The organism is Hasllibacter sp. MH4015 (assembly GCF_020177575.1).
Taxonomy (GTDB): domain Bacteria; phylum Pseudomonadota; class Alphaproteobacteria; order Rhodobacterales; family Rhodobacteraceae; genus Gymnodinialimonas.
The window spans coordinates 2,731,341-2,787,719 of the sequence record NZ_JAHTBK010000001.1; the positions used below are offsets into that span (position 1 = coordinate 2,731,341).

General features: G+C 65.3%; 50 protein-coding genes (2 of these 50 running past the window's edge). 24 read left to right on the forward strand and 26 right to left on the reverse strand.

What is annotated here, in order from left to right; genetic code table 11:
• The 4 genes in view from KUW62_RS13970 to KUW62_RS13985 are tightly spaced (at most 47 nt apart) and all read right to left on the reverse strand, a layout consistent with a single transcriptional unit that may run on beyond the window.
• A protein-coding gene (locus KUW62_RS13970) for a TRAP transporter large permease subunit (RefSeq protein WP_224816076.1) crosses the window boundary here: on the reverse strand, positions 1–183 show its start. It extends 1,134 nt beyond the left edge of the window; 183 of the gene's 1,317 nt are visible here — the first part of the coding sequence; it begins with the start codon at positions 181–183; the stop codon falls past the left edge of the window.
• Between the two features lie 3 nt (positions 184–186).
• Positions 187–678, reverse strand: a complete 492-nt coding sequence (locus KUW62_RS13975) for a TRAP transporter small permease subunit (protein WP_224816077.1) — start codon at positions 676–678, stop codon at positions 187–189.
• 47 nt (positions 679–725) lie between these two features.
• On the reverse strand, positions 726–1,730 hold the full coding sequence (dctP, locus tag KUW62_RS13980) for a TRAP transporter substrate-binding protein DctP (RefSeq protein ID WP_224816078.1): 1,005 nt from the start codon (positions 1,728–1,730) through the stop codon (positions 726–728).
• 40 nt (positions 1,731–1,770) lie between these two features.
• Positions 1,771–2,670 (reverse strand): 3-keto-5-aminohexanoate cleavage protein, encoded by a 900-nt coding sequence (locus tag KUW62_RS13985; protein ID WP_224816079.1) that lies wholly within the window; start codon positions 2,668–2,670, stop codon positions 1,771–1,773.
• Between the two features lie 207 nt (positions 2,671–2,877).
• Between KUW62_RS13985 and KUW62_RS13990 the strand changes: the two genes are divergently transcribed.
• Positions 2,878–3,654: a LuxR C-terminal-related transcriptional regulator gene (locus KUW62_RS13990; RefSeq protein ID WP_224816080.1), complete on the forward strand. Its 777-nt coding sequence runs from the start codon at positions 2,878–2,880 to the stop codon at positions 3,652–3,654.
• 74 nt (positions 3,655–3,728) lie between these two features.
• Here KUW62_RS13990 and KUW62_RS13995 read toward each other — a convergent pair whose 3' ends face one another.
• From KUW62_RS13995 to KUW62_RS14020, 6 genes are all read right to left on the reverse strand, one after another.
• The gene (locus tag KUW62_RS13995) at positions 3,729–5,609 is read right to left on the reverse strand and encodes a bifunctional sugar phosphate isomerase/epimerase/4-hydroxyphenylpyruvate dioxygenase family protein (RefSeq protein ID WP_224816081.1); all 1,881 of its coding nucleotides are present in this window, start codon (positions 5,607–5,609) and stop codon (positions 3,729–3,731) included.
• Between the two features lie 6 nt (positions 5,610–5,615).
• On the reverse strand, positions 5,616–6,377 hold the full coding sequence (locus KUW62_RS14000) for an HpcH/HpaI aldolase/citrate lyase family protein (RefSeq protein ID WP_224816082.1): 762 nt from the start codon (positions 6,375–6,377) through the stop codon (positions 5,616–5,618).
• A 22-nt stretch (positions 6,378–6,399) separates the two neighbouring features.
• Positions 6,400–7,695, reverse strand: a complete 1,296-nt coding sequence (locus KUW62_RS14005; RefSeq protein WP_224816083.1) for a TRAP transporter large permease — start codon at positions 7,693–7,695, stop codon at positions 6,400–6,402.
• Positions 7,692–8,303, reverse strand: a complete 612-nt coding sequence (locus tag KUW62_RS14010) for a TRAP transporter small permease (RefSeq protein ID WP_224816084.1) — start codon at positions 8,301–8,303, stop codon at positions 7,692–7,694. The genes KUW62_RS14005 and KUW62_RS14010 overlap by 4 nt, the downstream gene beginning before the upstream one ends.
• Before the next feature lie 20 nt (positions 8,304–8,323).
• A complete protein-coding gene (gene dctP, locus KUW62_RS14015; protein WP_224816085.1) occupies positions 8,324–9,334 on the reverse strand; it encodes a TRAP transporter substrate-binding protein DctP in 1,011 nt (336 codons plus the stop codon).
• A 96-nt stretch (positions 9,335–9,430) separates the two neighbouring features.
• Positions 9,431–10,504, reverse strand: coding sequence for a Gfo/Idh/MocA family protein (locus KUW62_RS14020; RefSeq protein ID WP_224816086.1), 1,074 nt, complete (start codon positions 10,502–10,504; stop codon positions 9,431–9,433).
• Positions 10,505–10,687: 183 nt separating this feature from the next.
• On the opposite strand from KUW62_RS14020, the gene KUW62_RS14025 reads away from it, so the two are divergent.
• Entirely contained in the window at positions 10,688–11,344 is a 657-nt protein-coding gene (locus KUW62_RS14025) for a GntR family transcriptional regulator (protein WP_224816087.1), read from the forward strand.
• A 62-nt stretch (positions 11,345–11,406) separates the two neighbouring features.
• Here the strand turns inward: KUW62_RS14025 and KUW62_RS14030 are convergent, their stop codons facing one another.
• Complete coding sequence (locus KUW62_RS14030) at positions 11,407–12,861, reverse strand: AMP-binding protein (protein WP_224816088.1); 1,455 nt, start codon at positions 12,859–12,861, stop codon at positions 11,407–11,409.
• Between the two features lie 237 nt (positions 12,862–13,098).
• Between KUW62_RS14030 and KUW62_RS14035 the strand changes: the two genes are divergently transcribed.
• Positions 13,099–13,542, forward strand: a complete 444-nt coding sequence (locus tag KUW62_RS14035) for a (2Fe-2S)-binding protein (RefSeq protein ID WP_224816089.1) — start codon at positions 13,099–13,101, stop codon at positions 13,540–13,542.
• Positions 13,535–15,505, forward strand: coding sequence for a molybdopterin cofactor-binding domain-containing protein (locus KUW62_RS14040; protein WP_224816090.1), 1,971 nt, complete (start codon positions 13,535–13,537; stop codon positions 15,503–15,505). Before KUW62_RS14035 ends, KUW62_RS14040 begins: the two co-directional genes overlap by 8 nt.
• Positions 15,506–15,555: 50 nt before the next feature.
• On the opposite strand, the gene KUW62_RS14045 is transcribed toward KUW62_RS14040, so the two are convergent.
• Positions 15,556–16,272, reverse strand: a complete 717-nt coding sequence (locus KUW62_RS14045) for a GntR family transcriptional regulator (protein WP_224816091.1) — start codon at positions 16,270–16,272, stop codon at positions 15,556–15,558.
• A 247-nt stretch (positions 16,273–16,519) separates the two neighbouring features.
• On the opposite strand from KUW62_RS14045, the gene KUW62_RS14050 reads away from it, so the two are divergent.
• From KUW62_RS14050 to KUW62_RS14065, 4 genes are read left to right on the forward strand one after another with little or no spacing between them, the layout of a single operon-like run.
• The gene (locus KUW62_RS14050; RefSeq protein WP_224816092.1) at positions 16,520–17,500 is read left to right on the forward strand and encodes a TRAP transporter substrate-binding protein; all 981 of its coding nucleotides are present in this window, start codon (positions 16,520–16,522) and stop codon (positions 17,498–17,500) included.
• Positions 17,497–18,039, forward strand: a complete 543-nt coding sequence (locus KUW62_RS14055) for a TRAP transporter small permease (RefSeq protein ID WP_224816093.1) — start codon at positions 17,497–17,499, stop codon at positions 18,037–18,039. The genes KUW62_RS14050 and KUW62_RS14055 overlap by 4 nt, the downstream gene beginning before the upstream one ends.
• Positions 18,039–19,343, forward strand: a complete 1,305-nt coding sequence (locus KUW62_RS14060) for a TRAP transporter large permease (protein WP_224816094.1) — start codon at positions 18,039–18,041, stop codon at positions 19,341–19,343. Before KUW62_RS14055 ends, KUW62_RS14060 begins: the two co-directional genes overlap by 1 nt.
• A 29-nt stretch (positions 19,344–19,372) precedes the next feature.
• A complete protein-coding gene (locus tag KUW62_RS14065; RefSeq protein ID WP_224816095.1) occupies positions 19,373–20,563 on the forward strand; it encodes an OsmC family protein in 1,191 nt (396 codons plus the stop codon).
• A gap of 113 nt (positions 20,564–20,676) precedes the next feature.
• Here the strand turns inward: KUW62_RS14065 and KUW62_RS14070 are convergent, their stop codons facing one another.
• The 3 genes from KUW62_RS14070 to KUW62_RS14080 form a co-directional block, all read right to left on the reverse strand.
• Positions 20,677–22,236, reverse strand: a complete 1,560-nt coding sequence (locus KUW62_RS14070; protein ID WP_224816096.1) for an FAD-dependent oxidoreductase — start codon at positions 22,234–22,236, stop codon at positions 20,677–20,679.
• A gap of 94 nt (positions 22,237–22,330) precedes the next feature.
• Positions 22,331–23,542, reverse strand: coding sequence for a hydantoinase/carbamoylase family amidase (locus tag KUW62_RS14075; protein WP_224816097.1), 1,212 nt, complete (start codon positions 23,540–23,542; stop codon positions 22,331–22,333).
• A gap of 81 nt (positions 23,543–23,623) precedes the next feature.
• Entirely contained in the window at positions 23,624–24,304 is a 681-nt protein-coding gene (locus KUW62_RS14080) for a DUF1045 domain-containing protein (protein ID WP_224816098.1), read from the reverse strand.
• Positions 24,305–24,589: 285 nt separating this feature from the next.
• Here KUW62_RS14080 and KUW62_RS14085 point away from each other — a divergent pair, with 285 nt between their 5' ends.
• Positions 24,590–25,879, forward strand: coding sequence for an MFS transporter (locus KUW62_RS14085; protein WP_224816099.1), 1,290 nt, complete (start codon positions 24,590–24,592; stop codon positions 25,877–25,879).
• 35 nt (positions 25,880–25,914) lie between these two features.
• Here the strand turns inward: KUW62_RS14085 and KUW62_RS14090 are convergent, their stop codons facing one another.
• Positions 25,915–26,313 carry a DUF2147 domain-containing protein gene (locus KUW62_RS14090; protein WP_224816100.1) on the reverse strand — a complete coding sequence of 133 codons (399 nt, stop codon included), beginning with the start codon at positions 26,311–26,313 and terminating at the stop codon, positions 25,915–25,917.
• Positions 26,310–27,842, reverse strand: a complete 1,533-nt coding sequence (locus tag KUW62_RS14095) for a HAMP domain-containing sensor histidine kinase (protein WP_224816101.1) — start codon at positions 27,840–27,842, stop codon at positions 26,310–26,312. Before KUW62_RS14095 ends, KUW62_RS14090 begins: the two co-directional genes overlap by 4 nt.
• A gap of 62 nt (positions 27,843–27,904) precedes the next feature.
• On the opposite strand from KUW62_RS14095, the gene KUW62_RS14100 reads away from it, so the two are divergent.
• Together KUW62_RS14100 and KUW62_RS14105 are read left to right on the forward strand one after the other, a co-directional pair.
• Complete coding sequence (locus KUW62_RS14100; protein ID WP_224816102.1) at positions 27,905–28,555, forward strand: response regulator transcription factor; 651 nt, start codon at positions 27,905–27,907, stop codon at positions 28,553–28,555.
• A 172-nt stretch (positions 28,556–28,727) separates the two neighbouring features.
• Positions 28,728–29,159: a hypothetical protein gene (locus KUW62_RS14105; protein WP_224816103.1), complete on the forward strand. Its 432-nt coding sequence runs from the start codon at positions 28,728–28,730 to the stop codon at positions 29,157–29,159.
• A 138-nt stretch (positions 29,160–29,297) separates the two neighbouring features.
• Here the strand turns inward: KUW62_RS14105 and KUW62_RS14110 are convergent, their stop codons facing one another.
• On the reverse strand, positions 29,298–32,510 hold the full coding sequence (locus tag KUW62_RS14110; protein WP_224816104.1) for a 2Fe-2S iron-sulfur cluster-binding protein: 3,213 nt from the start codon (positions 32,508–32,510) through the stop codon (positions 29,298–29,300).
• A 271-nt stretch (positions 32,511–32,781) separates the two neighbouring features.
• Here KUW62_RS14110 and KUW62_RS14115 point away from each other — a divergent pair, with 271 nt between their 5' ends.
• On the forward strand, positions 32,782–33,978 hold the full coding sequence (locus KUW62_RS14115; RefSeq protein ID WP_224816105.1) for an amino acid aminotransferase: 1,197 nt from the start codon (positions 32,782–32,784) through the stop codon (positions 33,976–33,978).
• Between the two features lie 36 nt (positions 33,979–34,014).
• Here the strand turns inward: KUW62_RS14115 and acdA are convergent, their stop codons facing one another.
• Positions 34,015–35,217, reverse strand: a complete 1,203-nt coding sequence (gene acdA, locus KUW62_RS14120; RefSeq protein WP_224816106.1) for a 3-sulfinopropanoyl-CoA desulfinase — start codon at positions 35,215–35,217, stop codon at positions 34,015–34,017.
• Positions 35,218–35,333: 116 nt separating this feature from the next.
• Here acdA and KUW62_RS14125 point away from each other — a divergent pair, with 116 nt between their 5' ends.
• The 4 genes from KUW62_RS14125 (at position 35,334) to cueR (ending at position 40,014) form a co-directional block, all read left to right on the forward strand.
• Complete coding sequence (locus KUW62_RS14125; RefSeq protein ID WP_224816107.1) at positions 35,334–36,194, forward strand: LysR family transcriptional regulator; 861 nt, start codon at positions 35,334–35,336, stop codon at positions 36,192–36,194.
• Between the two features lie 76 nt (positions 36,195–36,270).
• Entirely contained in the window at positions 36,271–37,080 is an 810-nt protein-coding gene (locus KUW62_RS14130) for a citryl-CoA lyase (protein WP_224816108.1), read from the forward strand.
• A gap of 64 nt (positions 37,081–37,144) precedes the next feature.
• On the forward strand, positions 37,145–39,616 hold the full coding sequence (locus KUW62_RS14135) for a heavy metal translocating P-type ATPase (RefSeq protein WP_224816109.1): 2,472 nt from the start codon (positions 37,145–37,147) through the stop codon (positions 39,614–39,616).
• The gene (gene cueR / locus KUW62_RS14140) at positions 39,613–40,014 is read left to right on the forward strand and encodes a Cu(I)-responsive transcriptional regulator (protein ID WP_224816110.1); all 402 of its coding nucleotides are present in this window, start codon (positions 39,613–39,615) and stop codon (positions 40,012–40,014) included. Before KUW62_RS14135 ends, cueR begins: the two co-directional genes overlap by 4 nt.
• On the opposite strand, the gene KUW62_RS14145 is transcribed toward cueR, so the two are convergent.
• Together KUW62_RS14145 and KUW62_RS14150 are read right to left on the reverse strand one after the other, a co-directional pair.
• Positions 40,001–41,587 carry a 5-guanidino-2-oxopentanoate decarboxylase gene (locus KUW62_RS14145; protein ID WP_224816111.1) on the reverse strand — a complete coding sequence of 529 codons (1,587 nt, stop codon included), beginning with the start codon at positions 41,585–41,587 and terminating at the stop codon, positions 40,001–40,003. The two genes, cueR and KUW62_RS14145, sit on opposite strands and share 14 nt — an antisense overlap.
• Before the next feature lie 5 nt (positions 41,588–41,592).
• Entirely contained in the window at positions 41,593–42,540 is a 948-nt protein-coding gene (locus tag KUW62_RS14150; protein WP_224816112.1) for a GlxA family transcriptional regulator, read from the reverse strand.
• A 74-nt stretch (positions 42,541–42,614) separates the two neighbouring features.
• On the opposite strand from KUW62_RS14150, the gene KUW62_RS14155 reads away from it, so the two are divergent.
• From KUW62_RS14155 to KUW62_RS14180, 6 genes are read left to right on the forward strand one after another with little or no spacing between them, the layout of a single operon-like run.
• Complete coding sequence (locus tag KUW62_RS14155; RefSeq protein ID WP_224816113.1) at positions 42,615–43,775, forward strand: acyl-CoA dehydrogenase family protein; 1,161 nt, start codon at positions 42,615–42,617, stop codon at positions 43,773–43,775.
• Between the two features lies 1 nt (position 43,776).
• Positions 43,777–45,813: an acetate--CoA ligase family protein gene (locus KUW62_RS14160; protein WP_224816114.1), complete on the forward strand. Its 2,037-nt coding sequence runs from the start codon at positions 43,777–43,779 to the stop codon at positions 45,811–45,813.
• On the forward strand, positions 45,806–46,591 hold the full coding sequence (locus KUW62_RS14165; protein WP_224816115.1) for a carnitinyl-CoA dehydratase: 786 nt from the start codon (positions 45,806–45,808) through the stop codon (positions 46,589–46,591). The genes KUW62_RS14160 and KUW62_RS14165 overlap by 8 nt, the downstream gene beginning before the upstream one ends.
• Positions 46,592–47,500, forward strand: a complete 909-nt coding sequence (locus tag KUW62_RS14170; protein ID WP_224816116.1) for a 3-keto-5-aminohexanoate cleavage protein — start codon at positions 46,592–46,594, stop codon at positions 47,498–47,500.
• Entirely contained in the window at positions 47,497–48,024 is a 528-nt protein-coding gene (locus tag KUW62_RS14175; protein ID WP_224816117.1) for a lipocalin family protein, read from the forward strand. The genes KUW62_RS14170 and KUW62_RS14175 overlap by 4 nt, the downstream gene beginning before the upstream one ends.
• A complete protein-coding gene (locus KUW62_RS14180; protein ID WP_224816118.1) occupies positions 48,021–49,421 on the forward strand; it encodes a carnitine 3-dehydrogenase in 1,401 nt (466 codons plus the stop codon). Before KUW62_RS14175 ends, KUW62_RS14180 begins: the two co-directional genes overlap by 4 nt.
• A 162-nt stretch (positions 49,422–49,583) precedes the next feature.
• Here the strand turns inward: KUW62_RS14180 and KUW62_RS14185 are convergent, their stop codons facing one another.
• Positions 49,584–50,081, reverse strand: a complete 498-nt coding sequence (locus KUW62_RS14185; RefSeq protein ID WP_370632896.1) for a VOC family protein — start codon at positions 50,079–50,081, stop codon at positions 49,584–49,586.
• A gap of 83 nt (positions 50,082–50,164) precedes the next feature.
• On the opposite strand from KUW62_RS14185, the gene KUW62_RS14190 reads away from it, so the two are divergent.
• Both KUW62_RS14190 and KUW62_RS14195 read left to right on the forward strand, forming a co-directional pair.
• The gene (locus KUW62_RS14190; protein WP_224816119.1) at positions 50,165–51,169 is read left to right on the forward strand and encodes a type I glyceraldehyde-3-phosphate dehydrogenase; all 1,005 of its coding nucleotides are present in this window, start codon (positions 50,165–50,167) and stop codon (positions 51,167–51,169) included.
• Positions 51,170–51,180: 11 nt separating this feature from the next.
• Positions 51,181–52,629 (forward strand): NAD-dependent succinate-semialdehyde dehydrogenase, encoded by a 1,449-nt coding sequence (locus KUW62_RS14195; RefSeq protein ID WP_224816120.1) that lies wholly within the window; start codon positions 51,181–51,183, stop codon positions 52,627–52,629.
• 139 nt (positions 52,630–52,768) lie between these two features.
• On the opposite strand, the gene KUW62_RS14200 is transcribed toward KUW62_RS14195, so the two are convergent.
• The 4 genes in view from KUW62_RS14200 to KUW62_RS14215 are tightly spaced (at most 1 nt apart) and all read right to left on the reverse strand, a layout consistent with a single transcriptional unit that may run on beyond the window.
• Positions 52,769–54,673 (reverse strand): beta-galactosidase, encoded by a 1,905-nt coding sequence (locus KUW62_RS14200; protein WP_224816121.1) that lies wholly within the window; start codon positions 54,671–54,673, stop codon positions 52,769–52,771.
• A complete protein-coding gene (locus KUW62_RS14205; RefSeq protein ID WP_224816122.1) occupies positions 54,670–55,524 on the reverse strand; it encodes an SMP-30/gluconolactonase/LRE family protein in 855 nt (284 codons plus the stop codon). Before KUW62_RS14205 ends, KUW62_RS14200 begins: the two co-directional genes overlap by 4 nt.
• The gene (locus tag KUW62_RS14210) at positions 55,521–56,138 is read right to left on the reverse strand and encodes a 2-dehydro-3-deoxy-6-phosphogalactonate aldolase (RefSeq protein ID WP_224816123.1); all 618 of its coding nucleotides are present in this window, start codon (positions 56,136–56,138) and stop codon (positions 55,521–55,523) included. Before KUW62_RS14210 ends, KUW62_RS14205 begins: the two co-directional genes overlap by 4 nt.
• A 1-nt stretch (position 56,139) precedes the next feature.
• Positions 56,140–56,379, reverse strand: the end of a protein-coding gene (locus tag KUW62_RS14215) for a 2-dehydro-3-deoxygalactonokinase (RefSeq protein WP_224816124.1). It continues 672 nt past the right edge of the window; 240 of the gene's 912 nt are visible here — the last part of the coding sequence; its start codon lies off the right edge, out of view; the stop codon is at positions 56,140–56,142.

The following is a 56,379-nucleotide window of genomic DNA, read 5'->3' on the forward strand; positions in this document are numbered from 1 at the left end:
CAGCGCGAAGCTGTCGATGAAATCGACCGTTCGGCTCGCCACGATGAACAGCGAATTCGGACCGAAGAACGTGACGGCCAGAATGACGGCGATGGACCCGGACACGAAGGCGAGTGGCACGCCCATCATCAACAGCGTCGCCATGGCTGCGATGATCAGAAGGGTGATCGTGCCGATATCCATCGCTCAACGCGCCTTTTGCGGCAGCGCGCGGCGCAGCAGGACCAGAAGGAACAGGACCGCGCCAAGAAACAGCATGACTTTGAGGTAGGAGGGAAGCGGAGAGTTGAAGGTCGATCCCGTACGCTCCGGCATCCACGAGCCGTCGAGCGCGAACCGCCAGATCGCGCGCTCGGCCATACGCCAGGAGGCATAGGCGAGGCCGGACAGGTAAATCGCGCCCGCCGCGATGCTCAACCAATGCGAAACGCGCTCCAGCCGCGGGTTCTTCTCCACCAGGAAATTGATCCGCATATGCGTGCCCTCGGCCATGCAGAAGGCACCCCCGAAAATGAACGCGAAACCCGCCAGCAGGACGGAGATTTCGTGGGCCCACGCCGTCGGCGCGCCAAAGCCGTAGCGGGCGACGACCTCGTAGACCATCACGAGGATGATGGCGCCGAAGCACCAGGCCGCCGTCCGCCCCAACCACAGGGCGAATGTGTCGAGAAATCGCATAGGCGTTGCCCTTTCGTCGGGGCCGCCCGAAGGCGACCCCGACACGCTCAGTTCAAGCCCAGTTCGGTCAGGAAGGCGCGGTGGCTGTCGACGATGGCCTGCGCATTCGGGCTGCGCCCGCCCCATTCCGTCCAGACCTCATCGGTCAGGGCGCGGAAGGTTGCGGCCTCCGCCTCGCCGAATTCGATGAAGGTCACGCCCAGTTCCGTCTGCGCCTGTTCGGCGGCGGCCGCATCGGCCTCGGGCAATTCCGTGGCAAGCCGTTCGGACATCGCGTTGCAGGCGTCTTCAAAGGCTTGCTGGTTCTCCGGCGACAGGGCGTTCCATGTGTCCATCGACACGCTCATTTCCGTGACGGCCATTGAGTGGCGGGCGAGGATCGAATAGTCGGCCTGATTGTGCATGCCGAGCGCCACGTTGAGGGCCACATTGGCAAGGTCGGTGGCGTCCAGCACACCGGTTTCCATCGCCGTCACGCTTTCGCCCACACCCATCGTCACAAGCGACGCACCCGCCCGGCTGAGCAGGTCGGAGGCGAGGCCGCCGGGCGCTCGCATGGACAGGCCTTCGAAATCGGCGACCGTGTTGATCGGCACGGTGGAGGGGATCTGCTCCGGCGGCCAATAGACGGGGCAGATGAACATCATGTCATATTGCGCATAAAGCGCGCGGGCGAGGTCGAGGCCGCCGCCTTCGGTGAACCAGCGATTGCGCGTCTCGCTGTCGGGATAGGCGGCAATCGTGTCGCCCAGAACGCCCATGGCGGGGTCGCTGCCCGCGAAGTACGTGGGCGCGGTGTACTGGCCTTCGAGGATGCCGTTCTGGATCGCCTCGATGGTTTCCGCGGCACCCACGACCGCGCCACCGGGCAGGACGGTAATCTGCACTTCGCCCCCCGTCGCCTCGGCCAGTTCGGCGGCCATATCCTCGAACGCGACGGTTGTTGCGGCGGTCGCGCCAAGGAAGGTCTGCATTCGGATCTCTTCGGCATAACCGGTGGTCGCGGCGACGGCGCCAATCGCGCCGCCAAGCAGCAAGGTCTTGATCTTCATCTCGTATTCCTCCCTGAGATGTCGGATGATGCTCGCGGTCTCAGGCCGCGATGCGGGGGGTCTTTATGTTGAGGATGCGGCGCGTCTCGGCGACCGTCGCGGGCTCGCGCCCAAGGCTGCGGGCCTGATCGGCGACCTTGGCGATGACCTCGGCGTTGGTCATGTGTCGCGCGCCATCCATGTAGGCATAATCACCGAGGCCGATGGAGATGTGTCCACCCTGCCGGATGATCTTTTCGGTCAGCTCGAACAGGTCGCCCTTGTAGTTCACGACCGTCCAGACGGTTTCAAATTCGGGCGGCAGGAAAGCCGTGTGTGCATCAAGCCCGGCTTCGGTGCCGGGATGACCGGCGAAGATGATTTCATCGGTCATGCAAAAGCAGACATAGGCCGGCGCGTCGAGCACACCCATTTTGAGGAATTGCTCGATCTGCCGCGTGAAGCTGACGTTCCAGCTGACCAGGTAGGGCGTCAGATTGTAGTGGCGGATGCGTTCGGCGAAATACATCAACGTGCCGGTGGAGTTCTTGTAGATCAATTCGGTGGTGTCGTATTTCCCCTCCGTGGGGTTCCACCAATCGACATTCACGCTGCCGGTGTCCATCGGTGCGAAATCGGGAGCGGTGTCGGCGGATTTCATCATCTCTTCGATGGCGGCAAAGCGGCCCTTTGCATCGGCGTCATTGGCCACGTAGCCAAGCGTCGGGTGGATCAGGATATCCGATTGCGCGCGGATGCCCGCGTTTGTCTCAAGATAGAAATTCGGATCGTGGGACGGCGTGCCATCGGCGTTGCGACCGTGGAAATGCACGATGGATGCGCCCGCGTCATAACACGCCTTGGCGTCGGCGATGATCTCCGCTGGCAGGAAGGGCACATGCGGGTTGCCCTGCCGTGTCGCAAGCTCATTCACCCGTGCCTCGATGATGATCTTCTCCATCCCCGCGCCCTCCCAAACGCAGCCCACCTTCGGGCGAGTCGGGTCGACGATGGGCGAACACGCGCACAAAATCCAGACTTAAGTTATATAACTGTTGCGAAACCCGGCATTCTGTATATCGTAAGTTATATGTCCGAACGATTATCTCAACGAAACACCGTCCACGACGTCGGCGACTTACTTGGAGGCGCCTTTGCCGGGCACACCATGCAGCGCCTCAGAACGCCGGAGGGGAAGTACCGATACAGCTATGTCAGTGCCGGGCTGAAGGCGTCCTTCGGGTTGGACCCGGCGGAGCTTATGGAACTGGACGAGGTGGATCACCGCTGGATTCATCCAGACGATCGGCAGGGTTTCATCGACGCGCTGGAACACTCCGCCGCGACCCTCACGCGCCTGGATGAGGAAGTCCGCGTCGCCAAGGCGGGTGGCGGCTATCGCTGGGTGCGATCGGTCGGCAATCCGCGCCGTCTTGATGACGGCACGATCATCTGGGACGGCGTCGCGCTGGATGTGACGGATCGGCACGAGGCGCACGAGGCGCTGGAGCGCTCGTTGCAACAGGCCCGCCAAAACGAGACGTCGGAGGGGCGGTTCTCCTATATCGCGGCGCAAGACGTGCTGGACGGCCTGTCGCGACTGCGCGCCGCGGTCGACACGCTCAACCCGCAACAGGCAGACGCGCGCCACGTAAAGGCCGTCTTCTCCGAATTCGAGCGCGCCATCCTCGCCGCAAGGGACCTCGTGGAACAGCCCGCCAACGACACGGGTCCGGCGCCGCAATCCTCCGCGTCCGTCCACGATGCGCTGACCGATCGGCAAAGAGAGATCCTGTCCGCCGTCGCGCGCGGCGCGACCAACAGGGACATCGCGCAGGAGATGCAGATATCGGAGGGCACCGTGAAATTGCACATCTCAGCGATCCTGAAACGGTTGGGTGTGCAGAACCGGACGGAGGCTGCGCTCGCCTGGCGGGTTGCGTGAATGGCCGGCAGGGCCTTGATCTTCGGTCCTCGCGACGCCTCAAGATACAGGCGTCAACCGCCGCATCGACAGACCTAGCCGCGCGGTATTCCCCTGCCCCGACCCAGGCGTTTCAACGCGGCGATGCGGAAGGGCGCGTTGGCCGCGCCGTAGCCTGTGTAGCCGTCCGACCGTTGCACGATTTCGAAGAAAAGACCGCTCAGGAACGGGCGCGAGTAGAGCTGGAAGAATTCCGCCCCCCCGTCGCGTTCATAGAGGATGTTGGCCCGCGCCATGGCCTCCAGCATCGCGGGCGCCAGATCGAAGCGGGAGGCGAGGTCGGCGTAATAATTCTCAGGCATCGGGAGGGCCCGGAAGCCCGTGCCGTCCAGCGCGCGTGCGGTCGCGAATATGTCATCGGTCGCAAATGCAACGTGCTGAACGGATGCGCCAAAGCTTTCGGCCAGGAACCCGCCCGCGAGGGTCCGGTGGGTGTCGGCCCCGTTCAGGGTGATCCGGACGCCGCCATTCGGTGAGGACAAGGCCTGGGACCGGACCAATCCGTCCGGATCGATCACGTCGATCATCGGCTCTTTGCCCAGTCCGAACAGCGTGGTGTAGAACAGCGACCACGACAGCATCTCTTCGTAGCCCATGGTCTGGGCCACGTGGTCCACGGCGATCAGCCCCGCATCCGGGCCGCTTGACGCGACCGGGTCGAATTCTACGTCCCAGACCTGCAACGTGCCGCCATCCACGAAATGCAGGACCGACCCGCCAAGCCCACGGATTGCGGGCAGGTCCATCTCTCCGGTTTGGCGGGGCTGTAGGAAGGGGCTGGCGCCAAGCGCCAAGGCACGGCCCATGGCATCCGTCGCCGACGGCACACGCAGGCCGAGATCACAGACATTCGTGCCGCGCGCGATATAGGACGTGTCGGCATGGCCGCGCGTCTCCGCGTTCAGGAGGATGCGGATGCTGCCCTGTTGCCAGAGTGCCAAATCCTTGGTCTTGTGCTGCGCCGTGTGCCGGAACCCCATCGTTTCAAGCAGGCGCGAAAGGGCCTCCGCCTCCGCGCCGCGCGTGGCGAACTCGACGAATTCCACAGCGGTCGGGGGTGTCGGCGCGGGCATCGGAGGCAGGGCGACCGTGATATTCGGCTCCGTCCTGCGAACGTCATCCATCAAGTTGAGGAGCGCGCGTTTGCCTGCCTGCGCGATCTGTTGGGCCGGTCCACCACGGAATTGGTCATTGAAGATTTCGAGGCTTGCGGGGCCCTCGTATCCGGTCGCCATGACCGCACGCATGAAGGCAGGCACGTCCAGGTCACCCTCACCGGGCATGTTGCGGAAGTGGCGGGACCAGTAGAGAAGGTCCATGTCGATTTTCGGGGCATCGGCCAGTTGCACGAAAAAGATGCGGTCGCCGGGGATGCGGCGGATCGTGTCGGGGTCAATGCCGCGCCCGAGGGTGTGAAAACTGTCGAGGATCAGGCCGACATTCGGGTGATCGGCGCGACGAACGATCTCCCACGCGTCGCGGTGATCGTCGACGTGACGGCCCCAGGCCAGGGCCTCAAAGCCGATGCGAAGGCCGCGCGGCCCGGCCCGCTCCCCCAATTCAGCGAAATCGTCGGCGGCCCGGTCGATGCCGCCGAGCGCGTCTGGATGGACGGAGGAACAGACGAGCACGAGCTCGCAGCCCAATTCTTGCATAAGATCGAACTTGCGTTCGGCCCGGTCGAACGCTTTGCGGCGCAAGTCGCCTGGCAGCCCCTCGAAATCACGGAAAGGCTGGAACAGCATTAGCTCCAGCCCCGCCTCGCGGATGCGCTGCCCCACCGCACGGGGTGGCCGCGTGTCTGCGATGAAATCCTGCTCGAAAATCTCGATCCCGTCGAAACCCGCGCCCGCGATGGCATCGATCTTCTCGTCCAGCGTGCCGGAGATGGAGACGGTGGCGATGCCGAGCTTCATGGCCGTTCAGAACGTCGCGCGCAGGGCGGCGATACTGTCGGCCAGAAGGACAAGGTCCACGCCCACCGCGGTCATCGTCGCGCCGAGCGCAATGTAGCGTTTCGCGTCCTCGGGGTTCAGGGCCATGATGCCGATGGGCACGTTCAGGCGCTTGAGCGTGTCGAAGGCCCCTTCGATGACGGACACCACGTCGGGATGATTGACCTGCCCGCGCAGTCCCATGGAAGCGCTGAGGTCGGCGGGGCCGATGAACACACCGTCCACGCCGTCGGTCGTGGCGATGGCCTCCAGATGTTCCAGCGCCGCGATCGTTTCGACCTGAACGATCAGGCACAGCTCCTCCTCCGCGCGATTGTAGTAGTCCCTGACCTGCCCGTACCGAGTGGCGCGCGTCATCCCCGCCATGCCGCGCATGCCTTGGGGACCGTAGCGCATGGCGCGAACGGCGGTTTCGGCCTCTGCCGCCGATTGCACATATGGCACCAGCAGGGTTTGCGCCCCCATGTCGAGCAGCCGCTTGAACAGCGTCGGATCGTTGGTCGCAGGCCGCACGATGGCCGAGGTCTCCGGCACCTGCCCGATGGCTTGCAGCGCCGTCAGAACCTCGATCGTCTCGATTGCGGAATGCTCGCAATCGACCAAAACCCAGTCGAACCCCGCCCCGCCCAGAAGCTCCGGCACCGTATTGCCGCCAATGGTGTTCCACAGGCCGATCTGGCTGCGCCCCTCTTTCAAGGCGGCTTTGAAGCGGTTCTTTGGCAGGTCCATGGGGAAGCCTCCGTTAAGATTGTCAGCCGCCGTAGCCGAAACGACCCGGCAGCCAGAGGACAAGGTCAGGCAGGAAGACGAGCAGCAAGAGCGCGCAGACCAGGACGGCGAGGAAGGCCCAGACCTCGGAAATGATCTCCCGCAGCGGGATGCCGGTGACAGCGTTGATGACGAAGAGCAGGATACCGTAGGGCGGGGTTATGAGGCCGATCATGGAATTGACCACGACCAGCACGCCGAAATGCACAAGGTCGATGCCCAATTCGCGGCACGCGGGGATGAACAGCGGCACGATGACGAGGATGATCGTGGTGGCATCCAGCACGCAGCCGAGCAACAGGACCAGCAGCATCACCAGTAGCAGGAACAGCGTGGGCGACATCTCGATGCCCACAAGCGCGTCGGCGACCATGCCGGGGATATTCTCGGACACGACGATGAAGTTCAGGATCAGCGCGCCGCCGATGACCACGCCCACGGCCGCCGAGGCGCGGGCGCTTTCGACGAAAATCTCGTAAAGGCCCCGCAGGCTGAGCGCGCGATAGAACAGGCCCGCGAGCAACAGCGCGTAAAGCGCGGCGATGGCCGCGGCCTCCGTCGGGGTCGTGACCCCGCCATAGATGCCGTAGAGCAGGATTACGGGCATCAGCAGCGCCGGGAAGGCGTTCGCGGTCTTCTTCGGCAAGTCGCGCAGCGGCACGGGTTCTTCCAAGGCGAAGCCACGTTTGTGGGCAATGTAGCTGTTCATCGCCATCAGGACCACGCCCATGATGAGACCCGGAATGATGCCCGCCAGAAACAGCGCCCCGATGGAGGATTGGGAGACGAGCGCGTAAAGCACCATCGGGATCGACGGCGGGATGATCGGGCCGATGGTGGCCGAGGCCGCGGTGATCGCAGCGGCATATCCGCGTCCGTAGCGGCCATCCTTGGTCATCATCTGGATGATGATCTTGCCGATGCCCGCCGCGTCCGCCACCGCGGAACCCGACATGCCGGAAAAGATCAGGGAGGCCACGACATTGACGTGCCCGAGGCCCCCACGGAACCGGCCCACGGCGGCCACGCAGAAGCCCAGTAATCGGTCCGATATCGTGCCTGCGTTCATGATGTTGGCGGCCACGATGAAAAGCGGCACGGCCAGCAAGACAAAGCTGCGGTAGAGGCCCTGGATGATCTTCTCCCCCGCCAGTGCGAGGTCCATCCCGCCAAGGCCCAGATAGACCAAAGCGGCAAGTATGATCGAATAGCCAATGGGCGTGCCGATGCCTGCCAAAAAAAACAAGGTGGCGATACAGGCCAGAACCTCGAAACTCATGTCGCATCCTCGCCATGGCGGATGGCCGGTGGCTCGGGCTCAAGGTCGATCAGGTGATGATCGTCGGGCGGTCCGTTGCGGAGCGTGTCGATGAACCGCCAGCCGTAGCGAAGGACCAGCGCGCCGAGGAACACCATGTAGATGATGAAGATCCATTTCAGGCGGATACGATCGCCGGTAAACGGGTTCTCGACCGTCGACGTCCGGCGCATGCGCATGAAATCGACGTAGTCCCAAGTGGGCAGGAACGACAGCGCCATGCCCACGACGATGGCCGCCGACGCGATCAGGGCCATGATGCGGCGCGGCCCGCGCGGTGCGGCGAGGTAGAAGATGTCGAAGGTCACGTGATCCTTCTCGCGCACGTTGAACGCGCAGCCGAAGAACACGATCCAGACCCACAGGATCAGGCAAAGCTCAAGCGTCCATCCCAAAGGCTCGATATTGTCGAGCCAGACGTAACGGCCACTCAGACCAAGATTGTCCACGATCTGCGGCGTGTAGCGAGAGCCGACCTGTAGCAGGAAGGTAAAGAACATCGCCGCGAGCATGGCCGCGGCGATGGAATTGGTAAGGGTATCGAGGCCCGCTTTCAGTCTTGTGAACATGGGCGAGCCCCTTCCCTGGCTCAGTTGCCGAGCGCGTTGATCTGCTCCAGCACGCCTTCGGGCCAGGTCTCCGCGAATTCGCTTTCGAGATAGGCGGCTTGAACGGCCTCGCGGAACGCCGCGAGGTCGGGCTCATAAAGCGTCAGACCATTCTCTTCCAGGAAGGACCCCAGCTCCGCCTCCAGCTCCAGCTGGCGGGTGCGGCCAAGCTCCGCCGCATCATCAGCAGCCTGCTGGACGATGGCCTGCTGCTCCTCGCTCATGCCTTGCCAGACCTCTTCCGAGATGGCGATGTAGTTGAGGTCCACAAGGTGCGAGGTCAGCGCGATCTGGCACGTCACTTCGTAGAAGCGGGCGTCCACGACGGTCGGCAGCGGGTTGTCCTGCCCGTCCACAGCCCCGGTCGAGAGGGCCGTGTAGACCTCCGAGAAGGCCATCGGGGTGGGTGAGGCACCAAGGGCCGATCCCAGGAATTGCCACGCATCAGTGCCGGGCATCCGCAGGTTCACGCCGTCCAGGTCGGCAGGCGTTTCCACTGTCAATTCATCGGGGCACTGGCGCAGGTTCACGTGCCGGCGGCCCAGATACATGACCGACAAAAGCCGCACGCCAAGCTCATCAATCGCCTGCTGCTTGAAGGGGTCCATCAACGGATCGTTGAACACGGCAACCTGATGGGCCGCGTCCTGATGGACGTAACCTGCCGTGAAGATGGAGAATTCCGGGAAGAACTGGGCCAGCTCCTGCGCCGATGCGATGGTCATTTCCAGGTTGCCCCGGCTGATCGCCTCAAGCTCGGTGCCCTGGGCGAACAATGTCGCGTTATAGGCGGGCTCGTAGCTGGCGAAGTCGGACACGGCGGGCCCGAAGACCTCGGCCATCGCGACGGAGCGTTGATCCGTCTCGGACCCCGACATGGACAGGCGCAACTGGATGGCGTGGCCGTCGGCAAAGGCCCCCGTGGTGGTCGCCACGAGCGATAGTGCCGTGGCCGTGGTCAGCGCCATGCGGCGGGTGAATTTCGTGATCATTATTGGTCCTCCCATAGTGATAGATCACCTTCTTTTTCTCGGCATGATGCCGAAATCGTTTCGCATCACAAGATTCTTGCGAAAACCTCCGATAATTCATTCTGCGGCGTTAGCACTCTCCTCCATCGCGCCCAGATGTATTGGCTGGCCCGTTGCGGCGGAGGTCTGGATCGCCTCGATCACGCGCAGGGTGCGCAGCCCCTCCTCCGCGGGGACAAGCGGCGACGCCCCGTCGGCGATCACATCGCGGAAATGGCTGATCTGATTGACCAGCGGGTCGGACATGCCCCTTTCGATGGGATGTGCCGCGATTGGCGTCCACCAATCTCTCTGACCGTTTTTGTGCGTCCATACCCGCAGGTCCGGCAGCGACAGGCCGCCTTCGGACCCGCCGATCATGTAGCAGCTTTCGTCGGTCTGCGGGTAGATCGGGTATTCGCGCGACGTCATTTCCCACGACCATGGCGCGACGATGCTGTCGGACACCGTGATGGTCGCGATGGCACCCGTCGCAAGTGTCAGGACGGCGGCCGCCACATCCTCGTTCGCATATCCCCGCGCTGACGGGGCCGCCTGCGCGGAAACGGAAGCGACGTCGCCGCAGAGATAGCGGATCAGGTCGATATCATGGACGAGGTTGACCGAAACCGGCCCTGCCCCCGTTTCCTTGCGCCAGGGCGCGACATCGAAATAGGCGTCGGGCTTGTAGAACCAGCACAGCGCATTCACGGCCCGGACATCGCCGATCCGTCCGCGAGAAATCACGTCATGGGCCGCCTGGATGATCGGATTATGCCGCCGGTGGTGCCCCACGAGCACCGGCACGCTTCGTTGGGCGGAGGCGGAGACGATCGCGCGCGCGGCCTCGACATGGGTTGCGAGGGGCTTTTCGACCAGTACCGGGCAGCCGCGCGCAATGGCATCGAGCGTGTTGTCAACGTGGAGCGGTGTGGGCGTGGCGACGATCAAGCCGTCGATTGGTCCAGCGGCGAAGAGCGCATCCAGCGACATGTGGCAGGCAAGGCCCTGCGTGGCGGCAGTGGCACGTCCAGCCTCCGACGGCTCCACGACCGCGCTCACCGTCACACCGGGCACGGCCTTGGCAGCTTCGGCATGACGCTGGCCCACAAGACCGAAGCCGCATATCGCCAGTGAAACCGGTTTGTCCACGTTTGTTGCCCCTCCCCCCGGGGGGCTCGCCGCTCCCTCGGTCCTACGGCGCACGCTAGACCGGATTTTGGATATTTACAATAATCTCATATATTTTTCTTTTTACCGGTTTTTATGCGGCGATCTTGTCGTATCACCGGGTTGGTATATGACTGACCAAACGGAAAATATCGGGCTTTCGTGATGGCGCATTCCACATCCACCGTCGGCAGCAGCACCTACCACCGGATCAAACGCGACATCTTGGTGGGGCAGCTTGAACCGGGATCGAAGCTCAAACTCGACGCCTTGAAACAACGCTACGCCGCCAGCCTGTCGACGCTGCGGGAAACCCTGAACCGGCTGGCCAGCGAGGGATTCGTGGACGCGCCCGAACAGCGGGGGTTCTTCGTCAAACCCGTCTCCACCGAGGATCTTCACGAGATCGCGCAATTGCGCATCCTTCTGGAATGCCACGCCCTGCGCCTGTCCATCGCAAATGGCGACACGGAGTGGGAAGGCAGGCTGGTGGCCGCGCACCACAAGCTGCACGTCATGGAGCTACGGCTGCTAGACGGCGACGAGTCCCAGAAGGAGAAGTGGAAAAGGTACGATTGGGAGTTCCACCAAGCCCTGATCTCCGCATGCAACTCCGCGAACCTTCTGGCGTTGCATGTGACGCTGTTCGACAAGTACCTGCGCTACCAGATGTTGGTCCTGACCCATCGCGGGCAGGAAGCCGCGCAGGAGCATCGCACGATGTTCGAAGCCGCACTCGCGCGGGATGCGGACCGCGCCGTGGCCGCGTTGGAGACCCATGTCACCAAGGGGCTGGAACATACGGTCGACGCAATGACCTGACGCGGATGCGGGGTTGGGCGGTGGTCTCAGATGACGCGCGGTCCGCCACCCCCGTCCAAATCTCAGGCACCGTACCCGTCGCGCAGGACGTTCTTTTGCACCTTGCCCATCGTGTTGCGCGGCAATCCGGTCAGGAACCGGATCGTGCGCGGGATCTTGTAGCGGGCAAGGTGGTCGTCCAGCGCCGCAACGATCGTGGCCTCGTCCGTCGCGCCGGGCTCCGTCAGGACCACGGCGGCGGCGACAGCCTCCCCCAGATCGGGATGCGCAACGCCGTAGACCGCGCTTTCCTGGACGCCCGGCAAGGCGTCGATCTGCACCTCCACCTCCTTGGGGTAGATGTTGAACCCGCCGGAGATCACCAGATCCTTCTGCCGCCCCACGATCGACAGGTATCCGCGCGCGTCGATCTCGCCCAGATCGCCGGTGATGAACCATCCATCCTCGGTGAAACTCTCGTCCGTCTTCTCGGGATTGCGCCAGTAGCCCGGTGTCACGTTTGGCCCCTTCACCTCGATCCCGCCGATGCCGTGTTCGTCGGGCGACGCGATCCGCAGCGACACGTCCGGCAACGGCAGCCCCACTGTCCCGGCGATGCGCGGACCATCATAGGGGTTGGAGGTGATCATGTTGGTCTCCGTCATGCCGTAGCGTTCCAGGATCGCGTGGCCGGTCTGGCGCTCGAACGCGGCATGGCTTTCGGACAGGAGCGGGGCAGAGCCGGAGATGAAAAGCCGCATATGGGCAAGGGCGGCACGGGTGAAGCGCGGGTCGGACAGCATGCGGGTGTAGAAGGTCGGCACACCCATCATCGCAGTGCAGCGCGGCATGTGTTCGGCCAATGCGTCAAGGCCGAAGGCGGGCAGGAACAGCATCCTTGCGCCCGCGCCCAACACAACGTTGGTGGCCACAAACAGGCCGTGGGTATGGAAGATCGGCAGCGCATGCAGCAGCGTGTCGTCCGTCGTGAACCGCCAAAGCCCGGTCAAGGCATGGGCGTTGGAGATCAAGTTGCCATGGGTCAGCATCGCCCCTTTCGACCGCCCGGTCGTCCCCGACGTGTAAAGAATCGCGGCCAGATCATCGGAGGCGCGGGGCACCGGCGCGGCTTCAGGGCCCTCGGCAGTCAAAGTAGCCGGGCTGACCACGGCAACGCCGCGCACGGTGGCCGCGTCCCGCGCGTGTTGGGTCGATGCATCAAGGATCAGGAGCGACGGGTCCGCGTCTTGCAGGAAATAGTCGATTTCCGCACCGGTGTAGCCTGTGTTGAGCGGCACGAAAATCGCGCCCGCCCCCACGGTGGCCAGATAGAGGATCAGGCCCTCGGGCGATTTTTCGATTTGGCATAGCACGCGGTCCCCGGGGGCGACGCCCGCGTTCTGAAGATGCGCGATGGCCTGCAGTACCTTGCACCGCAGATCGCCGTAGCTCAGCGGCGACGTGCCGGGTGCCTCAAGGAAGGGGTCCGCGTCGGCCTGCGATTGCAGGAGCGCGTCGAACAGGGCGTTTTCTGTCATTTCCAAGTCCTTGGATTGCGGGATTCGGTCGCGTCGGGATCGTAGTGAATTTGCAGCGCGTTACCATCTCTGTGCCGGTCCGATCACCGGTGAAACCTGAGGGGCGCGTTGCCGGCACTCCCGCCTTACGGCCGCGCGCGCTGCGCGGTCTAGTCCTGCGACCGGCTTGCGGGAAAGTGGTTCCGCGACGACACTGGGGTCGCAGCGGATCGGCAACCTGTCCGCATGGGGGACGGCATGAAGGACAAGACGATCCGGCTAAACGTGAATGGCGCGACGAGGGAGGCCACGCCGCGCGACGGCCTGAGCCTGCTGCTTTACCTGCGGGGGGAGCTTGGCCTGACCGGCGCCAAGCAGGGATGCGGTAGCGGCGATTGCGGCGCCTGCACCGTGCTGGTCGACGGCACCGCCACCAAATCCTGCATCACGACGCTGGCTGCGGTCGAGGGGGCCGATATCCAGACGATCGAAGCACTATCCGCCACACCGCGCGGTGCGGTGCTCACGCGCGCGCTGATCGCGGAAGGGGCGGCGCAATGCGGCTATTGCCTGCCCGGGATCGTTGCGGCCGCCCTTGGCAGCGATGCGCCGGACGCGACGACCCTTGATCGGAATATCTGCCGGTGCGGCACCCATCACCGTATCCTCGCCGCGTTGCGCCACGGAGCCTCCGATGACTGAGCCGACGTCCCCGCACCGACTTTGTTTTGACCGCGACACGCGGCTCATCGGGCTCAGGGTCGGCAAGGTCGAACTGGGGCAGCATATCCACGACGCCTTCCGCCTCCTCGTGTCGGGCGTCTTCGGCGTTGGCGTGGACCGGGTGGTTGTCATGGACATCTCCACCGCGACCTGCCCCGATGACGGGATGACCGTCGGCAGCCAATCGGTGCAAGTGACCGGCGCGGAGGTTGAAGCCGCCGCCCACACCGCGTGGGACGCCTTGCGCAATACCGCCGGCCGCCGGTTGAATGTCGACACCGCCTCTCTCCACTTCGACCCGGATGACATGATGTTCCGCTCCGGCGCGGCCGAGTGCGATCTCTTTGCGTTGGTGGAGCCTGCCGACCTTGCCGACATCCGGCCCGCGCCGCCCGCCGATCCGATCCTCGGCCAACGGATGTTTATTCAGGACATGACCCTGCCCGACCTGCTGCACGGGCGCGCCTTGCGCGGGCGGGAGGCAGCGGCAGCCAAGGCGTTGCTGGCGGAAGGGGAGCATCTGATCGAGGACGGCGGCTTCGCGGCCATCGTGGCGGCAGACGAGGCCCGCCTTGCCGCACTCTGGGCCAAATTGCCCGAGCCGCCCGTGCCGGGCCCGTCCCGGTTTGACGGTCCCGTGCGCGACTGGATCGGCGACGCCCGGACGCTCGACGATGGTGCGCCACGCGACACAGGCGAATTCGCCCATTCACTGTCCGCGTCCCGACCGTTCATCCTGCACGGCTCCATCGCGCCGTCCTGCGCGCTTGCGCAATGGTCGGAGAACACGCTGACGGTCTGGACCCATTCCCAAGGCATCTTTCCGCTGCGGGTCCAGATCGCACGCGGCCTCGGCCTCGATCCTGCGCAGGTGGAGCTTCGCCATGTCCCGTCCGCGGGAAGCTACGGTCATAACGGCGCGGACGATGCGGCGATGGACGCGGCAATGATCGCGATGCAGGTGGGCGGGCGACCGGTGCGTGTCGCCTGGCCGCGGGCGGATGATATGCGGGCCGCGCCGGTGGGCGCACCGATGCTCATCCGGGCCGCGGCCGATCTCGATGAGTCGGGCCGCATCACCCGGTGGCACCAGCATGTGCAAAGCGGACCCCATGGCCAGCGGCCCGGCAGCGGCGGGCACGTGAACCTTCTGGCTGTGCTGGAGCGGGAGCCTGACGTGCGCCCCGGCGATATTCCGGAACTGCCCGTTTCCTTGGGCGGCGGGGCCGCGCGCAACGCCATTCCGCTCTATTCGATACCGGACATCACAACCCATACCCAGATCGTTCAGGACCTGCCGGTGCGCACGTCCTCTCTCCGGGGTCTGGGGGCGCAGATCAACACGATCGCGATCGAGGCGCTGATGGATCAGATCGCCGCCGCGCGTGGGGAGAGCCCCTTCGCCATCCGCAGGCGCCACCTGGACGATCCCCGTGCGATCGCGGTGCTTGAAGCGTTGGAGGCCCGCTGCCCCCGCTCCGCCACCGCCGAGGAAGGGATCGGGATTGCCATTGGCCGGTACAAGAACAAGGCCGCCTATGCGGGCGTCGCGATGCGGATCGCGCTCTTGGATGTCCCGCATCCGCTTGAGGTCATTGCCGTCGTCGATGCGGGGCGGATCGTCAGCCCAGATGGCACGCGCAATCAGGTCGAGGGCGGGATCATGCAAGCACTCAGCTGGACCTTGTGCGAAGCGGCCTACCTGCGCGACGGGCGGATCGACGCGCAGTCGTGGTCGGACTATCCCGTGCTTGACTGGGGCTGGGTCCCCTCCCTCGACATCCACCTGATGGAGCATCCGGACGCGCCGCCCCTTGGCGTCGGTGAATGCATGGTCGGCCCCGCCTCCGCCGCTGCGGTGAACGCGGTGACGGCCTGCGTGGGGCAGCCGATCACCGACCTTCCGTTGACCCGGGAGGCGCTGATTGCCGCGCTGGCCTGAACGCGGATGCGCCTATGCCGGGGCGGTCGCAGGCCCACCCAATGGATCGCTCACGCCCCACCCGGCGCGGCGCGGATGGCGGCGCTGCCATAGGTTTTGCGCAAGAACAGATCGGCATAATTCAGGGTGGCAAAGCTGTGTTCGCGCATCATCGCCTCGGCCCGTGGACCGTCGCCTTGCTTGATCGCATCGAACAGGATGACGTGCTGGGAATGCCCGACCGTCAGGCGCATCCGTTCGCGGCGCGAATTTCCGCGGTCGAACACAAGCGATCCCAGCTTGGCCAGCGGCAGCATCGCGATCCGCTCGAACGTGTGGGCGATCAGGTCGTTGCCGCACTTTTGCATGATCGTCTCGTGGAAAACGACATTGGCGGCGTGGTAGCCGTCCAGCAATTCCTTCACCGGCGTCTCGGATTCCAGAATCGCCTCCGTCGTTGCGATGGATGAAAGCAGCGTCGCCTCCACCTCTTCATCCATGCCGGTCTCTGCCATGGTCTTGGCCGCCAGCGCCTCCAGCGTTGCCCGCACGGCGATGGCGTTGGAGACATCGGCCTTGGAAATCGAGCGCACGGTATAGCCCCGTCCCTCGCGCTTTTCGATCAATCCCTCCGCCTCCAACCCGGCCAGCGCTGTGCGCGCGGGCGTGCGGGAGACGTCGAATTCGGCGGCAAGCGCCACCTCGTTGATCCGCGAGCCGGGCTCTCGTCCGCCCGAAACGATCTGACGGCGTACGACGGATTGAACATGCTGAGCGTTGGAATGCATGTCCCGAAAATGGATACAAAATCTGGGCCTGTCGAGCGATTTGCGCGCGCCAATGAAGAAAATTGTTCACTTTGGATACATAAAATGCATGCTGACGGGGGAGAGAGCACATGTGGCCACGCCCGCGCGCTTGCATGGTCACGCTATGCGGTGCTGCTGGGGCGGAGGTGGGGACGCATCAACGATAGGCGCCCGTGCCAAGGCCCGTGACGAATTGCTGACGATGAACCTGGGGAGGATATTAACGATGAAATTCAATACGATGATCTTGGGGGCCGCGCTGACACTGAGCCCGGTGGCCAGCCAGGCGGAGGAGTTGAGCCTTGCCTACTGGATGGGTCCCGGCCACCCGATGAATGCCGCCGTCTTCACACCGTTTGCCGAGAATCTGGCCGAGGTTTCGGGCGGGGAAATGACCGTGGAATTGTTCGGCGGCGGCGCCCTGAACGGATCACCGCCCGCGCAATACGGCATCATGCTGGACGGTGTGGCCGACATCGCCTTCGTCATTCCCGGCTATACCGGCGACGTGTTCCCGGTGACCGGCGTCATCACCTATCCCGGCATTTGCGAGAACGCCGCCGAATGCACCACGTCGCTGTGGCGCGCGCGCGATCAGATCGCAGCGGAATACGATGCGGTCCTTCTGGGATTGTGGGGCAACAACCCGCCCATCCTCATCACCCGCGACCGCCCGGTCCGGACGCTTGAGGATCTGGCGGGCATGATCGTACGCGTTACCTCCACGCAAGACGTGGCCTTCGCCGAGGCGCTAGGCGCGTCCGGCGTAACGCAGCCGGTGAACGTCATCAACCAGAACCTGACCAACGGCGTCGTGGATGCCATCGCCATCGGGCCATCGGCCATCGGATCGTTCAACCTGCACGAGCCCGGCAATTACATCACGACCTACTTCCCCGGCTCCGGCTCGGCCTTCGCGCTCCTGATGAACCAGGACGTGTTCGACGACCTGACGGAAGAACAGCAGGGCTGGGTGCTTGAGGCCGCCGACGAAAGCCTGTCCCAGGCCGGTGGCGCCTTCTACGACCGGGCCGCCGCGCGCGGCCTGGAGATCGCGCGGGAGGCGGGGGTGGAGATCATCGACCTCACCCCCGAAGAACGCGCGCGCTGGGACGAGGCCATGGCCCCGCTGATCGAAGAGCTCCGGGCGCAGGAAATGGGCGGCACCACGGCGGGCGCAATCATGGACATCATGATCGGCGAATGACCGTGCCGGATGCGTCGGACCATATTCCCGGCCCGCTGCGTGCGGCGGACCGGGCGCTGCGATGGGTGTCGGGGGGGCTGGCGGCCATCGGCGCGCTCAGCATCGTGGGCCTGATGGGGCTTACCCTCGTCGCGGTGATCTGGCGCTATTGGTTCCGCGCGCCGATCTCCGGAACCGGCGACATCTCCCAGATGACGCTCATCATCGTGGCCGGTGCCGCCGTGGCCTACGGCGCGCGCCATCAGGCCCACGTCAGCGTCGACCTGATCGCCCCCCTTGGGCGGCGGGTGACGCGGATCACCGACATTGTCATGCGCGTCCTGACCCTGTTCATCATCGGGCTGTCGGTCTACGCCCTCATGGACAAGGCCTGCGGGTTGGAACGGGCCTGCATCACCTCGACGCTCTCCATCGAACACCGGCCCTTCTACTGGTACCTCGCCGTTGCCATGGCGATCTACGCGGCCCAGGTCGCCGTACATCTGTTGATCGGGATCGCCACGCTTGGCGGGGATGACCCGAACGAGGTCAGTTCCTGATGGATCCGGCCACCATCGGCTTCATCGGCTTCGGCGTTCTCTTCGTGCTGCTGTTCATCCGGATGCCCGTGGGGGCCGCGATGATGCTGGTGGGCACGGGCGGCATCTGGTTCATCCGTGAACGCGCCGCAATCCCCAAACTCGCCGGTGAGATCTTCAACGAGGCGTCGAATTACCCGCTCACGATCATTCCACTGTTCGTGCTCATGGGCAATCTGGCCGGCGTCTCGGGGATGAGCCGGGACCTCTACACCGCCGCCCATGCATGGCTGGGGCACCTCAAGGGCGGGCTGGCCTCGGCCACGATCGTGGGCTGCGCGGGGTTCTCTGCCCTGTCAGGCTCCTCGCTCGCTGCGGCGCTGACGATGGGCCGCGTGGCCCTGCCGGAGATGCAGCGGTACAAATACGACAACGGACTTGCCACAGGGGCCATCGCCGCGGGCGGCACGCTCGGCATACTCATTCCGCCGTCGGCCGGCTTCGTGGTCTACGCGATCCTGACCGAGGAAAGCATCGGGCGGCTGTTCATGGCGGGCGTCCTTCCGGGCCTGATGCTGACGACGCTCTTCATATTCGCGATCTGGCTGTCGGTCCTGCGCAAGCCCGAACGCGCGCCCGCCGCGGCGGAGCGTATGGCGCTGGGGCAGCGGTTCGCGGCCCTCTTCCGGTCGTTCTGGATCATCGGGATCATCGTGGCGACCATCGGCGGCATCTATACCGGCGTCTTCTCGGCGGTGGAGGCGGCGGGCGTGGGCGCGTTCCTGGCCCTTCTGGTCACGCTGATCCGGGGCGCGATGACCTGGGCCAACATGGTCGACGTCTTCACCAGCACCCTGAAATCCACCGGCACCGTTTTCCTGATCCTGTTCGGGGCCTTCGTGTTCAAATCCTTCGTGGGGTTCACCGGCATCACCATCACCCTGTCGGAATGGGTAGCGTTGCAGGGCTTCACCGGGTTCCAGATCGTCTGCGCCTTCCTAGTCCTCTTCATCATCCTGGGCATGTTCATGGAAGGCTTCGCGATCCTTGTCCTCACCGTGCCGCTGATCCAGCCCATCATCCAGCCGCTGGGGATCGACATGATCTGGTTCGGCGTCTTGATGGTGATCGTTCTGGAGATGGGGCTGATCTCACCGCCCGTCGGTGTGAACGTCTTCGTCGTGAAAGGGATCGCGCGCGACGTGCCGCTCAACACCATTTTCCGGGGCATCTGGCCATTCTGGTTCGCCATGCTGGCCGCCGTCCTGTTGATCCTCGCCTTCCCGCAAATCGCGCTGACCCTGCCGAACACTATGTTCGGCTAGCGGGCCCGCCATTCAAAAGGACCGAACCCATGACACACGCAGAAGACATCATCGGACAAGCGGACACGGCGCCGTTCTTCAAGGTCGCCAACGCGGGTGAGATCGGCCTGGACCTGCCCGCGATCCGCCACGGGGACGCGGTGCGGTGCTGGGTCAACGCACTGGCCGGTTTCCAGAAGGAGGCGCTGGTCGGCTCCACCCGGTCGGGCAATGTGTGGCGCTTGGTCTCGGACGAAGGCGGATATCTCAACGGCCACGATGCCGCGCCTTGCCCGCTGTCATTCCTCAGCACCGGCATGGTGGCGAGTTATATGAACGAGATCCTGGCCCTGGCGGAGCAGCGCGGAGTCACGCTGCGCAAGCTGCGGCTGATCCAGAACAATTACTACACCATGAAAGGCTCCATGCGGAAACGCACGATGACCGGCGGCGCGCTTCCGGTTGAGCTTGAGGTGCAATGCGAAAGCGACCTGGATGACGCGGCCCTGCAGGACCTTGTGGCAGGCGCCGTCCATGCCTCCCCGCTCAACGGGTTGATGCGGGGCAAGCTGCCGTCGCTCTTCACGCTGACCCGGAATGGGGAGCAGATTGAAACGGGGGAGGCCGTGGCGCTGGACGCGCCGGTCGTGGGCGACCCGTCGGGCGATGCGCCGGTGGCGGAGGCGAGTGATCTGACGCTCATCGCGCGCGAAGGGATGTCGCCCAAGAAGGACGTCGCCAAGGGCACGGCAGGCTCCGCCACATCGCTGACGGACGAGCAGGACCGCACGCTGAACCCCGGCGTCATCTGCACCCTGCGCGAGGATGGGATCAAGGAAATCGAGCAGCATCTTTATTCCCCTCACGGCTCCGTCTTCCGGTTCCTGAGCGAGGAGGCGGAGCCTGCGGGCGGACGGGGGCGTGCGCCCGACGCGGTCAGCTATATCTCCGCGGGCATCGCGTTTTGTTTCATGACGCAGTTCGGGCGGATGGCGTCGATGGAGAAGCTGGACCTGTCCCATTACTCCATCGTGCAGGACACCCATTTCTCGCTTGGCGGAGCGTCGGGCGGCACGGGGAAACCGGGCAGCGCGGACCCGGTGGAAACCCACGTTCACCTGCGCACCACTGAGAGCGATGACGTGGCCCGCGACATGCTGGACGTGTCCGAGCGGACCTGCTTCCTGCACGCCTTCTGCCGGACGGACCTGAAGACGAAGCTGAAGATCACCCGGATTTGAGGCGTGATGCTCAAGGTTGAGCAATAGGGTTAAGCCACTGAAAAAATTGGCTTCCCAGATTTTCGTTAACTGAATTTTAGGTATCTCAACGTGGCGGAGAGGTCAATTCCGGCTCAGGTTCCGGTTGCGCGAGACAGGATCGTGCGCGCTTCGCCCGTGTCGCCCGCCCAGGCGACATAGCCGTCAGGGCGGACAAGGATGGCGCGGGCCTCGTAATCGCGCCGTTCGCCGTCGAAGGTGTCCGTGACGACCGCGAGGGGAACTCCCCGCGTTTGGGCGGCGGCGGCAAGATCCTCGGCCAATCCCGCGCCGAAATCGAACAGGGTGAAGCCCGGTCCAAGCGCCTGATACGTCGAGCGCCCGTCCAACAGCGCGCGCGGCGCAAGGTGATGGCCCGCGCGTGCCGCGAACCTGTGATCCCCCTTGGCGCTGGGGCGGCCTTCCCCGCCGATGATGGGCGAGCCTTCGTAATTCGGGGCGAAGGCAAAGACCTCGGACGCGCCTTCGTTCCGGGCGGCCCAGACCTGCGCAAAATCGGGATCGCTTGGCGCGTGACGTGCCAGGAACGCGCGGTCTTCCTCGATGAAGCGGCGGATGAAATCGCGGTCGGTGGAGGCGAAGACGGGACGACGTTCGGCGTCGTAGCTGTCGAGCAGATCCGGCCCCGCCCATCCTTGCACCGTCGCCGCCAGTTTCCAACCGAGGTTTCGCGCATCCTCGAACCCGGTGTTGATCCCGTAGCCGCCATAGGGCGGGTGCGAATGGCAGGCATCCCCGGCGATCAGCACGCGGCCCGCCCGGTAGGTATCGGCCAGTGCAAACCGCAAGTCCCAGAAGCCCACATATGTCACATCCAGATCGAAGGGCCGTCCGACGGCGGCGTGAAGCAGCGCGGCGAAATCGGTGTTTTCGCGCGTCGTGTCGGGGGGCACGGGGGCATGGAAAAACCATTCCGTCCGGCCATCGACGCGACCGAGGAAGCGCCAATACCCGTCCAATTCCGGGGCCATGGCGTTATAGAAGGCGCGCGCCGCGTAATGTTCGCCGAGGATGTCGTGCAAAACGGGGGAGGTGAAGACCAGAAGCACCATCTTTCGGTCGTGATCCGACAGGGTCTGGGTGATTTCCGCCGCCGTCCGGACGCCGGATTTGCTCCCGTCGCACCCGACCACGTAGCGGGCGCGGATCGTGTCCGTTGCGGCCCCTTTGTGGGCCTTGATCCCGACCGTCACGCCATCGGCGTCCTGCGTCAGCCCGTCGAAGGCCCAGCCGTACATCGTGTCGATGCCGTCCAGCTCTGCCGCGCGGGCGCGCAACACCGCCTCCGTCCGGTATTGCGGCATCCGGTCGACCGCCTGGCCGTAGAAGGGCTGAACGCTTTCGCGCGGCATGAAATCATAGGCGTAATCGCTCAGGATCGTGCCGTAGGTCACAAGCCCGCCATTGGCCACGCCCCGGGGCGTCAGGCGGGCGGCGCGCATCTGCGGCTCACACCCCCAGGCGTCGATATGTTCAAGGCTGCGTTGGGTCATGTTCTGACCCTTCGGCACCTTTTGCGGTTCAAGATACCGCTCCACCAGGGCCACGCACATTCCGCGTTGCGCCAGGTCGATGGCGAGCCCCGTGCCGACCGGCCCGCCCCCTATCACGGCGACATCGTGGGTGGGTTTCATCGGGTGCCTCCCCCGGGACCGGGCGGAGTATGGCAACGCGGTTCGGCATGTTTGCGGCGCAAGGGGAGGGAGTGGGGTTGCACGTCGATCCTTCCTAGCGACCTGGGGCAAGATGGGCGGCGGCATCGGCGAGGACTTGAAGGCCGACGACCAGATCATCCTCCGCCGTGTCTTCTTCGAATGCGTGGGATATTCCGTTGATCGAGGGGACGAACAACATCCCGACCGGCATAAGTGCCGCAACGTTGGAGGCATCGTGAAGCGCGCCGGAGGGCATGGAGCGCCATTGATCCGGCGCGACCGCTTCAGCGGCACGGGTCAAGGCCGCCTGCATGGTCTGATCCATCGGCACGGGCTTGAGATCCTGGCGCAGACGCTCCACCGCGATCGTGCAGCCCGTCTCCTCCTGCACCTGCGCGATCACGTCGTGGATCACCTGTTCCATGCGGGCAAGCCGGTCGTCGTCCGCGTCACGCCATTGCAAGGTGAAGGTGGCGCGCCCCGGCACGATGGACGATGCGTTGGGCTCCAGCCGCAGATGTCCGACGGTCCAGACCGAGTTCGGCGTGACGACATTGGCCATCCGGTCCTCCACCCTCGTCGCGATCCGGGTGACGGCGGTGAAGGCATCCCGGCGCAGCGCCATCGGCGTTGTTCCGGCGTGGTTTTGCTGGCCCTGCACGATGATCTGGACCTGCCGCAATCCGACGATCCCGGTCACGACCCCGATCCGGTCCGTCGATGCGTCAAGCGCGGGGCCCTGTTCGATATGCATCTCGAGAAAGCCGTTGAAGCGCGCGGGGTCGACGAAATCGCCCTGGCGCCCGGCAAGGCATTCGCGCGCCTCGGCAAATCCGGTGCCGTCGGTCGCGCGCAAGATGTCGGCCTGGGCCAAGCTCAGCTTGCCGGCCCAAACGGAACTGCCGGTCAGCGCGCCGAAGCGCCCCTCCTCATCCTGGAAACTGACCACCGAGATGGCGTTTCCGCCCGCCTCCCCATGGGCGCGCGCGATTTCGAGTGCCGCGATCACCCCCAGCGCGCCGTCGAGCCATCCCCCCTCGGGCTGCGTGTCGGAATGCGACCCGATCAGGAGAGAGCGGCCCGGCGCCAGACCAAAGAGATTGCCGACCGGATCGAAGCACGGCGTCAGGCCGGCATCGGCGAATTGTCCCGCAAGCCAGTCGCGCGCGGCCATGTCGGCGTCGGTGAAGGCACGGCGACGCACGCCGTTGCCATCCTTGCCGAACCCCCGAAGCGTGTGGAGATCGCGCAGAAACCGGGTCGGGTCGACGGAAAAGGGCGTCATGCGGGCATGGTAGCGATGCGCCGGGGGTAGTCCAGCCTAGCGGGTGAAGGTGGGCTGCCGTGCACGGGATCGAGTGCCCCCCTACCCCGCCAATTCAAACCGGCGGATGAGGTGGAAGGTGCCGTCGGCGCGCTCTCCCATCAGGGCGAGGTGATCGACGGTGAACCGCGCGGGCAGGTCCGGGGCGAAGTGGCGCGCGAGGGCATCGTGGACGTCATCGGCGCGGTCGGTCGGGCCGGTCAGGGTCATGTGGAACCGAAACGCCTCCATCACATGGGGATAGCCCCATTGCTCCAGCATCGCGTCTTGCAACGCGGTCAGGCCCCGCGCGCGGCGGCGGGCAAGCTCCGCCGCGGAGGGGGGCGCGCGGAACCGATCAAACGCGCGCACGGTATCGGCGGCAAGGTCGTGCAGCGCACGGGTCGGCGCGGCGGGGGTAAGCGCCACGAACCGCCCGAGGCGGCGCACCTTGAGACCGGGAAGGACAACCGGCGCACGCCCCGCGCAGAAGGTGGACAACGCCGTCGCAAGCTGCGCCGCATCGGTGCCGGGGGCCAGCGCGAAGGGCGCCTTGATCGTGCCGTGGAAGCCGTAGCGCCGGGGCACCTTGGTCAGACGTTCGGCGGGCACCGGCAGATCCTCCACCACCGGAGGGTCGAGGGCCGTGCCCGCCACGCAATCCCACCCCAGCCAGCGGGAGGCCACGTCGAACAGCGCGCCGTCGGGCACCACGAAGATCGCGTATCGGGTGTAGCTGTCCATCGGAGCGTTCCTTCCCGGCGGGAAACCATGCGGGACTGCCCCGCCCTGATGCAGGAGCGCGGAGGATTTGCCAATGGCCGAACGCATGTGTGGTGCAGGCAATGACAGGGGCGACGCGACGGCGCGGTGCGAAATCGCGGTGACGGTCCCGGGCTTGGCGCTTGACGCCACCATGGCGGACGCCTTGAAGTCTTTGTAATTGTGGCCGCTTTCCCCATAGGATGGCCGAATGAGCGCGACACCTGCCTATTGCTGGACACTTCCATCCCCCAAGGGCCGGTCCCGATGGTAAGAAGCCTTCTGCCCCTGACCGCCCTTCTGATGGGCTCCGCCTTCTTGCTGTTCGCGGGCGGGGTGAATGGCCTGATCCTGCCGATCCGCGGCGAGGCGGAGGGTTTTACCGCCGCATCCCTTGGTCTTTTGGGGACGGGATGGGCCATCGGATACGTGGCGGGTTGCCTGCGGACCCCGGCGCTGGTGGCGCGGGTCGGCCATATCCGGGCGTTCGGCGCGATGTGCGCCATCGCGTCAATCGCGGTGCTTCTGTCGCTTCTGCTCATCACGCCCTGGATCTGGATTCCGGTGCGCGCCCTGTCGGGGTTCTGTTTCGCAGGGGCGGCCATGATCGTGGAAAGCTGGCTGAACGAGCGGGCCGATGCATCGTCGCGCGGGCGGATCTTCGGCATCTACACGATGGTGAACCTTGCGGCGTCCACCGCCGGGCAGATGATTCTGACCATGGGCGACGCGAGCGGCTATTTCTTCTTCGTGCTGGCCGCGATGGTCTATTGCCTCGCCCTTCTGCCCACGGCGGTCAGCGCCACACAGACGCCGCGCCCGCTGACCAAGGTGTCGCTGAACCTGCCCGGGCTCTGGCGCAATTCGCCCATCGCCCTCGTGGCGGTGCTGATGGTGGGTATCTCCAACGCGTCCTTCGGCACGCTGGCCGCCGTCTACGCCGCCCGTATCGGGCTGACCCATGGCAGTATCGCGCTGTTCGCCAGCATCCCGATTCTCGCCGGTGCGCTGTTGCAAATCCCGGTCGGCATGGCGTCGGACCGGTATGACCGCCGGATCGTGCTGGTCTGTATCGGCATCTTCGCCCTGATCGCCGACGCGCTGTTCCTGTTCGCGGGCGCGACCCAGCCAATCATCGTCATGGCGCTTGCGGCGTTGTTCGGGGCCACGGTCTTTTCCATGTACCCGGTGATCGTGGCCCACGCCAACGACCATGCGGAGCCCGGATCGTTCATCCAGGTCAGCGGTGGATTGCTGCTGGTCTATGGCATCGGGTCCATCGCGGGGCCGACCATGGCAGGCTTCGCGATGACGGCCTATGACCCATCGAGCCTCTTTGCCGTCACCGGCGCGGCCCATATCCTTTTGATCGTGTTCGCGCTGGCCCGGATCCGGTTCGCACCAGCCGTGGCGAATGACGACAAGATCGCGTTCCAGGCCGCGCCGCTTGCGCGCGCCAGCACGCCCGAAACCGCGGCGCTTGCCGCCGATCAGGCGGAGCTTGACGCCGATCAGCCACGGCGCGACGACGCGGTGCAGGGCTCGGACAAGACCTGAGGATCAGCAAAGCCCGTCGCGGTCGGCCAGTCGCCCTATTCCACGCGCCGCCAGGTCTGCCCCCCGCAGACGAGGCCCCCCAGAACGCAGCCGGAAACGCGCAATTCGTCGGGTCCACGAAACCGCATCCGGGACAGGTAGACGCGGCCGTTTTCCACGTCCAGCAGCTCACCTCCCGCGAATTCCCCGCCGGTCCATTGCATCCCGGTGACAAGAACGGTGCCGAAATACTGCGATTGCACATTCGCACCGCCGCCACCGATCAAGGTGCCGCAAAAGGCCGGGCCGCACGGGGCGAAGCGGACATAGCCCCACGATCCCCCGCGCGCGCCCGTTTGCCAGACCCCGTTCAGGTCATGGGGCGGTGCCTGCGACTGGCCAAGGGCGGCGGCTGGCGCAAAAAGAAGCGACAGGAAGATCGCAAGGCATCTCATGGCGCGTCTCCGGCCTTTGCGGTGGGCACGCGGATCACGACGCAGGTTTCATCGTCCGCGCAATCCGGCGCCGAAACCTCCACGCCCGCGCGGGCGGCCTGTTCCCGGACGATGGCTAGGCCAAGGCCGGTGCCGTCCGACCCGTCGCCCTTGGACCACGGATCGAAATCCAGAACGCCCGCGCCGGGATTGCGGATGCGGAAGGTGTAGCCATCCGCCGCCGCCGCCCCGCTGACGGAAAGCGTTCCGGGCGCGCCATGGGCGATGGCGTTGGAGACGACGTTGCACAGCACCCGCATCAGGGCCAGCGGTTGCGTGTGCAGGCCCGCCGGGGCCACGTCGAGGTCGAGCACGAGGTTCCGCTTCGCGGCGTCGTCTTCGAACATGCGCTGCAAGGTCTGCCCGATCTGTTCGGCCCGCACGTTGTGGTCGGCCTCGGTATCCAGCCGCTCCCGCTCGGCCAGGGCTATGGGATCGGCGGCCTCGTCCGTGGCCTCGCTCATGTAGCTGGAGGCCAGTTCATCGAGGTAATCGAGCGAATCCCGCAGATGATCGCGGGTGTCGGCGGGCATGTCGCGGGCGAGCACCGAAAAGGACGTGCGCAGGGAGGATAGCGGTTGCCGGATGTCGTGGGAGGCGGTTGCAAGGCGCAAGGTGCGCGCGCGGGCCAGGTCGACGGCGGCCTTGTGGTTGTCTTGCGCTTCCAGAAGCTCCTGACTGATGCGGGCCTGTTCGATGGCGCGGTCCAGCGCCTCCTGCACCGCGATTTCCCGGTCCGATTGCAGCACGAAGATGTTACGGATGAACAGCGCGCCGAAGCCGATGGTGATGGCCGCGATCAGGAACCGGTTGATTGCAACCGTCAGATCCTGGCCGTCGAACGCGCCGGCCACCACGACGGTGCCACCGATCAGAACCCCGGTCAGGAGCACCCAGATCAGGTTGCGGATGATACGGTCATATCCGCCACGCAGCTTTGTGAAGGTCGATACCGGGAAGAAATGCGCAATTGCCACGGTGCAGCCGGTGACGCTGAACAACAGGTGGGCGAATTCGAGCGATCCCGTCCGCCCGATGGCCCAGATGCCCCAGATCCCGATGGCGGCGACGGCGAATGGCCGTTTCAGCCAGCCCCAGCGGTGGTCGGCGGGAAGGGTGTTGGACGCCACGAGGTAATTGATCGACAGCATCGCGTAGCCACAGGCGATCAGGCTGTGGGGCCCGATGTCGATCCCGGACCAGACGATCCCGGTGATGTTCTGCTCGAACAGGCCGACATAGATCAGCCCCAGAAGCACCAGAAGCGTGTAGAGCGCCCAGGTCCCATGCCGCAGCGACAGGGCGATCGCCATGAGGACCGCGAGGACCGAAAAGGTGCACAGGTAGAACGCCGCCGCCGCCACCGCGCCCGCCGCCACGTCCCCCAGCGGTTGGGCGGGCACATCGAACGTCACCGCCCCGCTGAAGGAGGCCGATAGCCCAAGGGCCAAGCCCGCCCGGGTCACGATGGGGATTAACGGCTTTGTCATGGGCGGTGCATCGGATAGGTTTTCCCGAAAGCTTGGTCGATGTCAGGCCGTCGGAGCTGAGGATGACAAGACGCTACACCGGAATGCTTGCCGACGATCACAAGATTGTCCGGATGGGCCTGAGAACGGCGCTGACCCATGACGACGCGATGCATGACACGCCGGTCGATATCGTGGCGGAGGCCGAAGACGGGTTGCAGACCATCCAGGCGGTCAAGACCCATCGCCCCGATCTGCTGATCCTCGACGTGTCGATGCCCATCGCCTCGGGCGCGGAGATCGTGGCGGATGTCCAGCGTTGGAGCCCGGACACGAAGGTCGTCGTCTACAGCGCCGTCACCTCCCCCGGTCTTCTGGCGCATCTGATCGAGGCGGGGGTGCATGGGCTTTTCGCGAAAGGGTCGGATGCGGGCGGAATGCTGGCCGCCTTGCCGCTGATCCTGCGCGGCGGGCGACAGGTGGAGCCCGCGATCCTCGACCTGGTGCGCGGCGCGCCGGAACCGGCCAGCCTGACGGCGCGGGAGCGGCAGACGCTCAACATGGTTCTGGCGGGCAAGACCAATGCGGAGGTCGCGCGCCTGATGGGGATCAGCCCCAAGACCGCGGAAAAGCACCGCGCCAGCATGATGGCCAAGCTGGAAGTCCGCACCCTGGCGGAGTTGATGGCCAAGGCGCTGCAGGATGGCCTGATCGAGCAGCATGGTCTGATGTAGCGGCATCGCGCATCTCCGGGATTTGATGCATGGAAGCTAGGATAGCCGGGGGCAGCCCCATATGGGGAGTCCCCCCCATATTTCCGACGGGCGGCGACGGGTAGGTCTGGCTCAGCGGTCGCACGATGTGGCCCCGACCGAACCCGACGCTTTAACCCAAAGGAATACTTCAATGACCCCTTCCCTGACCAAGACAATTCGCCTTGCCACCGCGGCCGCCATCGTTGCCGCTTCCGGCCTTGCCGCCACCGTAGCCACGGCGCAGACCTTCGAGCCCGGCTTCATCCAGTCCCTGAGCGTGACCTCCACCCGTGGCGAAAGCCAGATGGACCAGTTTTTCAATGACGCCACCAGCGGGAACCCGGCGATCACGCGGGTCTGCGTGGTGAACTTCGGCTCCGTCCAGCGCGCCTTCACCCACACGGTTGCGGGCATAAACCCGCTGATCGCGCAACCCGGCAGCCAGAGCTGCGCCAACTTCGATTCCAGTAGCCGCGTGGCCTTCGGGATGGTCGACGGGTTGGAGCCGGCACAGGCCAACCGCGCGATGGTCATGAACCTTGACGCATTCGCGGGCGGTACGGTCAGCTTCGTCTGGCAGTGATCCCGCCACGCGCCCGCCCTTCGGCTTTGGCCGTGCGGGCCAACAATTCACGCAAGGTTTCGCCCGGCCAAGTGCCGGGCGTTCCCGTTTGAAACCGCCCCATGCCCGTCACTGGTCGCCAGGCACAGGCGAGCCCGATCAGAGGTCCAGCTCGATCACGCCCCCGGCTTCCGCCGCGCGGGACTGGCACAGGATGATCGCATCTTCCCGCTGCGCCTTCGACAGGACGAAATCGCGGTGCTCCACGTCGCCGGATACGATCCCGCATTTGCACACGCCGCAAATCCCGTCGGAACATTTCAGGTCGATCGGGAAACCATTCTCGATCAGCACGTCCGCCGCCGTCTTGTCGGCGGGGACCGCGAATTCGACCCCGGATTTCGCAAGCCGGATGGTAAACTCGAAATTCTCGTAATCCGGCTGCTCGGGGACAGAGAAATACTCCAGGTGCCGGGCTTGTTCGGGAAAGCCGCTGGCCTCCGCCTGCTCCATCACCGCGCCCATGTACCGGTCCGCACCGCAGGTATAGACGTGCCAGCCCGGCTGATACCGCGACAGGACGGCGCCGAGGTCGACGCGCGTATCCTCATCGGTGACATGCAGCTGCACCCTGTCGGCCCAGGGAAACGTCGCGATGTCGTCCAGAAACCCCATCGCGGCGCGTGTCCGTCCGGAATAATGCAGATCGAAGCTGCGCCCTTGGGCGTGCAATTCATGGGCCATCGCCAGCATCGGGGTCACGCCGATACCGCCGCCCATCAGCAGCGAATGCGTCGCACCGGGGTCGAGGGGGAAGTGATTGATGGGTTTGGAGACGAAGATCCGCCGCCCCTCGCTGAAGATCCGATGCAGCAGCTTGGACCCGCCGCGCCCCGCATCCTCCCGCAGGACGGCGATCTGGTAGGTGTGGCGGTCGGCCGGATTGCCGGACATCGAGTATTGCCGCAGGAATTCCGGGGCCACGACAATGTCGAGATGTGCGCCCGCGTTCCATTCCGGCAAGGCGCTGCCATCGGGGGCCTGGAATTCGTATTTCACCACGCCGTCCGCCATCTCCTCCACCTTGGAGATGACCATTTGCAGGACCGGGCTGTCGCCGTCATTGGTGTAACGGTGCAAATACGGCTCCAGCGTCCCATCCTCGGCGCGGCGCTGGTATTCCTCGGCGGTTATCATCGCCTGGTAGGCCTCGATCCCCGCTTCCCGGTCCATGGGGAACGGATAGGGATAGGGGTGCGGCGCAAGGTTGGCGGGATAGACGGCGAGCGTCTGATCCTCGTATTTCAGAACCAGATCGGTCTGGAGCGAGCGGGTGTTGACCGGCTTGTCCGTCGGGCGATACGCGCCGTCCTCCTCAAGCTCCAGATCCCACCACCACTTCTTCACCGGGTTCAGGGCGCCGTTTTCCACGTAATCATCCAGCTTGGCGAGGATCGGAGCGGCACCAGGCATGTTCATCGCCGCCCATCGGAACGGCTTTTCCTTGAACAGCCCCTCAAGGTTCCAGGGGCAGGTTTTCATGCAGCGCCCACACATCGCACCGCCCGGCGTGGTGACGCGATACGTGGTGCATTTCTGGCTGTCGCTTTTCCAGATCTCGTAGCCGTTGAACATCAGCTTCGGTCCGGCGGTGATCGCGCCCGACGGGCATTCGCGCGCGCATTTGTTGCAGCTTTCGCAAAAGGTCTGGAGACCGAAATCAATCGGCTTGTCGTGTTCCATCGGCAGATCGGTCGTGACGACGCCGGATTTCAGGCGCGGGCCAAGGAACGGGTTGAGGATGACCTCGCCGATCCTGCTGACCTCGCCCAGGCCCGACAGCAGCAGGAGCGGAGGTTGCAGAACCTCCCCATCCATCACGGAATGCGCCTTGGCCTTGTAGCCGAGGTTGCGGATCTGCCGGGCGATGACACCGCCCAGCAGCGAGAAACGCAGATAGGCGCGCATGGATTGGGCGACCGCGATCCAGTCATCGCCCGATGACCCCTCCATCGTCTCGTAGCCCTGGTCGATGATCATGCTGATGGCCTGGTCGTGGGGCGGCTCCAACACCTCGCCCCGCGCGTCGTGGCTGTACCACGCCCAATCCGGGCAGCGCGAAATGCCCACGGCATCCACCCCGATGAAATAGCTCGTCGCCTTGATGAGCGCCGCCGCCTCTGCCGGGTCGAGCCGCACCTTGTCGGGGGCCGAAGCGCCGTCTTGCAACAGCACGAACGCCCCCAGCGCGCGGCGTTGCGCGGCGGACGGGGCGGCCTTGCGCACGTAAAGGCCACCCTTGGCCCCGTCTTGCAGGTTCTTGCCCAGGTCGCCGAAGGTGGATCGCGCGAACATGTCGGTGCGCTTGGGCACCCGGGCGACATTCGGCTCGTCGATATAGGTGGTGGGCGTGTCTACGCGGGTCAGCGTCTCGAACGGATGCGCGCCGTCGACGAAGCGACGGTCGCGGTAGGGCACGGCATTGGTGGCATTCTTGGCGAACCCGCGCCCCATTTTCCACGCCAGCCCGAAGGCGGATTTCGGTTGCTGGTCCAGCGGCACAAGGGGCAGGTCGACGGCAATCTCGAACGTGGTCGTCACCGCCGACAGGCCGAACCGCGTGCCGATATAGGGATGGGTCAGCACCCCGTCCTCCACCGTGGCAAGGCCCGCGGCCACCGCCAGCTTGTTGAGGTCCACGTCCGAGCTGGAGACAGTATGCCCGCGCGCGTCGAAGCCGAGGATGCGCAGGTAGTTCGACAAGACCGCCGCCGTTTCCGCCGCAAGCAGTCCGGCGCGGTGGGCCTGCGCGTCCTGGATCCAGTCGGCCCCGACCTCCCCCGGTTCGGGATCGCGGGGGTTCTCATACAAGAAGACCATCGCGTGGGTGTGGCCGTCGATCCCCGAGGGCGGGGCCATCATCGATTCCCGCAAATCGGCCATCACCATGTCGATACCGGCGGCGAGCGTCTTGGTCTGGCGGGTCTTCAGATCCTCCGCCAGTCGATCCACGTCAGGGTTCTTGAACGGCGTCTCCAGCATCGCCTCATCCGGCAGGCGGCAGGCCCCCGCCAGCGCGGCATCCGCGAAATAGGCAAACGCCTTGAGGTGGTTGGCCCGTTCTACGGGGTCTGGTGGGCATTCAGCCACGGATCCGTTGATCAGCCCGTCCCGGATCGCGTCGAGCATCGCCTGGTGTTCGCGCATCGCGTTGACGATGGAATGCGGAGCGTCTGGCCGGTCGAACGACACCTGGCCATGGGCGGGCACCTTCGACAGGTCCGACAAGTCCGCCCGGCGCGCCAGCAATTCCGATGGATATCGGCCCATATGGACGGGGCGATCCTTGTCGGAGAAAAAGCGTAGTGTCATCCGGGCCGCTCCCCATGGGCTGTGGCGTCGATGTCGGGTGCGGACCGGCCCGGTTCCCGCACCGAGTCCGCCCCTGCCCGCGTCGGCGCGCTTGTGAAATGGTTACTCAATGCAACTACCTTTCACAACCTTCGGCCCCGTGCCCGCCCCAGGCCGCGCCGCTGTCGCATCACGGGCGTTGTAGTTTTCGGCCCGGTGGGTGTAATGGCCCGCAGCCGCATAATTCACCGCCGCGTTGCGCGCAGGTCCGATGAGAAGGGGAGATCGAGACATGTTTGAATCCGTCGAAAGCCGAGGCGTCGATCAGATCCTCGCCCTGATGCAGGCCTTCCGGGCCGATCCGCGCCCCGGGAAGGTCGACCTTGTGGTCGGTGTCTACAAGGATGCGCAGGGCCGCGTGCCGGTGATGCGCGCCGTCAAGGCGGCGGAGCGTCTGTTGATCGAAGCCGAAGACACCAAGACCTATGTCGGGATGGCGGGGGATGCGGATTACCGCGCCCATGCCGCGCGCCTGCTGCTGGGGAACGATGCCCCGCAGATCGCGGAGGGTCGCGTGACCAGCCTTCAGACCGTCGGCGGATCGGGCGCGTTGCGCGTCGGCTGCGACCTTCTGAAATCGCTGAACGCGGACATGAAGCTCTGGGTCAGCACGCCGACCTGGGCCAACCATGTGCCGGTTGCAACCGATGCGGGCCTGCGCACGGATGCCTACCCCTATTTCCGCCCCTCCGACCGGGGTCTCGATTTCGACGGCATGATGGCGCATCTGGACGCGCAATCCGCGGAAGGTGACGCGATCTTGCTGCACGCCTGCTGCCACAACCCTACCGGCGTCGACCTGTCGTTCGACCAATGGAAGACGGTCACGGATTTCTTGGTCGCGCGCGGCCTGCTTCCCTTTGTGGACTGCGCTTATCAGGGGCTTGGCAAGGGGATGGAGGAAGATGTGGCGGGCCTGCGCCACATGGCGGCCCACGTGCCGGAGATGCTGATCGCCAGCTCTTTTTCCAAGAACTTCGCCGTCTACCGCGAACGCACCGGGGCGCTGACCATCATGGCCCGCGCGGCGGAGGATATCGGCGCGATCCAGGGCGCGGCGGAAACGGTGATCCGCTCCAACTATTCCATGCCGCCCAGCCACGGCGCGCGGATTGTGGCCGCCGTCCTGGACGATCCGGCCCTGACCGCCGATTGGTCGGAGGAACTGGACGAGATGCGCAAGCGCATCGCTTCGGTTCGCCAGACCCTGCGGACGATGTTGGAGGAGCGTCAGGTCACGAAAGACCTGTCCTTCGTGACGGATCAGACCGGCATGTTCTCCTATACCGGGTTCGGGCCGGAGGCCGTCGCGACCCTGCGCGACGATCACGGCATCTACATCGCCGGGGACGGGCGGATCAACGTGGCCGGCCTGTCCGAGGACAACCTCGACGCGGTCGCCGACGGGTTCGCGGCCGTGATGCGCTAGGCGGCGGCACGGCCCGAGGCACGGCGCGGGCGCGGCCTATTCCGCCGCGATCCGAAGCTCTTCCGGGTGCTTGGGCGCATAGCCATCCCGCGTCTGCGGCGTCTTGATGCCGAGCACCGATCCGGCAACCTGGGTGCGCAGGATCTGAGCGGTGCCGCCGCCGATCGTGAACATCCGCACATCGCGGTACATCCGCTCCAATGGTTCCCGGTCGCCGTACCCCCGCGCGCCGAACATCTGCAGCGCATCATTGACGACCTTGATCCCCATCTCCGACGCGAACAGCTTGGCGCGCGCCGCCATGGTCATGTCGGGGAACCGCCCGCCGGACCGCGCCGCATCGTGCAGCAACAGACGGGCGGCGTGGATCTGCACATCCATATCGGCCAGCATCCATTGCAGGCCCTGGAATTCTGCAAGCGGGCGACCGAATTGCTCCCGTTCCAGCAGGTAGCGTCTGGCATGGTCGAAAGCCCCGGCGGCAACGCCCAGGGCAATGGTGCCTGCGCCCACGCGCTGCGAGTTGTAGGCGTTCATCAGGTCCGCGAAGCCGCGTTTCAGCCCGGAAGGCGGGGTCAGCAACCACCGCTCGTGGACTTCCAGATCGTCGAAGCGCAACTCCGCCTCGGGCATACCGCACAGGCCCATCGTGTGTTCGCGCCCGTCGATGTGGAATCCGTCGGGCAGGTTCTCGGGATCGGCATGGACGATGAAGCCGCCGATGCCTTCTTCGTGCCCCGCCTCATCCAGGACCCGCGCGAAGATGAGGTGAAGTTTGGAAACCCCGCCGCCCGTGATCCAGTGCTTGCGTCCGTTCAGGATATAGGTGTCGCCGTGCTTGCGCGCGGTCGTGCGCATATCCGTCGCGGCACTTCCGGCGTCGGGTTCGGTGATGCAGATCGCGGGCTTGTCCCCGGCCAGAACGATGGGTGCGCAATAGGCTTTCTGGGCGTCGGTGCCATAGGCCATCACCGCGCTGATGCCGCCCATATTCGCCTCCACCACCACGCGCGCGGTCAGGGTGCACGCCTTCGCGATCTCCTCCACCACCATGGCGACGTCGAGGAAGCTGGCCCCCTGCCCGCCCAGCGCCTTGGGGATGGACATGCCCATGATGCCCGCCTCGCTCAGCTCCTTCACGTTGGCCCAGCAATAGCTGCGCGTGCGATCCCAGTGTGCTGCACGCTCGGCAAAACCGGGGGCAAGATCGCGGGCGGTGGAGACAAGGGGGTGGGACATGGGGCGGATCCTTCTTGGCAGGGACGCTCACAGACGTGTGATGACAAGACATTACGCATCCTGTAATTCATTTCCATCGAATAAGATTTGATCTTAAGTTCAGGAATACAGGATTTATGCAAACCCGCGCCCTCAGGACACTGGTGAAACTCTCGCGCGTTCCGTCCTTCGTGCAGGCGGCCGATCAGCTTGGCATGACCCTTTCGGCCCTTTCGATGCAGATGAAGGCGCTGGAGGCCGAGCTTGGCGTTGCCCTGTTCGACCGCACGACGCGCCCGCCCAGGATGACTCCCGTGGCCCACGCCATCGTGGAGGAGGCGATCCCCCTCCTCCGGCGGGAGGATCGGCTGGTGGAGATGTGCCGCCCGACCGATGATCTCGTGGGGCGCTTCAAACTTGGCTTCATCACCACCGCGGCGGTCCGCCTGCTGCCGGGGTTCTTGCAACAAGCGCAGGCCCAGGCCCCGCTTGCGCGGTTCGAGGTTGAAACCGGCCTTTCCGCGACCCTGCAAAGCAAGGTCCTCAACGGACAGATCGACGGGGCAGTCGTCACTGATGCAGACGGCCTTCCGGCGCAATTGTCCGCCCGTCTGCTGCGCGAGGAGCCGTTCGTCTTCGCCGCCCACAGGGCATTGATGGAGGGCGGGTTGGACGGCCTTCTGTCCCGTCAGACTTTCTTTCACTTCATGCCGGAGACGGGGATCGGCAAACTGATCGCCCGGGCCATGTCCGACTACGCCCGCCCGGCAGAGGCACGCACGATCGTCCTCGACAATCTGGAGGCGATCATGGAATGCGTGGCGGCGGGGCTTGGTTTCACCCTCATGCCCGTACCCGACGTGACGCGCTATCTGACCGACGACATCCAGACATTGCCGGCCCCGGACATGCTGCAACGCCGCCTGATCCTTGCCGTGCTGAAGGACAGCCCGCTGGCCCGGCGCGAGGCGGCGCTGGCCGCGCTCTTCGCGGAATAGGCTGCGGGCGGCCCTCGACAATTCCACCCGACGCGGCAAATGTGGGGCCGCTTGGACAGGCGGGTGGGCGTATGTGATGACGAAAACGGATGATCTCGGCGCGTGGTGGCGCACGTCCATCATCGACATGGAGCCCGGGCGCATCGCGATCCGCGGCACCCCGATCGAGGAGCTGATCGGGACCGTCAGTTTTCCGCAGATGATCTGGCTGATGACCCGCGGCGACCTGCCCGAATCCGCGCAGGCGCAGCTTCTGGAGGCCGCGCTGGTCGCCGGTGTGGACCATGGCCCGCAAGCCCCGTCCATCGCCGCGGCACGGATGGCGGCGACCTGCGGGCTCGGCCTCAACAACGTTATGGCGACCGGCGTGAACATGTTGGGCGATGTCCACGGCGGCGCGGGAGAGCAATGTGCGGAGCTGCTGTTCGACATCTCCGCGCGCGTGGACTGCGGGGCCGATCCGGAAAAGGCGGTCGCGGACGTCCTGTCCGCGTGGCGGGACACGCATGGCAAGATCATTCCCGGCTTCGGCCACCGTTTCCACAAACCCGTCGATCCGCGCGCCCCGCGCCTGATGGCCCTTGTGCGGGACGCGGCGCAGGCGGGAACCGTCAGCGGGCGCTTCGCCGAGATCGGGGAGGCCGTGCAGACCCGCATCGGCGCGGATCGCGGGGCGCCCATTGCGATGAATATCGACGGGGCCACGGCGGTCATCTTCTGCGAATTGGGCTTCCCGCCGCCGCTGGCGCGCGGGCTGTTTTGCCTGTCGCGGTCGGTCGGCATCCTTTCCCATGGCTGGGAACAGATGCAGCAGGGCGGGCGCAACAAGGGGCCGATGCCACCCGGCTATCTTCCACACTACGACGCGCCGGACGAAGATGCGTGACGGACGGCCTTGACCTTCCCGTGACTGGAAGGTTTATGTCTCTGCTTCCAGGAGGGAGAGACGCATGTCCAACCGCCCATTCACCGCGACGATCCCCGTCTCCGGCATGACCTGCGCGGGATGCGTGGGGCGTGTCGAACAGGCGTTGCGAACGGTCGAGGGCGTGTCCAACGTGTCGGTCAACCTCGCCACCGAAGCGGCCACGATCACCGCGCGGGATGCCGCATCACTCACCCGCGCAACGGACACGCTGAGCGACCGCGGCTATCCCGCCCGCGTGACGGAGGCGCGCCTCGCCGTCAGCGACCTGTCCTGCGCGTCCTGCGTCGGGCGGGTGGAGAGCTATCTGAAAGACATCCCCGGCGTGGTGGCGGCGGAGGTGAACCTTGCCACGGAAACCGCGCGCGTCCGCTACCTCGCCGACACCACCACGCCGCAGGCCATGGCCCGCGCGGTGACGGAGGCCGGGTATCCGACCGTCGCGCAGGGCTCGGAACCGACACCCGACCGCGAGGCCGAGAAGATGCAGGACATGGCGGACGCGTGGCGGCGGTTCACCATCGCCTGCTTGCTGACGCTTCCGGTGTTCGTGCTGGAAATGGGCGGCCATCTGTTCCCGCCGCTTCACATGTTCATCGGTCAGACCATCGGCCACCAGGCAAGCTGGATCATCCAGTGGGGCCTGACCACGGCGGTCCTGCTGTGGCCGGGTCGTGGCTTCTTCACCAAGGGCTTTCCCGCCCTCCTGCGCGGCGCGCCGGACATGAACAGCCTTGTCGCCGTCGGGGCCTCCGCGGCTTACCTGTTCTCCGTCGTGGCGATCTTGGCGCCCGCCCTCCTGCCACAGGCCACCCGCGCGGTTTATTTCGAGGCCGCCGCGGTGATCGTCACCCTGATCCTGCTTGGCCGGTTCCTGGAGGCGCGCGCCAAGGGCCGGACCGGCGCGGCGATCCGCAGCCTGATGGAGCTGCGCACCGACACAGCGCGCGTGGTGCGCGAAGGCGGGGCCGTCGACCTGCCGCTGGAAGATGTTGTGGAGGAAGACTTGATCCTCGTGCGGCCGGGCGAACGGATCGCCACCGATGGCATCGTCACCGAAGGCGAAAGCTACGTCGATGAAAGCATGATGACGGGGGAGCCGTTGCCGGTGGCCAAGGCCCACGGCGATCCCGTCACCGGCGGTACCGTCAACGCGGCCGGCAGCCTGACCTTCCGGGCGACGCGCGTCGGCGCGGACACGGTGCTGGCGCAGATCATCCGCATCGTACAAGACGCACAGGGCGCGAAATTGCCGGTGCAGGCGTTGGTCGACCGCGTGACGCTGTGGTTCGTGCCTGCGGTGATGCTATTGGCTGCGCTGACCGTCACGATCTGGCTGATCTTCGGCCCCGATCCCGTGCTCAGCTACGCGCTGGTGGCGGGCGTCTCCGTCCTCATCATCGCGTGTCCCTGTGCCATGGGGCTGGCCACGCCGACCTCCATCATGGTCGGCACAGGCCGCGCGGCGGAGATGGGGGTGCTGTTTCGCAAGGGCGATGCATTGCAACAGATGGCACAGGTCCAACTGGTCGCCTTCGACAAGACCGGTACATTGACCGAGGGTCGCCCGGAACTGACCGACCTGATCCTTGCCGAGGGCTGGACGCGGGCGGAGGCGCTCAGCCTCGCCGCAGCGGTGGAGGGCAAGTCGGAACATCCCGTCGCCCGCGCCATCGTCACTGCCGCCGAGGGCGAGGGGATCGCTGCGCAGGACTCCACGGAATTCAGCGCCCGCCCCGGCTTCGGCGTGGCCGCAATGGTGGGTGAGCGGCACGTCGTGATCGGTAGCGCCCGGTTGCTTGAGACTGAGGGGATCGTCCCGGAGCCAATGGCGGTAGACCACGCGCGGCTTTCGGAACAGGGCAAGACCGCGCTTTACATGGCGGTGGATGCGCAGGTCGTCGCGACCCTTGCCGTCGCGGACCGGGTGAAGGACAGCAGCAGGGCGGCGATTGCCGCGCTTACCGCGCGCGGCATCGCGGTTGCCATGATAACCGGCGATCAGGAGGCGACCGCATGCGCCGTGGCCGATGACCTCGGCATCTCGATCATCCATGCGGGCGTCCTTCCCGGCGAAAAACGCGATGTGGTTGCAGGGCTGCAACGAGAATTCGGCGCGGTCGCCTATGTGGGGGACGGCATAAACGACGCCCCCGCGCTCGCCCGAGCGGATGTAGGGATCGCCATCGGCACCGGCACGGATGTCGCCATCGAAAGCGCCGATGTGGTCCTGATGTCGGGCAATGTGCAGGGCGTTGTGGCGGCGGCGGAAATCTCTGCCCGGACGATGGGGAATATCCGGCAGAACCTGGTCTGGGCCTTTGCCTACAACACTGCGCTGATCCCGGTCGCGGCGGGGGTGCTGTTCCCGCTCTTCGGCATCCTCTTGTCCCCGATCTTTGCGGCGGCGGCGATGGCCTTGTCCTCCGTCTCCGTCATCACCAACGCGCTCCGCCTGCGCAACGTGCAAGCACCCACCGAACGAGAGGTTCCATGAATATCGGCGACGTGGCCAAGGCCAGCGGCCTGCCCCCCAAGACCATCCGCTATTACGAGGATATCGACCTGATCCGCCCCCTGCGCGGACCCAACGGATACCGGCAATTCCGCGAGACGGACCTGCACAAACTTGCCTTCCTGGGCCGCGCCCGCGCGCTTGGCTTTTCCATCGAGGATTGCCGCGCGCTTCTGGCACTCTACGAGGATGCGGGGCGCAGCAGTGCGGAGGTGAAGGCCATCGCGCGCCACCATCTGGCTGAGATCGATACGAAGATCGCGGCCCTGTCGGAGATGCGGGATACGCTTGCTACGCTCGTCGCCTCCTGCGCAGGCGACGCACGCCCCGATTGTCCGATCCTTGAGAGCCTGGCCGATTCGGAAATCAGTCGATCCTGATCTCGATCAGGCGCGGCGCGCGGGCCTTGTGGGCGCGGTCGAGCGCGGCGGCAAAGCCCTCCAGCCCGTCAATCGCCTCCGCCTCCATGCCATAGGCCTGCGCCACCGCGACGAAATCCGGCGCGCTCGGGCGGACACCTTCGGGCGCGATGCCGTTGTCTTCCATGTAGCGCTCGATCTCTTGATAGCCGTTGTTGTTCCACACCACGAAGATCACCGGCGCGAGTTCGTCCATCGCCGTGCCAAGCTCCGCCAGAACGAACTGCAATCCGCCATCCCCGGTGATGCAGACGACCGGCGTGTCCGGCGCGCCCAAACACGCCCCGATGGCCGCAGGCGCGCCGTAGCCCAACGCGCCATAGCCGGTGGAGGCGTTGAACCAGCCCCGAGGCTGGTCGATATCCGCATACAGGTTTCCCGCATAGACCGCTTGCGTGCTGTCGCCCACGATCCGTGCGCCGGGGATGATTTCGCGAATGGTGTCGATCATGGCGATGGAGGTCTTGTAGCTTGCGCTGAGCGAGCCGTGGGCCTCTGCCCGCAATCTGGCGGCCCATGCCGCGCCGTCGTTGGACGCCGCCTTGCCGTCCAACCCAACCAGTATGCGCGCCACGGCCTGACCCGCATCGCCAAGAACCGGGATATCCGGCACCCGCCCGCGCGTCATCTGCATCGGGTCGCAATCGACCCGGATCAGGCACGCGATCTTCGGCAAATTGCCCGCGTCGTAGACATCGTAATCGGTGCGCCCGAATTGGGTGCCGACAGCAAGGATCACGTCCGCCTGCGCCATCGCGTCTTGCACCGCCGGGAAGGACGGGCTGGCCGGCACGCGCAGGTCGTGGCCGCCAAGGATGCCGCGCCCGTTCGTCGTCGTGATGACCGGCGCGTCCAGCCGCTCGGCCAAACGCACAAGATCGTCCGCCGCACCCACCGCACCGCCGCCTGCGAGGATCAAGGGCCGCTCGGCTTTGCCAAGCGCCGCCACGGCAGCGGCGATGTGTTCCGCATCCACGGCGCGCCGCGCGGGGTCTGCCGCACGCGGGGGTGGCACCTCGATCCGCTGCGCCATCACGTCGGTCGGGATCTCGATATGAACCGGCCCCGGACGGCCCTGCGTCATGGCGGTAAACGCGCGTTCCACCACCCGGTCTAGGTCTTCGGCACGGCTGAGCGTGTGACTCCAGATCGCGACGCTGCCCATGGTGGCGGACTGGTCCGGCAACTCGTGCAGGAACCCGTCCTCATGACCGTGGGTGGCGACCGGGTTCACGCCCGATATTACCAGCATCGGCACGGAATCCGCCCGCGCCTGCGCCATCGCGGTGATCGCGTTGGTCACGCCGGGCCCTGTGATGAGCAGGCAGATACCGGGTTTGCCTGTCGCCCGTGCATAGCCATCGGCCATGAAACCCGCGCCCTGCTCATGACGCGGCGTGACATGCCGGATGGAAGACGCCTTGAGGCCGCGATAAAGCTCCACGATATGCACGCCGGGAATGCCGAACACCATCTCCACCCCGCGGCGTTCCAGCAGCGTGACCAGTACTTCCCCAACCGTCCCCTGCGCCATCGTCCCTAGCCCTTTCGCAAACGCGCCGCGCGCGCCGCTGACGGGGTGATCCCGAAGGCCGCCTTGAACGCGCGTGTCATAGCGGTGGCATCGCCATAGCCGGAGCGCAAGGAAATCTCCGCAATGCTGTCGCGCGTTTGCTCTACCCTGCGGCGGGCCTCAGACAGGCGGATGGCGCGGTAGGCCGCGGCGGGCGTCTGGGTGCCGTGGCTCCGGAACGCCCGCTCCAGCGCCCGTTGAGACAGGCCCAGACATGACGCCACCGCCCCGATCGTCAGCGGTTCCTCGATATGACGCCGCATGATCGCGGCCGCGGCCCGGATCGTCTGGCAATCCGGCATCAGGCGGGCGGGATCAAGGGCCGGGTCACGCTCCCCGTGCATGAAGAGCGCCGCAACCTCCAGGGAAAGCGCCGCGCCGTGCCGCCCCTCGATCAGGTCCAGCATCAGGTCGAACGTAGTGGTCGCGCCGCCGCACGACGCCCGGTCCCGGTCCACCACGAACCGCGCCTCCGTCACGTCCACCTCGGGGAAGGTTTCCGCCAGATCGGCCAGGATGTCCCAATGGGACGTCGCGCGGTAGCCGTCCAGCAGACCCGCATGGGCCATCAGCCACGATCCGGTATCAAGGCCCACCAAAGTCCCGAAATGTTTGGCCGCCGCGCGCAAGGCCCGCCCGGTGGCCGCATTCGCCAAGGCCTCGTGCCCGTAGCTTGGCATGACGAAAAGGTAATCCCCCCGCGCCTCCGCCCCCAACGCGTCTGGCTGAACCGGGACACCGCTGGACGAGGCAAGGGGCGCCCCCGACATGCCGAAAAACCTCCAGTCGTAGAGCGTGCGGCGCGACAACGTGTTGGCGGCCCGCAACGGCTCCACCGCATTTGCAAGGCAGAGGTTGGAGAAGCCGTCGAACAACAGCAGGGCGAAGCGTTCGGGCTCTGTCGATCTTCGCATGATTTTTATCTAATTCTGCAAGGTTGTCGCCGAACCCTACGCCTAGGCTTTCGCCTGTCACAAGGGGGACGTCGATGGATTTTGGCCTTAGCGAAGAGCAGGAGATGATCGTCTCCACCGTGCGCAGTTTCGTGGAGAACGAGATCTATCCCCATGAAGCGGAGGTGGAGCGGACGGGCCACGTCCCCCCCGAACTGGCGCAGGCGATCAAGCAAAGGGTCATCGACCTTGGTTTTTACGCCTGCAATTTCCCACAGGATGTCGGCGGCGCGGGCCTGTCGCATCTGGATTTCACCTTGGTGGAACGGGAACTGGGCCGTGGTTCCATGGCGCTGACCCATTTCTTCGGACGCCCGCAGAACATCCTGATGGCGTGCGAGGGCGAACAACGGGACCGCTACTTGCTGCCCGCCGTGCGAGGGGAGCGGATGGACGCGCTGGCCATGACCGAACCCGATGCGGGCTCCGACGTGCGGGGCATGAAATGTACGGCCGTGCGCGACGGCGGTGATTGGGTCGTGAACGGATCGAAACACTTCATTTCCGGCGCGGAACATGCGGATTTCTTCATCGTCTTCGTGGCCACAGGCGTCGATGATACGCCGCGCGGTCCGAAGAAGCGGATCACCTGTTTCCTCGTGGATCGTGGACATCCCGGGTTCACCGTGCGCAACGGCTACAACTCGGTCAGCCATCGGGGGTATAAGAATTGCATCCTCGATTTCGACAATTGCCGCCTGCCCAACGCGCAAGTGCTGGGGGCGGTCGATGGTGGCTTCGCGGTGATGAACGAATGGCTCTATGCCACCCGCCTGACCGTGGCCGCGTTCAGTGTCGGGCGTGCGCGGCGGTGTTTCGACTATGCCCTGAACTATGCCGCCGAGCGCAGGCAGTTCGGCCAGCCCATCGCGAAGTTCCAGGGCGTCGGTTTCCAGGTCGCCGACATGATAACGGAGATCGACGCCGCCGATTACCTGACCCTCGCGGGCGCCTGGCGTCTGGACCAGGGGTTGCCCGCGAACCGCGAGATCGCATCGGCCAAGCTCTACGCGACCGAGATGCTGGCGCGGGTCACGGACACCAGTTTGCAGATTTTCGGCGGTATGGGCCTGATGGACGATTTCCCGATCGAGCGGTTCTGGCGCGATGCACGGGTGGAGCGGATCTGGGACGGAACCTCCGAAATCCAGCGCCACATCATCTCGCGCGACCTGTTTCGCCCGCTGGGGGCCTGACATGGATTTGGGTTGCCTTCTGCGTCCCCGCTCCATCGCCGTGATCGGCGGCGGGGTGTGGTGCGAAAACGTGATCCGGGAATCCCGCAAGATCGGCTTTGATGGCGATCTTTGGGCAGTCCATCCGACCCGCGCTGATGTCGGCGGTGTGCCGGCCTTCGCGTCGGTGGACGACCTGCCCCGCGCGCCCGACGCGGCCTATGTCGCCGTCAACCGACACGCGACGATTGAGGTGGTCCGCGCGTTGTCCCGGATCGGGGCCGGAGGCGCGATCTGTTTCGCGTCCGGCTTTCGGGAGGCGGCGGCAGAGCTGGAGGATGGCGACGATCTTCAGGCGAAGCTGTTGGAGGCGGCGGGCGACATGCCGATCCTCGGGCCGAATTGCTATGGCCTCATCAACGCGCTTGATCGCGTCACGCTCTGGCCCGATCACCATGGGCTGATGCCGGTCGAACGTGGCGTCGCGATCATCACGCAATCGTCGAACATCGCGCTCAACCTGACGATGCAAATGCGCGGTCTGCCCATCGCGGCGCTCGTGACCATCGGCAACCAGGCGCAAATTGATATACCATTGATATGCTCCGAATTGCTGAAAGACCCGCGCATCACGGCGCTGGGTCTGCACATCGAAGGCGTCGGTGATCTGGCCCGGTTCGAGGGTTTGGCAGGCGCGGCGCACCGGGCGGGCAAGCCCATCGTGGCCCTTAAGGTGGGCGCATCGGATCAGGCGCAGGCCGCCGCGATCAGCCATACTGCCTCGCTTTCCGGGAGTGCGGCGGGCGCGCGGGCGTTGTTCGACCGGTTGGGCATCGGGCAGGTCTTTGATTTGCCTACATTTCTTGAGGTCCTCAAGCTGTTGCACGTGATCGGGCCGCTGCCGTCGAACCGGGTCGCCTCACTCTCCTGCTCGGGTGGGGAGGCGAGCCTGATGGCGGATGTGGCGCTTGGGCGCGACGTGGTCTTTCCGCCCCTGTCGGAGCGTCAGGTGACGGGCCTGCGCGCCGCACTTGGCCAACGGGTCGCGCTTGCCAACCCCTTGGATTACCACACTTATATCTGGGCGGACCGCGCGGCGATGGCGGCGTGTTTCTCCGCAATGATGTCGGGGGATCTGGCGCTTGGCCTTGTTGTTCTGGATTTCCCGCGTCCCGACAGATGCCCGGCCCCGGAATGGGAGCTTGTCATCGACGCGGTCGAGGACGCGATTGCGCAAACCGGACGCCCCATCGCGATCCTGTCCAGCCTGCCGGAAACCCTGCCGGAAGCGACCGCGCAACGGCTTCTTGCGCGAGGGATATTGCCGCTTTGCGGGTTTGGGGAAGCGTTGGATTCCATCGCCATCGCCGCCCGGATCGCAGCCTATCGACCACATTCGGCACCCCTTCAAACACCCTGCGCCGATGGCGATACCTATATCCTGACGGAGGCCGAGGCAAAGGTGGCACTGGACGCATGCGGCCTGGATACCCCGCAGGGCCAACACATTGAAATCGCTGATATTCCCGCCGATCTCCTCAACGAAATCAACGGCCCCTTCGCGGTGAAAGCCCTCGGCCATGCCCATAAAACGGAGGCCGGGGCAGTGGCGCTGGATGTGCCGCGCACCGCCCTGCGGGAGGCGGCGGTGAAGATGGGCGGCACCGCATTCCTGATCGAGGAGATGGTGCCGGACCCGGTAGCGGAACTCCTGGTCGGTGTCCTGCGTGATCCGGCCCACGGCCTTGTGCTGACGCTTAGCGCGGGCGGGATTTTGACCGAACTGCTTGCCGACACGCAGCACCTTTTGCTGCCCACGACCGGCCCCGAAATCGAGGCGGCCCTGTCGCGCCTGCGCATCGCACCGCTTCTTGGCGGATTTCGGGGCAAACCGGCCGCCGATCTCCGCGCGATTGTCAGCGCCGTTCTGGCCGTGCAGGACTACGTCATGACCCACGCTGAAGACATCTTCGAGGTCGAGATCAATCCCCTGATCTGCACCCCCACCCGCGCCGTCGCCGCCGACGCCCTGATCCGATTGAGATGCCGTGATGAATGACAGTCCCGTAAAGACAAACCGCAACGGCCATGTGCTGGAGGTCACGCTGGACCGCCCGAAGGCCAACGCCATCGACCTGGCCACCAGCCGGATCATGGGGGACGTGTTCACGCAATTCCGCGACGATCCGGACTTGCGCGTGGCGATCTTGACCGGTGCGGGGGAGAAGTTCTTCTGCCCCGGCTGGGACCTGAAGGCCGCCGCCGACGGTGATGCGGTGGATGGCGATTACGGTGTGGGCGGGTTCGGCGGCTTGCAGGAATTGCGGGGTCTCAACAAGCCCGTGATCGCGGCGGTGAACGGTATCTGCTGCGGCGGTGGGCTCGAATTGGCGCTGAGCGCGGATATCATTCTGGCGGCGGACCACGCGAGTTTTGCCCTGCCCGAGATCCGGTCCGGCACGGTGGCCGATGCGGCGTCCATCAAGCTGCCCAAGCGCATCCCGTATCATATCGCGATGGAGATGCTGTTCACCGGGCGGTGGCTCGACGCCGAAGAGGCCGCGCGGTGGGGGCTGATCAACCAGATCCATCCGGCGGACCAGTTGATGGACAAGGCGCGGGACATGGCCGACTTGATCGCTTCCGGCCCGCCGCTTGTGAATGCCGCGATCAAGGAGATCGTGCGCGAGGCCGAGAACATGAAGTTCCACGACGCGCTCAACAAGATCACGAAAAGCCAGTTCGAGACGGTCGAAAAGCTCTACCGCTCAGACGACCAAAAGGAAGGCGCACGGGCCTTTGCCGAGAAGCGCGATCCGATCTGGAAAGGGAAATAGATGCCGCTTGCCATGAACAAAGAGGTGTTCATCACCTGTGCCGTGACCGGATCGGGCAGCACCCAGGATCGAAGCCCCCATGTCCCACGGTCGCCGCAGCAGATCGCCGACAGCGCCATTGCGGCGGCGCAGGCGGGTGCTGCGATTGTCCATTGCCATGTGCGCGATCCTGAGACGGGCACGCCGTCCCGCGACCTTGCGCTCTACCGGGAGGTGACGGAGCTGATCCGCGCCTCCGACACCGATGTCGTGCTGAACCTGACCGCCGGAATGGGCGGCGATATCGTCTTCGGCCCGACCGATGCGCCTTTGCCCGTGCGTGAGGGCACGGACATGATCGGCGCGGAGGAGCGGGTGGCCCATATCGCCGAATGCCGTCCCGAAATCTGCACGCTGGATTGCGGCACGATGAACTTCGCGGAAGCCGATTACGTCATGACCAACACGCCCGGTATGTTGCGCGCCATGGGGCAGATGATGACCGACATGGGCGTGAAACCCGAGATCGAGGCGTTCGATACCGGTCATTTGTGGTTTGCCAAGGAGTTGGTGAGGGAAGGCGTGCTGGAGGCGCCCGCGCTGGTTCAGCTGTGCATGGGCGTGCCGTGGGGCGCGCCCGATGATCTGAACACCTTCATGGCGATGGCGAACAACGTGCCGGACGATTGGACGTTTTCCGCCTTCGCCCTGGGCCGCAACCAGATGGCCTATGCCGCCGCCGCCGTGCTGGCCGGGGGCAATGTGCGGGTGGGATTGGAGGACAATCTTTGGCTGGAGAAAGGCGTGCTTGCGACGAACGCGCAGCTTGTGGAACGGGCGGTCGGCGTTGTTGAGGGGATGGGCGCGACGATCATCGGCCCGGATGCTGTCCGCAAAAAACTGGGCCTGACCAAGAGGATGCCGGTATGAGATGGCTTTTCCTCGCCCCGCTCGCCCTTGCCGCGTGTGGCGCCGTCCTTGGACCGTCCTACCGCGATGACAGCGTGACTATCGCGTCCTCTGCCAATTTCGACGCCAACCGCTATGTCGGTCGCTGGTACGAGATCGCGCGCTACCCCAACCCGTTCCAATCCGACTGCCCCGGGGCGATCGCGGAATACGGGCCTGCTGACACGCCCGGCGTTCTGACCGTGCGCAACATCTGCCTCGACGCCGATGGTCGACCGACAGAGACGATCACCGGGACGGCGACCGATGAAGGGCTCGGGCGATTGTCGGTTCGGTTGCAGGGCGTTCCGGTCGCGGCCCCCTATTGGGTGCTTTGGGTTGATGAAGGCTACCGCACGGCGGTGGTTGGCGCGCCGAACGGGCGGGTCGGATGGATCCTGAACCGCGACCCCGACATTCCGCCGGACAGGCTCGCCGCGGCGCGCGAAGTGCTGGACTTCAACGGCTACGATCTGGACCAGTTGCAGCGGAGCGTCACGCCATGAAGGCGGCCATTATCGGCGGCGGCGTGATCGGCGGCGGATGGGCCGCGCGGTTCTTGCTCAATGGTTGGAACGTCGCCGTCTTCGATCCGGACCCCGAGGCGGAACGGAAGATCGGAGAGGTCCTGTCCAACGCCCGCCGCGCCCTGCCCGCGCTTTATGATCGGGCCATGCCGCCCGAGGGCACGTTGCGCTTCAGCGATAGCCTCGCCGATGCGGTCGCAGGGGCGGATTGGGTGCAGGAAAGCGTGCCTGAGCGGCTTGATATCAAGCACAGGGTGCTGGCGGATTTGAATGCTCATGCGCCCGCGGACGCGATCATTGCCTCGTCAACCAGCGGCTTCAAACCATCGGAGCTGACCGCGGAAGGCGCGCGCGTGATCGTGGCGCATCCCTTCAACCCGGTCTACCTTCTGCCGCTCGTCGAATTGGTGGGCGATGCGGCGACCTGCGGCGCGGCGCAGGCCATGTTGCGGGAGGTCGGGTTCTATCCGCTTCACATCCGAAAGGAGATCGATGCACATATCGCCGATCGTTTCCTTGAAGCCGTCTGGCGTGAGGCGCTGTGGCTCGTGAAGGACGGGATCGCCACGACCGAAGAAATCGACGAGGCGATCCGTATGGGCTTCGGCCTGAGATGGGCGCAAATGGGCCTGTTCGAGACCTACCGCGTGGCCGGGGGTGAGGCGGGGATGAAGCATTTCATGGCGCAGTTCGGACCGTGCCTGTCCTTTCCCTGGACCAAGCTGATGGATGTTCCCGAGTTCACGGACACGCTTGTGGACCTGATCGCGGGTCAATCGGACGCGCAATCGGGCCATATGACGATCCGCGAGCTGGAGCGATTGCGCGACGACAACCTTGTGGGGATCATGCGGGCCCTGAAGCACACGGGCTCCGGCGCCGGTGGGGTCGTGACCGCGCACGAGGCAAAGCTGGCGCGACCGGGGATGCCGGTGACGCTGGAGCGGCAGATCCCGCCGGGCTGGACCGACTATAACGGCCACATGAACGAGACCCATTATCTGGAGGCCGGGTCGAAGGCGACGGACCGGTTCATGGAAATGGTGGGAGCGGACGCGGCATACATCGCGGCGGGGCAAAGTTATTTCACGGTGGAGAACCACGTCCGCTATCTGGCGGAGGCCCATGCGGCCGATCACTTGAGGGCCGACACGCGGCTGCTGAATGGGGACGGCAAGAAGCTGCACCTGTTCCATACGCTGATGCGGGGGGACGGTGAGGTCGTGGCGACAGTGGAGAGCTTCTTGCTCCATGTCGATCTTGGAACGCGTCGATCCTGCCCACCGTCCGACGCGGTCGCGCGCGCCCTGGCAGAGGTGGCGGAGGCCCAGACGCGACTGCCTGTACCGGAGGGCGCGGGGCGGGTCGGATTATAGGGCTCGCGGCGTCGAGTGGCCCCCTGTGCAAGTTGCACAAGTCATCTATTGCTTTGATTTTGATCACTTTTCGGAATACTGTTAAGCTTTTGCAACTGAAAGAGACGGCCGCTCGCGTTGATAGACAGGGAGCGCCGCACCCACCTTGCCATTCCTGCGCGATCAATCTGGCGCGTTGGAGAAAAGCGCGATCTTGTTGCCTTGGGGGTCGCGCAGATAAGCCACGTAGAAATCCGCATTGTAATCCGCGCGGGTGCCCGGTTGCCCTTCATCCGATCCTCCCGCCGCGCATGCAGCGTGGTGCAGCCTGCGCACGTCCGCGCGGGTCGGCACGTCGAGGGCGATCATGGTGCCGTTGCCACAGGACGCAACCGCACCGTTGAAGGGCCGCTTGATGTAGAGGTCCGGGACCCCGTGAGGCGCGTCGGGATCGTGGGGCGGAAGGAAGCTCAGATCGCCCTGGTACCGCTCCATCCTGTAGCCGAGCGGCAGGAGCAGGGCGGTGTAGAAGCGTTCCGCCGCGTGCAGGTCATCGGCGCCGAGGGTGACATAGGCGATCATTGCAAGTGCGGCCTTCCTTTGGGGTGCAGGTTTGCCTTGATGCACCGGATCGGGCGGCGTTGCAAAGGGCGCGTCCATCACGTCGCGGCGCAAGGCCAATCACGAAAGACGATTGGACCAAGGGTGTGCTTCCCTTGCACCTTTGCGGCGCGGGATGCATCACTTCGGCAAAGGAGACGCCCATGACGATCCGCGTGGCGATTAACGGGTTCGGACGTATCGGCCGGTCAGTTCTGCGCGCCTGGGCCCTGGGCGGCGGGCGGCTTGGACCCCATTGGCCAGAGATCGAGATCGTGGCGGTGAATGACATCGCGGATGCGGCGACCTGTGCCTATCTCTTTGAATTCGACAGCGTGTTCGGGCCTTACCCCGGCGATGTCTCGGTAAAGGATGGCGATCTGCTGGTCGATGGACGGCGTATTCGCCTGACGATGGAGCGGGATGCGGGTGCGCTGCCGTTGGCGGATGTGGACGTGTTGATGGAATGCACGGGTCGGGGCAGCCGGGAGATCGCGGAAGCGGCCCTGACCGCAGGCGCGGGGCGCGTCCTTGTGTCCGGCCCCGCCGTAGATCCCGACCTGACCCTCGTTCTCGGGGCGAACGAGGCGGCGCTGACTGCAGAGCACCGGATCGTTTCCAACGCGTCATGCACGACCAACGCGCTCGCGCCGCTGGTGCGGTTCATCGACGAGACCTGGGGCCTTGATTCCGCATTGATGACGACCGTGCATTGCTACACCGGATCGCAGCCGAGCGTGGACATGCCGATGCGCGATCCGGCGCGCAGCCGGGCGGCGGCGTTGAGCATGGTGCCGACGACAACCTCCGCCGAGCAATTGGTCGATGTGGTGCTGCCGCATCTTGCCGGACGCGTCACTGGGTCGGCGGTTCGGGTTCCATCGGCCTCCGTCTCTTGCGTGGATCTGGCGGTGATGACCCGCGCCATGCCCAGTGCCGAGGAGGCGCGCGCGCTCTTGCAAGGAACCGCCGGGCCGATCATTGGGTTTACCGACAAGCCGCTGGTCAGTGCCGACCTGCGGGCGCGCCCGGAATCGCTTATCGTGGCAGGGCCCGAAATCAAGCGGTCGAAGGGCGGAATGCTCCGCGTGTTCGGCTGGTATGACAATGAATGGGGATTTTCCTGCCGGATGCTCGACGTGGCCCGGATCATGGGACCCGGAACCTAGGGAGAGGCGGCATGGCCGATTGGCAGACTTGGATGAAAGAGGCGGCGTATGTCGGGGGCGAATGGATCGGTGCCAATAGCGGCGAGACGATCGACGTCACCAACCCCGCCACCGGCGAAATCATCGGCACCGTGCCAAGCTGCGGCACGGACGAGACGATGCGCGCCGTGGACGCGGCGCAGGAGGCCTTCGCGGGATTTGCCGGGATGTCGCTGATGGACCGGGTGGACCTGCTGTGGAAGCTGCACGATGCGCTGATGGACAACAAAGACGCGCTTGGCGAATTGCTGACGATCGAGATGGGCAAACCGCTGGCCGAGGCCAAGGGCGAGATCGCGATCGGTGCGCAATATGTCCGCTGGTTTGCGGAAGAAGCGCGCCGCGCCAAGGGGGAGATCGTGCCCGCGGGCGTGAACGGACGGCGTATCCTCGTGACGAAGCATCCGATCGGGGTGGTCGGGATGATAACGCCGTGGAATTTCCCGTCGTCGATGCTGGCGCGCAAGATTGCGCCGGCCCTCGCCATGGGCTGCCCCGTGGTGGCCAAGCCCGCAACCGCGACGCCCTATTCCGGGTTGGCCTGGGCCGCCATGGCGGAGGAGGTCGGCTATCCCACCGGCAGCGTCAATGTTCTGACCGGATCGGCGCGCAAAATCGCGGGCGCGATGATGGACCGGTTCGAGGTCCGCAAGATTACCTTCACCGGGTCCACCGAAGTGGGTAAGGAGCTGATCCGGCAATCGGCGGACAGCGTGAAGAAGGTGTCCATGGAACTGGGGGGCAACGCGCCGTTCATCGTATTCGACGATGCCGATCTGGACGCGGCGGTCGAGGGGGCGATGGTCTCCAAGTACCGCAATTCCGGGCAGACCTGCGTCTGCGCCAACCGTATCTACGTGCAGTCGGGCATCCACGACGCCTTCGTCGAGAAGCTGGTACAGAAGACGCGGGACATGAAGGTGGGCGATGGCCGGGAGGACGGGGTCGTGCAAGGCCCGTTGATCGACAAGGATGCCGTGGAGAAGGTGGAGGAGCTGCTGGAAGACGCCACGTCCAAGGGCGGATCGGTGGCCTGCGGCGGCGGGCGGCACGATCTGGGCGGGACGTTCTTTGAGCCGACCGTCATCACCGGCGCCACGCAGGACATGGCGTTCGCGCAGGAAGAGATTTTCGGACCCCTTGCCCCGGTCTTCAAGTTCGAGACGGAGGAGGAGGCGATCGACATGGCCAACGATACCGTCTTCGGCCTGGCGAGTTACGCCTATACCAAGGATCTGGGCCGCGCCTTCCGCCTGAACGAGCGGTTGCAATACGGCATGATCGGCATCAATTCCGGCCTCATCACGACCGTTGAGGCCCCCTTCGGCGGCGTGAAGGAAAGCGGTCTTGGCAAGGAGGGCGGCAGCCAGGGCCTCGAAGATTACATGGAGACGAAATACGTCTGCATTGACGGGATTTGAGATACGGCTTGCGCGACGCGGCTGTGTATCGAACTGGGCGTGCCCCTGAAGGGGCGCGCCTTTTCTTTTGCGCGTTCAGCTTCATTTCGGGTGCGATGGCGGGCTGCGCCCGCTGGCTCTTGAAAAAGGGAAAGAGGGGTCAGGTCGGGAGCCAGATCAGGCCCGCCGGGGGGATGATGTGACCGTCGAATTCCACCGGGTCGGGACCGTGGTTGAATAGGAACCGGGTCTGTCCGGTGTCGCGGATGCGGATATCCGGCGGCAGGTCCTGCGGCGATAGCCCCGCCGCAATGGCCGCGCGTGTGAGGATGCGGCTAAGGGCAACCTCGTCCGGCCAGCCCGCCAGATAAGACAGATGACCCTTGCGCACGAGGACCGGCGCACCATGGGCGTCGGCCTCCACCACATCTTCCGACGTCTCGATCTGTTCACGCCAGAGGGTCAGATGGCCGCCCTTCTCCAGCAAGACCGGCATGTCGGGGCGCATCGTCTCCACCCGCGCAACCGTGAGATCGAACCCCGTCAGCGCCGGGGGAAGCGGCACGGGGATGCCCAGATCGGCGGTCTTTGCATTGGTCCGTGGCCCGAGGATCACCTGGGCATCGGTCGCCGCGATGGCCGCCTTCAGCTCATCGCGCAACGTGATGACGCCCGGCGCGAGGACAAGGGCGTATCCGTCGAGCGATGCCGTGTCCGGCGGCAGGATATCGACAGAGAGGCCGAGCTTCCGCAAACCACGGTAGACTTCGAAGACCAGCCGGAAGTAATCGCATCCCTGCCCTTGCGGTTGCACCGCCCAGGCCCAGGCGGAGGCATAGTCGAAGACCAGCGCGACCGGGGCCTGCCCGTGTTCGACATCGGGCATTTCGCGTAGCTCCTGCGCCACCTGGGCGGCTTCCGCGAACCCCTCCGCCGCCACGCTGTCGGGGCGCAGGAGGCCCGCGTGGTATTGCTCTTGCGCCATTGGGGCCTGTCGCCAGCGGAAATAGGCGACGCATTCGGCGCCGTGGGCGAAGGCCTCCCACGTCCAGAAGCGGACCATGCCGGGGAGCGGCGCGGGATTGTGCGGCGCCCAGTTCACGGGGCCGGGCTGTTGTTCCATGACCCACCAGCGCCCGTCCCGCCCAATCGCACGATAGAGGTCGTGGTGGAACGCCTGAAAATCCGGATCGCCCTGTCGCGCGTAGCGGCGCTTGTGATCCGCATCGTCTTCCAGCCGATCCTCCAGAAAGCCCAGGGGATAGCTGTCCCAGGTTGCGATTTCCATCTGGCGACCGGTGGCGAAATGGTCGAATTCGACAATCCGGCCCATGTAATTGTGACTGATCGGCGCGTCGGATCGCGCGCGGATGGCGTCGACCTGGGCCCGGTTGAACCGCGCCACCTGATCCGATGAGAAGCGGCGGAAATCGAGCGCGTGGGAGGGATTGGGCTCCGTCACCGTCAGGTTCGGCAGGTCGATCTGGTCGAAGCTGTCGTATTCCATCGACCAGAAGACGTTGCCCCAAGCCCGGTTCAACGCATCCGGCGATTGATACTTCTGCGCCAGCCAATCGCGAAAGGCGCGGCGGGCCGCGTCGGAATAGCTGTAGATCGTGTCATGGCAGCCATATTCGTTGTCGGTCTGCCACGCATCGACCTTGCGCCCGAATTGTTCGGCCAAAAGGCGCGTGATGCGGATGGTCTCGTCGCGATATCCGTCGTGGGAAAAGCAATAGTGGCGGCGGGAGCCAAAGCGCCGTTCGCGCCCCTGCGCATCGACGGCGAGCATGTCGGGGTATTTGTCGAGCATCCAGCGCGGCGGGGTTGCCGTGGGCGTTCCCAGCACGACCTTGAGACCTGCGCCCTTCAGGATGTCGATGGCGCGGTCCAGCCAATCGAAGTGCAGATCGTCGGGGCGCGGTTCCAGCCGGCTCCACGCGAATTCACCGATGCGAATCCAGGTCAGGCCCAGATCCGCCATGCGGCGCGCATCCTCGGACCAGATCTCTTCCGCCCAGTGCTCGGGGTAGTAACAGGTCCCGAGGGTGCGCTTGAGGCTCATAGGATCACCCGGTGTTCCGCTTGACCCTTTGCGGACACGGAGACGCGCAGGGTTTGGCCCGACAGCGGGGCCGGATCGGCCGGCGCATCCGGCGCACCTTTTTGCGCCGTCGTGACATACAGACCGTCCGGTCCGAATGCGGGACATGTGGGTTGCGGAACCGGCAGAATGATTTCTTCTAAAAGATTTCCCTCCGGGCTGTAGCAGGCAACGCGCGACGCGCCCCATTCAGCGCACCAGAACCGGCCGTCGGCATCAACGACGGCGCCGTCCGGGTTCACCTCTCGTTCCCGGTGATCGAGGAAAATCCGCGGCTCCCCCTCGGGCCATCCGTCGGGGTCGAGGTCGTAGGTCAAGACCAGATGTTCGGCGGTATCCGCGAAATAGGCGCGGCGTCCGTCGGGTGCAAAACAGGTCGCGTTGGGAATCGTGACGGCGCCCCGTATCCGGCGCAATTGTCCGCGATAGAAACGGTAGAGCGCGCCCGCCCCCTTTTCCGCGTTATGGCCCATCGTACCGATCCAGAAGCCGCCTTGCGGGTCAGCGCGGCCATCGTTGGAGCGTGTGGCGATGTTGTCCGGCTCCAGGTCCGCGACCCGTTCCTGCCCACCCGACGCCAGATCGAACAGGGTCAGGTCCGTTTCCGTGGCCACCAGCAGATGCGTGTCATCCACCCACCCCGCGGCGGAAACGGCGCGGTCGAAATCCCATTGGCCCTGGGCGCCGTCGGCATCCCGCGTCAGAAGGCGCTGGCCATGAATATCGAACCAGAACAATTGTCCGAGGCCGGGATGCCAAAGCGGCCCTTCCCCCAGAAGGCACGCCCGGTCGTCGTAGACCTCCACGCTCATACCATCGGACCCTTCTTGGCGGTGTCGTAGGCGTCCACGATCTTTGCGGCCCGCGTTGCGATGTCGTCCGGGGCGGTGCCGGGCTTGTAGAGGGCCGAGCCGATGCCGAAGCCGTCCGCGCTGGCCGCGATCCAGTCCGTGAAGTTCTCGGGCCCCGCCCCGCCCACGGCATAAACCTGTGTTCCAAGGGGCAGAACCGCCCGGAGCGCCTTGAGGCCGCCGGGACCGGCCATGTTGCCGGGAAAGAGCTTCAGGCCGGTCGCGCCCGCTTGCAGGGCTGCGAACGCTTCCGTCGGGGTGAAGATGCCGGGCCAGGATTGCATCCCGGCGGCCACGCTGGCGCGGATCACATCGGCATCTGTGTTGGGGGACACGATCAGCTTTCCGCCGGCTTCCGCGATTGCGCGGACATCAGCCACGTTCAAAACCGTGCCCGCGCCGATCAATGCGCGCCCGCCGCACGCCGCGGCCATCGCGGCGATGCTGTCCAGCGGATCGGGGGAGTTGAAGGGCACCTCGATCCTGTCGATACCTGCCGCGATCAGGGCCTCGGCCACCGGCACGGCCTCGGGCGGGGTGATACCGCGCAGGATGGCGATCAGGGGGCGGGACATGTCAGGCATTCTCCGTGAGCGTTGCATAGACCCGGGCCAGGCCCGCGCGGGTCAGGGGGGCTGCATCGTGGACATCCGGCGTGACGCCCTGCGTTTTCAGCGCGTCGGCGTAGAGGCGGGTCAGCGTCGGGGTGCCCGCAATCGCAACGGCCTGCCCCAGCCAATAGGGCCGCGCGGCAGCCAGTTCCGATCCGATGAGATAGCCGGACAGCTTTGCCCGCGCCGTGGTGCCGTCCTGTCC

What these genes read in the sequence shown, in the direction of transcription:
- KUW62_RS14150 (WP_224816112.1), bottom strand. Translation starts at nt 42,540, where the DNA reads ATGCGAAGATCGACAGAGCCCGAACGCTTCGCCCTGCTGTTGTTCGAC.
- KUW62_RS14100 (WP_224816102.1), top strand. Translation starts at nt 27,905, where the DNA reads ATGACAAGACGCTACACCGGAATGCTTGCCGACGATCACAAGATTGTC.
- KUW62_RS14065 (WP_224816095.1), top strand. Translation starts at nt 19,373, where the DNA reads ATGACACACGCAGAAGACATCATCGGACAAGCGGACACGGCGCCGTTC.
- KUW62_RS14085 (WP_224816099.1), top strand. Translation starts at nt 24,590, where the DNA reads ATGGTAAGAAGCCTTCTGCCCCTGACCGCCCTTCTGATGGGCTCCGCC.
- KUW62_RS14045 (WP_224816091.1), bottom strand. Translation starts at nt 16,272, where the DNA reads ATGCATTCCAACGCTCAGCATGTTCAATCCGTCGTACGCCGTCAGATC.
- KUW62_RS14160 (WP_224816114.1), top strand. Translation starts at nt 43,777, where the DNA reads ATGGATTTGGGTTGCCTTCTGCGTCCCCGCTCCATCGCCGTGATCGGC.
- KUW62_RS14205 (WP_224816122.1), bottom strand. Translation starts at nt 55,524, where the DNA reads ATGAGCGTGGAGGTCTACGACGACCGGGCGTGCCTTCTGGGGGAAGGG.
- KUW62_RS14000 (WP_224816082.1), bottom strand. Translation starts at nt 6,377, where the DNA reads ATGGACCTGCCAAAGAACCGCTTCAAAGCCGCCTTGAAAGAGGGGCGC.
- KUW62_RS14075 (WP_224816097.1), bottom strand. Translation starts at nt 23,542, where the DNA reads ATGACGCCCTTTTCCGTCGACCCGACCCGGTTTCTGCGCGATCTCCAC.
- KUW62_RS14195 (WP_224816120.1), top strand. Translation starts at nt 51,181, where the DNA reads ATGGCCGATTGGCAGACTTGGATGAAAGAGGCGGCGTATGTCGGGGGC.
- KUW62_RS14105 (WP_224816103.1), top strand. Translation starts at nt 28,728, where the DNA reads ATGACCCCTTCCCTGACCAAGACAATTCGCCTTGCCACCGCGGCCGCC.
- KUW62_RS14180 (WP_224816118.1), top strand. Translation starts at nt 48,021, where the DNA reads ATGAAGGCGGCCATTATCGGCGGCGGCGTGATCGGCGGCGGATGGGCC.
- KUW62_RS14165 (WP_224816115.1), top strand. Translation starts at nt 45,806, where the DNA reads ATGAATGACAGTCCCGTAAAGACAAACCGCAACGGCCATGTGCTGGAG.
- KUW62_RS14010 (WP_224816084.1), bottom strand. Translation starts at nt 8,303, where the DNA reads ATGTTCACAAGACTGAAAGCGGGCCTCGATACCCTTACCAATTCCATC.
- KUW62_RS14155 (WP_224816113.1), top strand. Translation starts at nt 42,615, where the DNA reads ATGGATTTTGGCCTTAGCGAAGAGCAGGAGATGATCGTCTCCACCGTG.
- KUW62_RS14060 (WP_224816094.1), top strand. Translation starts at nt 18,039, where the DNA reads ATGGATCCGGCCACCATCGGCTTCATCGGCTTCGGCGTTCTCTTCGTG.
- KUW62_RS14175 (WP_224816117.1), top strand. Translation starts at nt 47,497, where the DNA reads ATGAGATGGCTTTTCCTCGCCCCGCTCGCCCTTGCCGCGTGTGGCGCC.
- KUW62_RS14130 (WP_224816108.1), top strand. Translation starts at nt 36,271, where the DNA reads ATGACGAAAACGGATGATCTCGGCGCGTGGTGGCGCACGTCCATCATC.
- KUW62_RS14055 (WP_224816093.1), top strand. Translation starts at nt 17,497, where the DNA reads ATGACCGTGCCGGATGCGTCGGACCATATTCCCGGCCCGCTGCGTGCG.
- acdA (WP_224816106.1), bottom strand. Translation starts at nt 35,217, where the DNA reads ATGTCCCACCCCCTTGTCTCCACCGCCCGCGATCTTGCCCCCGGTTTT.
- dctP (WP_224816078.1), bottom strand. Translation starts at nt 1,730, where the DNA reads ATGAAGATCAAGACCTTGCTGCTTGGCGGCGCGATTGGCGCCGTCGCC.
- KUW62_RS14025 (WP_224816087.1), top strand. Translation starts at nt 10,688, where the DNA reads ATGGCGCATTCCACATCCACCGTCGGCAGCAGCACCTACCACCGGATC.
- KUW62_RS14095 (WP_224816101.1), bottom strand. Translation starts at nt 27,842, where the DNA reads ATGACAAAGCCGTTAATCCCCATCGTGACCCGGGCGGGCTTGGCCCTT.
- KUW62_RS14110 (WP_224816104.1), bottom strand. Translation starts at nt 32,510, where the DNA reads ATGACACTACGCTTTTTCTCCGACAAGGATCGCCCCGTCCATATGGGC.
- KUW62_RS14070 (WP_224816096.1), bottom strand. Translation starts at nt 22,236, where the DNA reads ATGAAACCCACCCACGATGTCGCCGTGATAGGGGGCGGGCCGGTCGGC.
- KUW62_RS14145 (WP_224816111.1), bottom strand. Translation starts at nt 41,587, where the DNA reads ATGGCGCAGGGGACGGTTGGGGAAGTACTGGTCACGCTGCTGGAACGC.
- KUW62_RS14050 (WP_224816092.1), top strand. Translation starts at nt 16,520, where the DNA reads ATGAAATTCAATACGATGATCTTGGGGGCCGCGCTGACACTGAGCCCG.
- KUW62_RS14035 (WP_224816089.1), top strand. Translation starts at nt 13,099, where the DNA reads ATGAAGGACAAGACGATCCGGCTAAACGTGAATGGCGCGACGAGGGAG.
- KUW62_RS14040 (WP_224816090.1), top strand. Translation starts at nt 13,535, where the DNA reads ATGACTGAGCCGACGTCCCCGCACCGACTTTGTTTTGACCGCGACACG.
- KUW62_RS14080 (WP_224816098.1), bottom strand. Translation starts at nt 24,304, where the DNA reads ATGGACAGCTACACCCGATACGCGATCTTCGTGGTGCCCGACGGCGCG.
- KUW62_RS14190 (WP_224816119.1), top strand. Translation starts at nt 50,165, where the DNA reads ATGACGATCCGCGTGGCGATTAACGGGTTCGGACGTATCGGCCGGTCA.
- KUW62_RS13990 (WP_224816080.1), top strand. Translation starts at nt 2,878, where the DNA reads ATGCAGCGCCTCAGAACGCCGGAGGGGAAGTACCGATACAGCTATGTC.
- KUW62_RS14200 (WP_224816121.1), bottom strand. Translation starts at nt 54,673, where the DNA reads ATGAGCCTCAAGCGCACCCTCGGGACCTGTTACTACCCCGAGCACTGG.
- KUW62_RS14090 (WP_224816100.1), bottom strand. Translation starts at nt 26,313, where the DNA reads ATGAGATGCCTTGCGATCTTCCTGTCGCTTCTTTTTGCGCCAGCCGCC.
- KUW62_RS13995 (WP_224816081.1), bottom strand. Translation starts at nt 5,609, where the DNA reads ATGAAGCTCGGCATCGCCACCGTCTCCATCTCCGGCACGCTGGACGAG.
- cueR (WP_224816110.1), top strand. Translation starts at nt 39,613, where the DNA reads ATGAATATCGGCGACGTGGCCAAGGCCAGCGGCCTGCCCCCCAAGACC.
- KUW62_RS13985 (WP_224816079.1), bottom strand. Translation starts at nt 2,670, where the DNA reads ATGGAGAAGATCATCATCGAGGCACGGGTGAATGAGCTTGCGACACGG.
- KUW62_RS14135 (WP_224816109.1), top strand. Translation starts at nt 37,145, where the DNA reads ATGTCCAACCGCCCATTCACCGCGACGATCCCCGTCTCCGGCATGACC.
- KUW62_RS14170 (WP_224816116.1), top strand. Translation starts at nt 46,592, where the DNA reads ATGCCGCTTGCCATGAACAAAGAGGTGTTCATCACCTGTGCCGTGACC.
- KUW62_RS14115 (WP_224816105.1), top strand. Translation starts at nt 32,782, where the DNA reads ATGTTTGAATCCGTCGAAAGCCGAGGCGTCGATCAGATCCTCGCCCTG.
- KUW62_RS13975 (WP_224816077.1), bottom strand. Translation starts at nt 678, where the DNA reads ATGCGATTTCTCGACACATTCGCCCTGTGGTTGGGGCGGACGGCGGCC.
- KUW62_RS14005 (WP_224816083.1), bottom strand. Translation starts at nt 7,695, where the DNA reads ATGAGTTTCGAGGTTCTGGCCTGTATCGCCACCTTGTTTTTTTTGGCA.
- KUW62_RS14125 (WP_224816107.1), top strand. Translation starts at nt 35,334, where the DNA reads ATGCAAACCCGCGCCCTCAGGACACTGGTGAAACTCTCGCGCGTTCCG.
- dctP (WP_224816085.1), bottom strand. Translation starts at nt 9,334, where the DNA reads ATGATCACGAAATTCACCCGCCGCATGGCGCTGACCACGGCCACGGCA.
- KUW62_RS14210 (WP_224816123.1), bottom strand. Translation starts at nt 56,138, where the DNA reads ATGTCCCGCCCCCTGATCGCCATCCTGCGCGGTATCACCCCGCCCGAG.
- KUW62_RS14030 (WP_224816088.1), bottom strand. Translation starts at nt 12,861, where the DNA reads ATGACAGAAAACGCCCTGTTCGACGCGCTCCTGCAATCGCAGGCCGAC.